Source organism: Enterobacter sp. 18A13, assembly GCF_007035975.1.
GTDB classification, from domain to species: Bacteria; Pseudomonadota; Gammaproteobacteria; order Enterobacterales; family Enterobacteriaceae; genus Enterobacter; species Enterobacter vonholyi.
Genome location: NZ_AP019634.1, coordinates 2,342,991 through 2,399,716, shown reverse-complemented (window position 1 = coordinate 2,399,716; position 56,726 = coordinate 2,342,991). Strand labels below are relative to the sequence as shown.

The 56,726-nt window shown below is 58.5% G+C and carries 52 protein-coding genes (1 of these 52 only partly in view); 26 read left to right on the top strand and 26 right to left on the bottom strand.

Annotation, left to right across the window (positions count from 1 at the left end):
* Positions 1–88 precede the first annotated feature (88 nt).
* Both bdm and FOY93_RS11720 read right to left on the bottom strand, forming a co-directional pair.
* The gene (gene bdm, locus FOY93_RS11725; RefSeq protein ID WP_008501713.1) at positions 89–304 is read right to left on the bottom strand and encodes a biofilm-dependent modulation protein; all 216 of its coding nucleotides are present in this window, start codon (positions 302–304) and stop codon (positions 89–91) included.
* Between the two features lie 232 nt (positions 305–536).
* Positions 537–1,388: a Vmh family MBL fold metallo-hydrolase gene (locus FOY93_RS11720; RefSeq protein ID WP_143345155.1), complete on the bottom strand. Its 852-nt coding sequence runs from the start codon at positions 1,386–1,388 to the stop codon at positions 537–539.
* Between the two features lie 110 nt (positions 1,389–1,498).
* Here FOY93_RS11720 and FOY93_RS11715 point away from each other — a divergent pair, with 110 nt between their 5' ends.
* A complete protein-coding gene (locus tag FOY93_RS11715; protein ID WP_136194911.1) occupies positions 1,499–2,374 on the top strand; it encodes a LysR family transcriptional regulator in 876 nt (291 codons plus the stop codon).
* A 19-nt stretch (positions 2,375–2,393) separates the two neighbouring features.
* On the opposite strand, the gene FOY93_RS11710 is transcribed toward FOY93_RS11715, so the two are convergent.
* Positions 2,394–3,353, bottom strand: a complete 960-nt coding sequence (locus FOY93_RS11710; RefSeq protein WP_143345154.1) for a hypothetical protein — start codon at positions 3,351–3,353, stop codon at positions 2,394–2,396.
* 115 nt (positions 3,354–3,468) lie between these two features.
* On the opposite strand from FOY93_RS11710, the gene FOY93_RS11705 reads away from it, so the two are divergent.
* Positions 3,469–3,897: an OsmC family protein gene (locus tag FOY93_RS11705; RefSeq protein WP_023311893.1), complete on the top strand. Its 429-nt coding sequence runs from the start codon at positions 3,469–3,471 to the stop codon at positions 3,895–3,897.
* A gap of 23 nt (positions 3,898–3,920) precedes the next feature.
* On the opposite strand, the gene FOY93_RS11700 is transcribed toward FOY93_RS11705, so the two are convergent.
* Positions 3,921–4,826, bottom strand: a complete 906-nt coding sequence (locus FOY93_RS11700) for a LysR family transcriptional regulator (protein WP_133294473.1) — start codon at positions 4,824–4,826, stop codon at positions 3,921–3,923.
* Positions 4,827–4,940: 114 nt separating this feature from the next.
* On the opposite strand from FOY93_RS11700, the gene FOY93_RS11695 reads away from it, so the two are divergent.
* Complete coding sequence (locus tag FOY93_RS11695; protein WP_133294472.1) at positions 4,941–5,690, top strand: SDR family NAD(P)-dependent oxidoreductase; 750 nt, start codon at positions 4,941–4,943, stop codon at positions 5,688–5,690.
* On the opposite strand, the gene FOY93_RS11690 is transcribed toward FOY93_RS11695, so the two are convergent.
* The 7 genes from FOY93_RS11690 to FOY93_RS11660 are packed head-to-tail and all read right to left on the bottom strand — an operon-like array spanning position 5,687 to position 12,520.
* Entirely contained in the window at positions 5,687–6,616 is a 930-nt protein-coding gene (locus tag FOY93_RS11690) for an oligopeptide/dipeptide ABC transporter ATP-binding protein (RefSeq protein ID WP_133294471.1), read from the bottom strand. The genes FOY93_RS11695 and FOY93_RS11690 overlap by 4 nt on opposite strands.
* Complete coding sequence (locus FOY93_RS11685; protein ID WP_133294470.1) at positions 6,609–7,595, bottom strand: ABC transporter ATP-binding protein; 987 nt, start codon at positions 7,593–7,595, stop codon at positions 6,609–6,611. Before FOY93_RS11685 ends, FOY93_RS11690 begins: the two co-directional genes overlap by 8 nt.
* Positions 7,595–8,488 (bottom strand): D,D-dipeptide ABC transporter permease, encoded by an 894-nt coding sequence (gene ddpC / locus FOY93_RS11680; protein WP_143345153.1) that lies wholly within the window; start codon positions 8,486–8,488, stop codon positions 7,595–7,597. The genes FOY93_RS11685 and ddpC overlap by 1 nt, the downstream gene beginning before the upstream one ends.
* Entirely contained in the window at positions 8,485–9,507 is a 1,023-nt protein-coding gene (locus FOY93_RS11675; RefSeq protein ID WP_008501701.1) for an ABC transporter permease, read from the bottom strand. The genes ddpC and FOY93_RS11675 overlap by 4 nt, the downstream gene beginning before the upstream one ends.
* Positions 9,508–9,529: 22 nt before the next feature.
* Positions 9,530–11,062 carry an ABC transporter substrate-binding protein gene (locus tag FOY93_RS11670; protein ID WP_143345152.1) on the bottom strand — a complete coding sequence of 511 codons (1,533 nt, stop codon included), beginning with the start codon at positions 11,060–11,062 and terminating at the stop codon, positions 9,530–9,532.
* A 15-nt stretch (positions 11,063–11,077) separates the two neighbouring features.
* Positions 11,078–11,653, bottom strand: coding sequence for a D-alanyl-D-alanine dipeptidase (gene ddpX, locus FOY93_RS11665; RefSeq protein WP_111963605.1), 576 nt, complete (start codon positions 11,651–11,653; stop codon positions 11,078–11,080).
* 12 nt (positions 11,654–11,665) lie between these two features.
* Entirely contained in the window at positions 11,666–12,520 is an 855-nt protein-coding gene (locus FOY93_RS11660) for a MurR/RpiR family transcriptional regulator (protein ID WP_111963604.1), read from the bottom strand.
* Between the two features lie 266 nt (positions 12,521–12,786).
* Between FOY93_RS11660 and FOY93_RS11655 the strand changes: the two genes are divergently transcribed.
* From FOY93_RS11655 to FOY93_RS11620, 8 genes are all read left to right on the top strand, one after another.
* Complete coding sequence (locus FOY93_RS11655) at positions 12,787–14,268, top strand: alpha/beta hydrolase (RefSeq protein ID WP_136194903.1); 1,482 nt, start codon at positions 12,787–12,789, stop codon at positions 14,266–14,268.
* Between the two features lie 95 nt (positions 14,269–14,363).
* On the top strand, positions 14,364–15,575 hold the full coding sequence (locus FOY93_RS11650; protein ID WP_143345151.1) for a diguanylate phosphodiesterase: 1,212 nt from the start codon (positions 14,364–14,366) through the stop codon (positions 15,573–15,575).
* A gap of 88 nt (positions 15,576–15,663) precedes the next feature.
* Positions 15,664–16,554 carry a fructokinase gene (gene cscK, locus FOY93_RS11645; protein WP_133294463.1) on the top strand — a complete coding sequence of 297 codons (891 nt, stop codon included), beginning with the start codon at positions 15,664–15,666 and terminating at the stop codon, positions 16,552–16,554.
* Between the two features lie 173 nt (positions 16,555–16,727).
* Complete coding sequence (locus tag FOY93_RS11640) at positions 16,728–18,245, top strand: carbohydrate porin (protein ID WP_143345150.1); 1,518 nt, start codon at positions 16,728–16,730, stop codon at positions 18,243–18,245.
* Positions 18,246–18,311: 66 nt separating this feature from the next.
* Positions 18,312–19,682: a sucrose-specific PTS transporter subunit IIBC gene (locus FOY93_RS11635; protein ID WP_143345149.1), complete on the top strand. Its 1,371-nt coding sequence runs from the start codon at positions 18,312–18,314 to the stop codon at positions 19,680–19,682.
* The gene (locus tag FOY93_RS11630; RefSeq protein ID WP_143345148.1) at positions 19,682–21,088 is read left to right on the top strand and encodes a sucrose-6-phosphate hydrolase; all 1,407 of its coding nucleotides are present in this window, start codon (positions 19,682–19,684) and stop codon (positions 21,086–21,088) included. The genes FOY93_RS11635 and FOY93_RS11630 overlap by 1 nt, the downstream gene beginning before the upstream one ends.
* Positions 21,089–21,116: 28 nt before the next feature.
* Positions 21,117–22,133, top strand: coding sequence for a LacI family DNA-binding transcriptional regulator (locus FOY93_RS11625; protein WP_136194898.1), 1,017 nt, complete (start codon positions 21,117–21,119; stop codon positions 22,131–22,133).
* An 89-nt stretch (positions 22,134–22,222) separates the two neighbouring features.
* Entirely contained in the window at positions 22,223–23,773 is a 1,551-nt protein-coding gene (locus FOY93_RS11620; protein WP_143345147.1) for a methyl-accepting chemotaxis protein, read from the top strand.
* Positions 23,774–24,050: 277 nt separating this feature from the next.
* Here FOY93_RS11620 and FOY93_RS11615 read toward each other — a convergent pair whose 3' ends face one another.
* Entirely contained in the window at positions 24,051–24,761 is a 711-nt protein-coding gene (locus tag FOY93_RS11615) for a hypothetical protein (protein ID WP_168708004.1), read from the bottom strand.
* A 69-nt stretch (positions 24,762–24,830) separates the two neighbouring features.
* On the opposite strand from FOY93_RS11615, the gene FOY93_RS11610 reads away from it, so the two are divergent.
* From FOY93_RS11610 to dsbG, 7 genes are all read left to right on the top strand, one after another.
* A complete protein-coding gene (locus tag FOY93_RS11610; protein ID WP_133294458.1) occupies positions 24,831–25,070 on the top strand; it encodes a hypothetical protein in 240 nt (79 codons plus the stop codon).
* Positions 25,071–25,228: 158 nt separating this feature from the next.
* The gene (locus FOY93_RS11605) at positions 25,229–25,648 is read left to right on the top strand and encodes a hypothetical protein (protein WP_021240169.1); all 420 of its coding nucleotides are present in this window, start codon (positions 25,229–25,231) and stop codon (positions 25,646–25,648) included.
* 5 nt (positions 25,649–25,653) lie between these two features.
* A complete protein-coding gene (locus FOY93_RS11600; protein ID WP_133295432.1) occupies positions 25,654–26,214 on the top strand; it encodes an RNA polymerase sigma factor in 561 nt (186 codons plus the stop codon).
* A gap of 87 nt (positions 26,215–26,301) precedes the next feature.
* Entirely contained in the window at positions 26,302–26,670 is a 369-nt protein-coding gene (locus FOY93_RS11595; RefSeq protein ID WP_143345146.1) for a hypothetical protein, read from the top strand.
* Positions 26,671–26,718: 48 nt separating this feature from the next.
* Positions 26,719–28,743 carry a protein-disulfide reductase DsbD family protein gene (locus FOY93_RS11590; protein WP_143345145.1) on the top strand — a complete coding sequence of 675 codons (2,025 nt, stop codon included), beginning with the start codon at positions 26,719–26,721 and terminating at the stop codon, positions 28,741–28,743.
* Positions 28,744–28,750: 7 nt separating this feature from the next.
* Positions 28,751–29,362 carry a DsbA family protein gene (locus tag FOY93_RS11585; protein WP_048029937.1) on the top strand — a complete coding sequence of 204 codons (612 nt, stop codon included), beginning with the start codon at positions 28,751–28,753 and terminating at the stop codon, positions 29,360–29,362.
* 41 nt (positions 29,363–29,403) lie between these two features.
* Positions 29,404–30,162 carry a thiol:disulfide interchange protein DsbG gene (gene dsbG, locus FOY93_RS11580; RefSeq protein ID WP_133294455.1) on the top strand — a complete coding sequence of 253 codons (759 nt, stop codon included), beginning with the start codon at positions 29,404–29,406 and terminating at the stop codon, positions 30,160–30,162.
* Positions 30,163–30,202: 40 nt separating this feature from the next.
* Here the strand turns inward: dsbG and FOY93_RS11575 are convergent, their stop codons facing one another.
* The 9 genes from FOY93_RS11575 to FOY93_RS11535 form a co-directional block, all read right to left on the bottom strand.
* Positions 30,203–31,495 carry a glycoside hydrolase family 10-like protein gene (locus tag FOY93_RS11575; protein ID WP_143345144.1) on the bottom strand — a complete coding sequence of 431 codons (1,293 nt, stop codon included), beginning with the start codon at positions 31,493–31,495 and terminating at the stop codon, positions 30,203–30,205.
* A 7-nt stretch (positions 31,496–31,502) separates the two neighbouring features.
* Positions 31,503–31,790, bottom strand: coding sequence for a VF530 family protein (locus FOY93_RS11570; RefSeq protein ID WP_111963589.1), 288 nt, complete (start codon positions 31,788–31,790; stop codon positions 31,503–31,505).
* A 94-nt stretch (positions 31,791–31,884) separates the two neighbouring features.
* The gene (locus FOY93_RS11565; protein WP_143345143.1) at positions 31,885–34,059 is read right to left on the bottom strand and encodes a glycoside hydrolase family 2 protein; all 2,175 of its coding nucleotides are present in this window, start codon (positions 34,057–34,059) and stop codon (positions 31,885–31,887) included.
* Positions 34,056–36,722, bottom strand: a complete 2,667-nt coding sequence (locus tag FOY93_RS11560; protein WP_143345142.1) for a hybrid sensor histidine kinase/response regulator — start codon at positions 36,720–36,722, stop codon at positions 34,056–34,058. The genes FOY93_RS11565 and FOY93_RS11560 overlap by 4 nt, the downstream gene beginning before the upstream one ends.
* Before the next feature lie 10 nt (positions 36,723–36,732).
* The gene (locus tag FOY93_RS11555; protein WP_143345141.1) at positions 36,733–37,158 is read right to left on the bottom strand and encodes a globin family protein; all 426 of its coding nucleotides are present in this window, start codon (positions 37,156–37,158) and stop codon (positions 36,733–36,735) included.
* Entirely contained in the window at positions 37,155–38,549 is a 1,395-nt protein-coding gene (locus tag FOY93_RS11550; protein WP_143345140.1) for a DUF3131 domain-containing protein, read from the bottom strand. The genes FOY93_RS11555 and FOY93_RS11550 overlap by 4 nt, the downstream gene beginning before the upstream one ends.
* Positions 38,534–40,081, bottom strand: a complete 1,548-nt coding sequence (locus FOY93_RS11545; RefSeq protein ID WP_143345139.1) for a DUF3131 domain-containing protein — start codon at positions 40,079–40,081, stop codon at positions 38,534–38,536. The genes FOY93_RS11550 and FOY93_RS11545 overlap by 16 nt, the downstream gene beginning before the upstream one ends.
* Complete coding sequence (locus FOY93_RS11540; protein WP_143345138.1) at positions 40,078–41,397, bottom strand: DUF3131 domain-containing protein; 1,320 nt, start codon at positions 41,395–41,397, stop codon at positions 40,078–40,080. Before FOY93_RS11540 ends, FOY93_RS11545 begins: the two co-directional genes overlap by 4 nt.
* On the bottom strand, positions 41,394–43,211 hold the full coding sequence (locus FOY93_RS11535) for a glycosyltransferase family 2 protein (protein WP_115875102.1): 1,818 nt from the start codon (positions 43,209–43,211) through the stop codon (positions 41,394–41,396). The genes FOY93_RS11540 and FOY93_RS11535 overlap by 4 nt, the downstream gene beginning before the upstream one ends.
* Positions 43,212–43,491: 280 nt before the next feature.
* Here FOY93_RS11535 and opgC point away from each other — a divergent pair, with 280 nt between their 5' ends.
* The 5 genes from opgC to FOY93_RS11510 are packed head-to-tail and all read left to right on the top strand — an operon-like array spanning position 43,492 to position 47,598.
* Positions 43,492–44,709, top strand: a complete 1,218-nt coding sequence (gene opgC, locus FOY93_RS11530) for an OpgC domain-containing protein (RefSeq protein ID WP_143345137.1) — start codon at positions 43,492–43,494, stop codon at positions 44,707–44,709.
* Between the two features lie 11 nt (positions 44,710–44,720).
* Complete coding sequence (locus FOY93_RS11525) at positions 44,721–45,620, top strand: hypothetical protein (RefSeq protein ID WP_143345136.1); 900 nt, start codon at positions 44,721–44,723, stop codon at positions 45,618–45,620.
* 9 nt (positions 45,621–45,629) lie between these two features.
* Entirely contained in the window at positions 45,630–46,844 is a 1,215-nt protein-coding gene (locus FOY93_RS11520) for a PP2C family protein-serine/threonine phosphatase (protein WP_143345135.1), read from the top strand.
* Entirely contained in the window at positions 46,834–47,172 is a 339-nt protein-coding gene (locus tag FOY93_RS11515) for an STAS domain-containing protein (protein ID WP_023292380.1), read from the top strand. The genes FOY93_RS11520 and FOY93_RS11515 overlap by 11 nt, the downstream gene beginning before the upstream one ends.
* The gene (locus tag FOY93_RS11510) at positions 47,173–47,598 is read left to right on the top strand and encodes an ATP-binding protein (RefSeq protein ID WP_111963579.1); all 426 of its coding nucleotides are present in this window, start codon (positions 47,173–47,175) and stop codon (positions 47,596–47,598) included.
* 25 nt (positions 47,599–47,623) lie between these two features.
* Here the strand turns inward: FOY93_RS11510 and FOY93_RS11505 are convergent, their stop codons facing one another.
* On the bottom strand, positions 47,624–49,114 hold the full coding sequence (locus tag FOY93_RS11505) for a UbiD family decarboxylase (RefSeq protein ID WP_143345134.1): 1,491 nt from the start codon (positions 49,112–49,114) through the stop codon (positions 47,624–47,626).
* Positions 49,115–49,227: 113 nt separating this feature from the next.
* On the opposite strand from FOY93_RS11505, the gene FOY93_RS11500 reads away from it, so the two are divergent.
* On the top strand, positions 49,228–50,112 hold the full coding sequence (locus tag FOY93_RS11500; RefSeq protein WP_008501665.1) for a LysR substrate-binding domain-containing protein: 885 nt from the start codon (positions 49,228–49,230) through the stop codon (positions 50,110–50,112).
* Here the strand turns inward: FOY93_RS11500 and FOY93_RS11495 are convergent.
* The 4 genes from FOY93_RS11495 to FOY93_RS11480 all read right to left on the bottom strand — a co-directional run bounded on the left by FOY93_RS11495 (position 50,103) and on the right by FOY93_RS11480 (position 53,507).
* Positions 50,103–51,014: a LysR family transcriptional regulator gene (locus FOY93_RS11495; RefSeq protein ID WP_143345133.1), complete on the bottom strand. Its 912-nt coding sequence runs from the start codon at positions 51,012–51,014 to the stop codon at positions 50,103–50,105. The genes FOY93_RS11500 and FOY93_RS11495 overlap by 10 nt on opposite strands.
* Position 51,015: 1 nt before the next feature.
* On the bottom strand, positions 51,016–52,002 hold the full coding sequence (locus tag FOY93_RS11490; protein ID WP_143345132.1) for an MBL fold metallo-hydrolase: 987 nt from the start codon (positions 52,000–52,002) through the stop codon (positions 51,016–51,018).
* Positions 52,003–52,143: 141 nt separating this feature from the next.
* Positions 52,144–52,902 (bottom strand): 5'-nucleotidase, lipoprotein e(P4) family, encoded by a 759-nt coding sequence (locus FOY93_RS11485; RefSeq protein WP_143345131.1) that lies wholly within the window; start codon positions 52,900–52,902, stop codon positions 52,144–52,146.
* A 77-nt stretch (positions 52,903–52,979) separates the two neighbouring features.
* Positions 52,980–53,507, bottom strand: coding sequence for a GNAT family N-acetyltransferase (locus tag FOY93_RS11480; RefSeq protein WP_143345130.1), 528 nt, complete (start codon positions 53,505–53,507; stop codon positions 52,980–52,982).
* A 132-nt stretch (positions 53,508–53,639) separates the two neighbouring features.
* Between FOY93_RS11480 and treZ the strand changes: the two genes are divergently transcribed.
* Both treZ and treY read left to right on the top strand, forming a co-directional pair.
* Complete coding sequence (gene treZ / locus FOY93_RS11475) at positions 53,640–55,427, top strand: malto-oligosyltrehalose trehalohydrolase (protein ID WP_143345129.1); 1,788 nt, start codon at positions 53,640–53,642, stop codon at positions 55,425–55,427.
* A protein-coding gene (treY, locus tag FOY93_RS11470) for a malto-oligosyltrehalose synthase (protein ID WP_143345128.1) crosses the window boundary here: on the top strand, positions 55,424–56,726 show its 5' portion. The gene runs 1,166 nt beyond the window's last position; 1,303 of the gene's 2,469 nt are visible here — the first part of the coding sequence; the start codon lies at positions 55,424–55,426; its stop codon lies beyond the right edge, outside the window. The genes treZ and treY overlap by 4 nt, the downstream gene beginning before the upstream one ends.

Below are 56,726 nucleotides of genomic sequence, written 5' to 3'. Positions count from 1 at the left end.
CCTCAATCCTGTTGATAGTTTTAAGGACCAGTTTGCTTACGCAAACGAAATGTAACCCCTTAGGTTGCAGATCCAGCTTAGCAGGTTTTTACAAGGGTGCGTTTTGCCCACTGACGACGTAGTTAATGGTCTGCTGGTAGATGTCACTGAGGATGTCATTATCTGTGGATTCCACCCACCTGGTCAGTTCCATCAAAATGTCATCTTCAGTCACAGCACCGTGCTCGGCGTGAAGACCCTGCGCAATCGCGTTAACGAGTTCAGGTTGTGCTGCTGCGGTATTAGCCGGGTAATAAGTAAACATGCTGCCTCCGTGTCGTTTTCTGTTTAATGGTACGGCTCGCAAAAAATTTAATTCATAAACAGAATGGCAAATATTTTCCCGGTTGTGGTTCAGATTCATCTTAGAAATAAAAATGACATAAGTGCATGATTTTATGCGCTTTTGAAATGTGGGGGTTAATCGAAGTGCTGTTGAGAGGATATTATAACGGTGCTCCTGCTATCACGAAAATATAGCAGGAGCAGAATTTAAATTACCACTTCATTTCGCCAGTATTCACCTTAGCGCTTAATTCCAGCGAGCTCTCTTCGACCAGGTTTGGATATTGTTTTTTCAGGGTGCTGATGACGCCCGCAGAATCTTTATGTGCCGATAACGCCTGTTCAAAATGCTGCAGATAGTCGCGGGTAAAATCAATCGCCCCTGTCCCGGCTGGCGGGGTACCCAGATAGTGACCCGGAATCACGCGCTCGGGTTTGTGCGCCGCCATGTTCACCAGCGTTTCCTGCCACTGCTTGCGGCTTTCCGCCGTCTGGGTGTCTGCCGTCCAGACGTGAATACCCCAGGCTACCCCGGTGCCGCCGAGGATCGTTTTCGCTGACGGGATCCACACATAGGCCGCGTAGCTGTCAGGCTGTTCTATGTCGATCTTATCACCGTCAACCATAAACGTGGTGGAGGCGAGCACCTGCGGGACGACCAGCTCGGTCGGTGCGCCGTCTTTCATCTGTGGACCCCAGAAGGCGAGCTTGGCGTCTTTGGTGGCCTTGATGTGGTCAACCACGTGCTGCGTGGCCACCACTTTGGCGTTCGGGAAGGCTTTGACCAGCGGCTGCAGGCCAAAATAGAAGTCCGGATCGCCGGAGGTGATCACAATCTTATTCAGGGTTTTACCGCTGCGGCGAATTTTCTCTACCAGCGCTTCGCCATCCTTCACGCTGAACTGCGCGTCAAACAGTACGGCTTCTTTCGGGCCGGAAACCAGCGTGGAGGAGACAGCGAAAATGCCTTTCTCCTGCGGGTTATAGGTGTCAATGGTCAACGGCGCGGCAAAAACAGCGGGTGTGAAAAGGGTGGAAAGCAGGGCAAGGTGAGTGAATTTCATGCTGTTGTCTCTGTTGTTCAGGAATGTCTTTATTGTACGGATATTTGCATTTGCCAGAATTCCTGAAACAAGACATGCTTAGTTTCATAAATCGAGCAAATGGAGCTTATATGGATCGCGTTATTGCCGCTCAGGTTTACAACCGGATATGCGAGCTGGGGAGTTTGAGCGCTGCAGCCCGCGCGCTGGGTATTTCCCGCCCGATGGTCAGCCGATACCTTGAACAGATGGAGAAATGGGCGGGCACGCGGCTGGTAAACCGCTCCACGCGCAAGCTGACGCTGACCGCGGCTGGCGAAAAGGTGTTGCAAAAAACGCGGACGCTCTCGCAGATCTCACAGGAAATTGAAGGCCAGTCGGAAAAAGATCTGCCGTCCGGCACCCTGCGGGTGGCCTGCGCGCACTTTACCGCAATGCATCTGATTGCGCCGGTGCTGCCCGGTCTGCTCTCGCGCTACCCGCAGCTGCGCATTGAGCTGGACGTGAACAACCACCCGATAAGCCTGGTGGGAGAGCGCATTGATGTCGCCGTACGTATTACCGATAACCCTGAACCCGGCATGATTGCCCGCCGGCTGGGGGAGTGCCGCTCGGTGCTTTGCGCCTCGCCGGCGTATCTGGCACAGCACGGTACCCCCGTCAGCCCTGAAGAATTAGCGCAGCACAACTGTCTGCACTACAGCTTTTTTGCCGGGCAGTCCTGGCACTTCCTGACGCCAGAAGGGGAAAGCCTGAGCGTGGCCGTCAGCGGCAACCTGAGCGCCAGCATCTCTTCACTGTTGATGGACGCGGCGATCAAGCACTGCGGTATTGCCATGCTGCCGGAGCGCGAGGCGCGTGCCGCGCTGGATCAGGGATTGCTGGTACCGATACTGGAGGCGCTGGAGCCGAAACCGCTTGCCATCCATGGCATTTATCAGTCACGGGAATATCAGCCTGCCGCGCTGCGCGTGTTTCTCGACGAACTGGCCCGCTACCTGGCTTAAGAGTAGGGTTTACGGGTGATTATTTTGCCTTTAGCCAGGGAGAGGACGTGCTCCAGAAAATAATATCCGCCCCGAGATAATTTTCCGCGAACCGATCAAATTCTGCTTTGGTGAAGGGCTTGCCGGTCTCAGGATTTTTATAGGTCAGGGTCGGTTCCTGAACCGCCATGGCGATGAGCGGCAGCGTCTGTTTATTTTTATGGAAGAAGGGATAGGCATTCTTCATGTGTGCCTTGCGGTTGGGAACAATGTCCGGCCCACCCAGACCGACATTGTTGGCGCTGGCATACGTAAACAGACGGCCCATGTAGTTGTGGTCATTATCCCACTCGCACGGCCAGAAGTTCACGTATTGCACCACGTGTGATTTCTTAAAAGCCTTTCGCGCAAATGCCAGATTTTCCATTTCTCCAGCGAAATAGCTGTCGCAGGTAAACCCGGCGGGCGGATTTTTTTCGTCGAGATCGATGGCGGTTTCGGGCAGGTTTATGCCATACACCTCGCCATCAAAGCGTTTCGCGATGGCGGCCAGCAAAGCCTGGTAGCGCTGGCGCACGGCGGGATCCCACTGACGCGCCACCCATCCGGAACCGACAGGCTTGCCTTCTCCGGGGTTATCGAACTGCGGCGCAATCCCCCCACCGTATTGCTTATCGTGCATCAGATAGTCCGGCACGTAGCGGGCGTCCGCCTCAAAGAAACGATCCTGGATTTGAATAAAGAGTTTTTTTCCGGCGGCTTTAACGCGTGCCAGATCCTGTTCTATCCGCGAGAAGTCATAGTTGTCTTTGCCGGGCTCCAGCAAGCGCCAGTTGTAAACGATCTGCACCCCGCCGACATCGCTTCGCGCAACGAGCGGAAACACCGCGTCGAGCTCGCCGGAGCTGGTATAGATAAAATTCTCCGGCGTTTTCGCCAGTGAAGACAGCGATACCGCCAGTGTGGTCAGGGCAACGGCCATGCTGATTTTTAGCGCCATATCATTATCCTTTTTGTCGGTTCAGCAGGTGAAAGTCCTGGAATTGTCTGTGTTCCAGAGTGGGTCAGATGCGTAGTCTATACTTAACCCTTTGTAAGCCAAAAGGAGAGCAAGAATGACTATTCATAAGCACGGTTCGGCACACTGGTCTGGCGACATTAAGCGCGGTAAAGGGACGGTTTCCACCGAGAGCGGCGTTCTCAATCAACAGCCTTACGGTTTCAATACCCGCTTTGAGGGCGAAAAGGGGACCAACCCCGAAGAGCTGATTGGCGCGGCACATGCGGCCTGTTTTTCGATGGCGCTGTCGCTGATGCTCGGTGAAGCGGGCTATACCGCTGACTCTATTGATACCACGGCGGACGTCTCTCTGGATAAAACCGACGGCGGCTTTGCCATCACAAAGGTTGCCCTGAAAAGCAAGGTCACCGTTCCAGGCATCGCCCCCCAGCAGTTCGATGGCATTATTCAGAAAGCAAAAGCGGGCTGTCCGGTATCGCAGCTCCTGAAGGCTGAGATTACGCTGGACTATAAGCTTAATTAAACCGCAGCCGGGTTTGCGCCCGGCTATCCCTTCAGCGCGGCGGGAAACACCTCCGCCAGCCACGCAATAAACACCTTAAGACGGTGCGTCAGATGCCGGTTCTGAGGGTAAACCACATGAAACGGATAGGCGGCAGGGCGCCAGTCGCTCAGAATCGCCGTCAGCGTTCCCGCCCGTAAATACGCGTTTGCCGAATACTCAAAGGTCTGAACGATCCCCAGCCCCGCCGCGGCAGCCGCCAGATGGGCATTACTTTCATTTACGCCGAGATAATGCGGAACGTTGATTTCCAGCGTCTCGCCGTTCTCTCTGAAGCGAAACGGAAATGCCCGCCCGGTGACGGGCGAGAGGTAGCTAATGAGCTTGTGGCCGTTGCACAGCTCCTGCGGATAGGCCGGAACGCCATGGTTTTTCAGGTAACCCGGCGTCGCGCAGGTGACCATTTCGGCGTTGCCAATATGGCGGGCGATGAGGGTAGAGTCGTTCAGCGGCCCGCCGCGGATGACGCAGTCTACGTTACCGCTGATGAGATCCACCGGACGATCGGCTACCCCAAGGTCGATGCGGATCTCCGGGTAGCGCCGCATAAAATCCGGCAGCAGGGGGATAAGCACGTCGCGGGCGGTGGATCCGCCTATATCAACCCGCAGATGCCCTTTTGGCGTCGCGCGGGAAATGCGAAACGCGGTGTCGATGTCTTCGATATCTATCAAGACCCTGAGCGCTTTTTCATAGTATTCCATCCCTTCAGGCGTCGCGACCACCCGTCGAGTGGTGCGGTGCAGAAGGCGTATATCCAGGTGCGCCTCAAGCGATTTGACCAGCTTGCTCAGGGTGGCGATCGGCATATTCAGCGAGTCCGCCGCGCGGGTAAAGCTTCCGGATTCCACGACCCGCGTAAAGGCGCGCATCGCCATGAGCTGGTCCATGATGACCTCTTATTATTTCTGTATGTGAATAGTCATTTTCATTTTTGCCGGTTTTTCACTAATCCTGCAAGGGCTAAAGTTTGTCCAACGCAAACCCACCAAAAGGTAAATGACATGAACACGACTCTCTCAGGAAAAATCGCACTGGTCACCGGCGGCAGCACCGGCATTGGTCTTGCCACGGCGCAGGAGCTGGCGGCGCAGGGCGCGAAGGTGTACATCACCGGACGCCGTCAGGCCGAGCTTGACGCGGCGGTCGCAGAAATTGCTTCAACGGCAGTGGGCATTCGCGCGGACGTGTCAAAACTGGCGGATCTGGACGAGGTCTATGCCCGGATAGCCAAAGAAGAAGGCCGCCTCGATATTCTGTTCGCCAATGCGGGTGGCGGGGATATGCTGCCGCTGGGCGCGATCACCGAAGAGCAGTTTGACCGGATTTTCGGCACCAACGTCCGCGGGGTGCTGTTTACGGTGCAGAAGGCGCTGCCTCTGCTCTCCGCCGGATCGTCGATTATTATGACCGGCTCGACGGTCTCCATTAAGGGGACGGCAAACTTTAGCGTCTACAGCGCCAGTAAGGCCGCCGTGCGCAACTTTGCCCGCTCTTGGGCGCTGGATTTGCAGGGCCGTGGGATCCGCGTCAACGTGGTTAGCCCGGGCCCGATCAAAACGCCTGGTCTCGGCGATCTGGTGCCGGAAGAACACCGTCAGGGTCTGTACGACGCGCTGGCCGCTCAGGTGCCGCTCGGCCGTTTAGGCGCGCCGGGCGAGGTGGGGAAAGCGGTGGCGTTTCTGGCCTCCGACGCGGCCAGCTTTATTAACGCCACCGAGCTGTTCGTGGACGGCGGGATGGCGCAAATTTAACCCAGACTGCGCCAGCAGCGGACGTCACGGCCCTCGCGAGAGGGCTGTAACGGCTGAGGACGCTCGCACCCCTGCGCGGCCATCGGGCATCGGTCGCGGAAAAAACAGCCTTCGGGCAGATGACGGTTGCCGGGAAGCTCCGTTTTGCGTAAGGCCAGCGTCTCATCCAGCGGTTCACCGGTGCGGGGAACCGAATCGAGCAGCAGACGGGTGTAAGGATGGCGCGGCTCCCCAAGCACCTGTGCGGCGCTGCCCAGCTCCACAATCTGCCCAAGGTACATCACCGCCACGCGGTCGCTCATGTGCCTGACCACCGAGACGTTATGCGAGATCAACACGTAGGTCAGATTACGCTGCTGTTGTAGGGTCACCAGCAGGTTGAGGATCTGCGCCTGCACGGAAATATCCAGCGCGCTGGTGGGTTCATCAAGCACGATAATATCCGGATCGGACGAGAGCGCCCGGGCGATGGCAATGCGCTGGCGCTGCCCGCCGGAGAAGGCGTGCGGAAGCCGGTCGAGATATTCCGGGCGAATGCCCACCTGCAGCGCCAGGTTTTCAGCCAGCTGACGGCGTTCACGCTCGCTGCTGCGCTTTTGCACCCATACCGGCTCGGTGATAATGCGCCAGACCGGCAGGCGCGGGTCGAGCGAGGAGAGCGGATCCTGAAACACCATCTGCATGCCGCCCGCATGGTGCGCCCGCTGGCAGGCGCCGGTGCTGGGCTTAAGCATGCCCATCAGCAGCTGGGCCAGCGTGCTTTTCCCGCAGCCCGATTCCCCGACGATACCGAGCGTTTCTCCCCGACGGATCTCAAGGTCGAGCCCGTTAAGCGCATGGACCTTTTCCGTCACGCGCCCCAGCCAGTTTTTCCGCGCTGCAAAATTGACGTGCACGCTATCCAGTTCCAGCAGTACATCAGACATGGACTTTCTCCCGTTGTGGATACCAGCAGGCGGCCTGTTGGCCTTCTGCGCCAGTGGACGCTAAGCGCGGCGTTTCGCTGCATTTCGCCCCGGCGGCAAAGCAGCGCTCGCGGAACGCGCATCCCGGCGGAAGCTGGCTGAGGTTGGGGACCGTGCCGGGGATGGCGGGAAGCGGGGCGCGCGGCTGGCCGTGCTCCGGTGCGCACTGCAGCAGGCCGATGGAGTAGGGATGCACAGGCTGGTGGATCAGCGTTTGCGTGGCACCGCTCTCGATCACGCTGCCCGCATACATCACGTACATCCTGTCGCAGAGCTGCGACACCACGGCCATATCGTGGCTGATAAACAGCACCGAGGTGCCGCTGGCCCGCGCCTTGTGCTTCAGCAGGCGCAGCACCTGCAGCTGGACGGTGACGTCCAGCGCGGTGGTCGGTTCGTCGGCAATAATCAGCTCCGGCTCGCAGGAGAAGGCAAGGGCGATCATCACCCGCTGGCGCATCCCGCCGGACAGCTCAAACGGATAGCGCGCCATGACCGCTTTCGCATCCGGGATTTGCATCTCTTCCAGCAGGGTAATCGCCTTCTGCTGCGCCTCATGCCGGGAAAGCGGCTGATGCTGGCGGATCACCTCGACCATCTGTTTGCCAATTCGCCGCGTCGGGTTGAGGGCGGTCATGGGCTCCTGAAAAATCATCGCGACCTTTGCGCCGCGCCACTGGCGAAGCTGTTTCTCGGATGCCGTCAGGACATTTTCGCCGAGTAATTTCACCTGACCATGATGAATGCGGTAGCTGCCTTCCGGCAGCAGACGCATGGCGAGCATGGCGGTCACCGATTTACCCGAACCGGATTCGCCCACCACGCCGACAATTTCACCCCTGCCGATCTCCAGCGAGACGTGGTTCAGCGCGTGAACCTCGCCGCGAAAAATCGGGAAGCTCAGATGCAGGTCTTCAATCTTGAGTACCGGATCGGTCATCACTGTTTACCTCCCGATTTCGGATCCAGCAGATCGCGGATACCGTCGCCAAACAGGTTAAAGCCCACGGCGGTTATCAAAATCGCCGCACCGGGAAACGCGCAGTACCACCACTGGTCCAGAACGTAGTTACGGCCGACGGCCACCATCGCGCCCCATTCGGCGGTCGGCTGCTGCGCCCCCAGGCCAATAAACCCCAGTGTGGCGGCCATGAGGATGGCGCTGCCGATGTCCAGCGACGCCTGCACAATCAGCGGCGGCAGGGCGTTGCGCAGGATGTGCCAGCGGATCAAATGCCAGCGGGAGGCGCCAAAGGTGCGGGCGGCCTGCACGTAGGTAAACTGGCGCACCACCAGGGTTTGCCCGCGTGCCAGACGGACGTAAAACGGAATGCGGACAATCGCAATCGCCAGCATGGCGTTAAACAGGCTCGGCCCGAGCGCGGCGGCCAGCGCCATGGTCAGCACCAGGGAAGGTATCGAGAGCATAATGTCCATCACCCGCATGATGACGGCGTCGCCGCGCCCGCCCAGCACGCCGGACAGACAGCCCAGCAGCGAACCGATGCCGCCCGCAATCACCACCACCGCCAGCCCGGCGGTAATGGACTGCTGGCTGCCCGCCAGCACGCGGCTGAACAGATCGCGGCCCACCTCGTCGGTACCAAACCAGTGCTGCGCAGACGGCGCCTGCAGGCGCGCGGTCAGATCCAGCGCGTTTGGGTCGTGCGGCACGATCCACGGCGCGGCCACCATAATGAAAAGCATCACCAGCATAATGACGCCACCAACGATCGTGAGCGGGCTTTGACGCAGCATCCAGAACAGCTTTGCCCAGCTGATGCGTTGTCTGGTGGTTTTAACCGGGACGGGCGTTTCCTGCGTTAACATCATTCGGCACCTCCGCGCCCGATTCGCGGGTCAATCCACAGGTAAAGCAGATCGACCACCAGATTAACCAGCACGTAGGCCAGCGAAACAACGACGGCAAAGCCCATCACGGCAGGGAAATCGAGCGCCTGAATGGACGTCACCACCCAGGCCCCCATGCCCGGCCAGGCAAAGACGGTTTCGGTCAGCACGGCGCCGTACAGCAGATCCCCCAGCGCCAGCCCGAGCACGGTAATCGACGGGATCATCGCATTCGGCAGGGCGTAGCGCAGGACGATATACCAGCCGGGCAGGCCGCTGGCGCGGGCCGTACGAATGTAGTCCTCGCTAAGCTGCTCCAGCATCGCCGAACGGACCTGGCGTGCGACGATGCCCAGGTGGACAAATGCCAGCGTCAGCGAGGGTAAAATCAGGTGCTGCAGCGCATTGAAAAAGACCTCGCCGTTGCCCTCAAGGAGCGCGTCCAGCAGATAAAAGCCGGTGACGTGCGTCGGCGGGTCGAGCCAGTCGTCCAGCCTCCCGCCGCCCGGCAGGATTTGCAGGTGCCCGTAGAACAGCACGATGACGCCCAGCCCAAGCCAGAAGGCCGGGGTGGAGATGCCAGTCATCGCCATTAAACGCACCAGGTGATCCAGCCAGCGGTTGCGGTAGACCGCCGACAAAATCCCCAGCGGCACGCCGATGACCAGCGCCAGCAGCAGAGAACAAAATGCCAGCTCCAGCGTGGCGGGGAAAAAGGCCTTCAGGTCTTCCGCGACCGGGCGTCCGGTACGGATGGACGTGCCTAAATCGCCGTGGGCCAGGGCGTCCACGTAGCGGCCAAACTGAACGTACAGGGGCTGGTCCAGTCCTAACTGCTGGCGGATGTTCTGCACGATGTCGTCGCTGGCGCGATCGCCGGCCAGCAGACGGGCCGGATCGCCGGGGATCAGGTGCGAAATAATAAAGGTGATAATACAGACACCGGCCACCACCAGGAGTAACCCCCAGCAGCGCTGGCGCACTATGCTCCAGAACGTCATACGCTTTCCCCCGGCGAAACGGTTACTTGCTCATGGTGGCGATGTTGAACACCTGCTCGAGCATCGGATTAAAGGTGAACCCTTTGACCTCTTTGTTCATCGCCAGCTGGTAGTTTTTCTGGAACAGATAAACGTAGGCCGCCTCGTCGATAACCACCTTCTGTGCCTGCTGGTAATCTTTGGTGCGTTCTGCCTGGTCGGTGGTTTTCAGCGCGGCCTGCAGCAGGGAATCGACCTCTTTGTTCTCATAGAACGAGCGGTTGCCCGGCAGCCCTTTTTTGTCCGATTCGAACCAGTAGTTCATGAACATGTACGGGTCGGCAAAGTCCGGGCTCCAGTTGCCGATGGCAATGTCGTAATCGCCTTTTCCGACGCGGTCGCGCATGGTCGCATTGGCCAGTTTTTCCAGCTTGACGTTAATGCCGATCTTGCCGAGGCTGGCCTGAGTGGAGAGGGCGATAGGCTCCCAGTTCGGATCGTTGTCCGAGTAGAGGAAGGTCAGGCTGGCGGGTTTGTCTTTGACCTTCTCCAGCGCCGCTTTGGCTTTGGCCTCGTCAAAGCTGTACTGCATTGCCGTGGCGTCAAAGCCCCACATGCCTTCCGGGATCGGGCCGCGCATCTGCTTGCCGTTGCCGCTCAGAATGCCTTTCACCATCCCCTGGTAATCCGTCGCCCAGGAGATGGCCCGGCGTAAATCCACCTGATTGAGCGGCGCTTTACCGTTGTTGAGATAGAGGTAAGTCACGCGCAGGGACGGGTATTCCGCGACGGCGACTTTACCTTCCTGCTTCAGCGCTGCGAGCTGATCGACCGGCAGGGAGTCGGCAATGTCCAGATCGCCGCGGGAAAGCTGCAGTCGGCGCGAGGCGCTCTCACCGATAATTTTCACCGATACGCGCTTAAAGTGCGGCTTTTCACCCTGCCAGTGGGGGTTAGGGACCAGGATCAGCTGCTGGCCTTTCTGCCAGCTTTTCAGCATAAACGGCCCGGAACCGGCGGTGTTTTGCGCCAGAAAACCGCGCGCATCGTCTGCGGCATTGGCCTTCAGCACCGCCGGGTTAATGATGGACGCCCCGTCGTTTGCCAGGGTGTAGAGGAAAGGCGCGAACGGCTGGCTGAGGGTGAACTTCACCGTATGGTCATCAACGGCATCTATTTTCAGATCTTTCGGGAAGGCCTCAGACGGCCCCTGGCTGAGCTTCAGCAGGCGCTCAAAGGAGAGTTTGACCGCCTCGGCGGTAACCGGCGTGCCGTCGGAGAATTTGGCGTTATCCGCCAGGGTGAAGGTCCACTCTTTCTGGTCGTCGGAAGCTTTCCAGCCCGTCGACAGATCGCCTTCTACCTCGGTAGAGCCTGGCTTGTACTTGACCAGACGCTGGTAGGACGGATAGGTGACGGTCCAGTCGTTGTTATCAATGGTGATGGCCGGATCGAGCGTTTGCGGGTCGGCGGCTTTACCGATGACCAGCATGTCTTTCGGGACGGCAGCCAGCGCCAGCGGTGCGCTCAGGGCCAGCGTGGCGGCAATGATGGTCGTGAGAAGCGATGTTTTCATGGCAGTGCTCCAGGTTCAAAGAGAGGTGTGCGTCAGGGGAAAACAGGCAAAACGGTCGTCAAGCAGCGGGTAGCTGGCGGCGTTCGGCAGTTCGAAGTGCCACCATTCGCTGCTGATACCCACAAAACCGCCGCCAAACATGATGGCGTTCAGCAGCAGACGGTTACGCTGGGCGTGCGGCGGCACGGAGGGGTGATACGGATGCGATCGGTCATGCATTTCGTCAAAACCGGCGCCCATATCCAGCACGGCGTTATGTTCGTCCATCAGGGTGACGTCGATGGCCGTGCCGCGGCTGTGGTTGGAGCCAATCGCCACGTCGACCACGTATTCCGGGTTGGGGCAGGCCTCCCACAGCTGAGCCTGCGCCTGCTGCGGCCGATAGGCGTCGTAGACCACCAGCTTCAGCCCGGCCAGCGTGGCAATGCTGATGGCTTTTGCCAGCGCGGTAGCGGCATCGGTATGCAGCAGGCACAGCGCCTCCTGATAGATCGGACGGCCGGTGATGTTGTCGGCGGTGGCGTATTTCAGATCGATATGCAGCGTGGGGAACGTCTTCGCCACATCAATCAGTTCACTCTCTACGGGCATAGCTCCGCTCCTTTAGCGTTCGAATTGACCAAACTCTTGTTGTAATTGTCGGTTTACCGCCAGACGAGCCGGAAGCGCATCACCCAGCGCTTCCACCACGCCCGACAGCAGCAGGTTGAACAGGCAGCTTACGGGGGCAAGTGAATCCCAGAAATGACCGGTATCGGTTTTCACCTGCAGCAAATCCATCGGGTAATCCCGCGCCCACGGGCACCAGATGTCGGTGATTAAGGCCAGCGGAATGCCTTTCTCGCTCGCGACGCGGCAGTACTGGCGCGCCATTGCGGAGTAGGTACGCGTATCTGTCAGCACGACATAAGGGTGCGAGAACCCCGAGTTCAGGGATTCCACCCAGCTGCCGGATGCCCCTTCGGAGTAGCTCACCCGCGGGCGGAGGTATTCAAGGTGGCTGAAGAAAGCGTTGGCGATCCCGCGCGTGGACTGGATCCCCAGCACAAAGACCGCGTCCGCGTGGGCCAGATGGTGTACCACCTGGCGGAAGGCGTCCGTTTGCGCCAGCTGGTACACCTGCGTGATGGCATCCACTTCCAGCGACAGGGCGTGCTGAAGGCGGCTGGAAAGAGGGCGCTGCTGCTGCCAGGAGTCGAGCCGCTCGTTCATGCCCCAGGGCTGATACGGATCGCGCAGGCTTTTTTTGGCATCTTCCAGGTTGCGGTACCCCAGCTTGCGCAGGAAGCGTCCGACGGTAATTCCGCTGGTCCCGCTCGCCTGACCCACACTTTCCGCCGTTTCAAACGGGATTTGCGCGGCGTGCGCCAGCAGCCAGCTTCCGACCCGCTTTTCGCTGGGCGTGAGCTGGCTGAACGTCGCTTCGATACGGCTCAGCATCTCAGGTTTCGTCGTCATATCGCCTCGCTGTTAACAGGCTGTCAATGGTCGAATTTGTGTTACCCGGTTAACAATGCATGACGCGTGCCATATTCACAGGCGGGCGAAAACCCGCTGCGCAGTAAACTTCATGCAATATTTAGTTAACCAATGATCAACATTTGTGCAGCGTAGTTCACTTTTGGTGCACTGGCTGAGCGGGCAGGTATGAATTTGGTGAATACGTCAGTCCGTTCACATTTTTGATAAGATAGATGTACTGTGAATATAAAAGGGATCCCGGCATGGCAAATCTGCCCTGGCGAGTCAGCGTGCGCCTGATCGCGCTTGCAAAGAAAACAGGAATGATCGTGGGGATCGTACTGGTCGTCCTGCTGGCGGTGCGGGTCTATCTCTCGCAGCAGGGGCCGGAACTGCACCTGTGGCACACCTGGCGGGCCAATGAAATGTCCGCGCGCGAGATGGACAACACCGACTTTGCCGGGTATCAGGCCCGGGAAAGGGCGATTTTCACCGATCTGGATAACGCGGTGACGGCGAAAACAGCGGGCGAGGAACAAACCCCGTTAAACCGCTATTACCGCCAGAGCCTGGTGTGGCCCGGTCAGTTTGACCCCGATGCCAACTGCTCCTTAGTGCTGATGCCGGCCGGAAAGCCACGCGGCGCGGTGGTGCTGCTGCACGGGCTGACGGATTCGCCTTACAGCGTCAGGCGTCTTGCCGTGAACTATCAGCAGCACGGCTTTGTGGCCGTGGTCCCGCGTCTGCCCGGGCACGGCACCGCGCCCGGCGCGCTGACGGACGTTGACTGGGAGATGTGGCTGGCGGCGACGCGTCTTGCGGTGCGGGAAGCCACGCGCCTGGCGGGTGAAGCTGTGCCTTTGCATCTGGTGGGCTACTCCAACGGCGGGGCGCTGGCGATGAAATATACCCTCGATGCGCTTGACACTTCTGCGCTGCGTAAACCCCAGCAGGTGATCCTGCTCTCACCGATGATCGGCGTGACGTCCTTTGCGCGCTTTGCCGGGTTCGCCGGGTTACCGGCGCTGCTGCCGGCGTTTGCTAAAGCAGCCTGGCTGAATATTGCGCCGGAATATAATCCGTATAAATACAATTCTTTCCCGGTTAACGCCGCTCGCCAGTCTTGGCTGCTGACGAAGGCCCTGCAGGAGCAGATTGGCCGTGAGGCGCGGGAAAACAGGCTGGCGAATTTGCCGCCGGTGCTGGCGTTCCAGTCGGTCATGGATTCTACGGTCAGCACCCGCGCGGTGGTGACCGGCCTGTTTGACCAGCTTCCGGCAAACGGCAGCGAACTGGTGGTGTTTGACATCAATCAGGCAGCCAGCTTCCGTCCGCTGTTCAAACCGTCGTCGTGGACGGCAACCTCGGCGCTGCTGCCGGTTGCGCAAAGGCGTTACAGTGTCACTGTTATCACCAATGCCGGCGAGCACAGTTTCTCGACGGTGGCGAAAATCACTCCAGCAGGCAGCACGCAGGAGACGGTCGTGCCGCTTGCGCAGTCCTGGCCGCAGGATGTCTATTCCCTGTCGCACGTTGCGGTGCCGTTCCCGCCGGATGACGATCTTTATGGTCGTGAACCTGCAGTGAAAAACCGCTACGGCATCAGCCTCGGGACGATTGCGCTCTGGGGAGAAACGTCCGTGTTGAGCGTCGGAAAAGAGGCGCTGATGCGGGTCACCTCGAACCCGTTCTACGACTATATGCAGGAGAGGATCGACAGCCGGATTGGCGACGGGGGAAAGTAACGTTCCTTTGTGGTGTGAATAAGTTAGGTCGCATTGATTAAGTATGTTAAATAGTAGCTTCAAGGCACCTCTTTTTCTCATCGGAACCCATTTTTGTGCTGACGACTCTGATTTACCGAAGCCAGTTGAATTTATCCCGCCCGTCCACCGAACTGCGGGAGCTGGTGGAGCGCGCCAGGGGCCGCAACACAAAACTGGATATTACCGGCGTCCTCCTGGCTAAAGGGAACGACGTTCTGCAGATCCTCGAAGGGTCCGAAGATAGTGTGGTCAAACTGTTCCATACCATCCGTGAGGACAAGCGGCACAGCGGGGTGGTAGAACTGCTGCGGGACTATGGTCCGCGCAGACGCTTCGAAAACGTCGGCATGCTGCTATTTGATCTGCAAACGCAGTCGCCGAAAGAGGTGCTGCAGTCGGTGCTGCGCTACAGCAAGCTGGAGAGCTATCTGACCTCCGACGATCGGGTGTTCAAATTTATTCAGACCTTTATAACCGGTAAACGTCCGGCCCCGTCGGGGGCACGCTACACCGCGGACAAATGGACGCTCTCGACCGAAACGCTACCCTTTGGCGAACATCTGGGCCTGATTGCCGGGCAAACCTGCCAGTTTGCGCTGCAGCCTATTGTCGAGCCCTCGGAAGGGAAGATCAGCTCCCTTGAGGCGCTTATCCGTAGCAACGACGGCGGCAGCCCGGAGCATTTCTTCAGCACTGTCGACCCGGACAGAATCTACGAAGTCGATCTCCAGACAAAAGCCTATGCCTTTGCGCTGGCGGAAAAGCTGGGCATTGGCAGCCATAAAATCGCGGTAAACCTGCTGCCCATGTCGCTGGTGAATGTCCCCGGCGCCGTGGAATTTCTGGTCAATCAGATTAAAAAGCATGGCCTTCAGCCGGAGCAGGTGGTCATTGAAGTCACTGAAAACGAGATGATCTCCGGGTTCAACCAGTTTAACAGCGCCATCAAGCAGCTTCGCGGCGAGGGGATTGGCCTGGCGATCGATGATTTTGGTTCGGGCTATGCCGGGCTTTCGCTGCTGACCCGCTTCCAGCCGGACAAGATTAAAATCGACCGCGAAATTGTCAGCAACATCCACCTGAGCGGCCCGAAGCAGGCGATCGTGCGCTCCATCATCAGCTGTTGCTCCGATCTGGAAATCACCCTGGTGGCTGAAGGTATTGAGAAAATAGAAGAGTGGTGCTGGCTTGAATCCGCCGGTATCCGTCGTTTCCAGGGCTTCCTGTTTGCCCGGCCGCAGCTAAATGGCGTTGGTGATATTCACTGGCCTCATCTGGTGCGTTAAGCCAATTTTCCCTCCCGTTGTTTCCCCTTTGCCCGGCCTGTGCTTAAATAGCTAAAACGGTTTAACATAGTTTAGCTAAGAGGATCACATGAAGAAAATCTGGGTACTTGGCGATGCGGTAGTGGATTTACTGCCAGATGGAGAAGGCAGATTGCTGCAGTGTCCCGGCGGCGCACCGGCAAACGTTGCGGTCGGTATTGTCCGGCTCGGCGGCCAGAGCGCCTTTATCGGCAGGGTTGGCGACGATCCTTTCGGGCGCTTTATGGCGAAAACGCTCGCTGACGAGCGGGTTGACGTGACGTGGATGCGCCTTGACCCGGCGCACCGCACCTCAACGGTAGTGGTCGATCTCGACGACCACGGCGAGCGCTCGTTTACGTTCATGGTGCGCCCGAGCGCCGATCTGTTTCTGGAACCCGCCGATCTGCCACCGTTTAGCGCCGGAGAGTGGCTGCACGTCTGCTCCATCGCGCTAAGCGCCGAGCCGAGCCGTACTGCGACATTTGAGGCAATGGCCGCCATCCGTGAAGCGGGCGGTTACGTCAGCTTCGACCCCAATATTCGCCCGGACCTCTGGCCGGATGAGAACGCACTGCATGGCTGCCTGGAGCAGGCCCTGCAAAGCGCCGACGTGGTGAAACTTTCGGTAGAAGAGCTGGCCTTTTTCACCGGCAGCGCGGAGGTCAACGTTGGCCTGGAGGTGCTGATGCAGCGCTGCCCGGCGCGTCTGGTGCTGGTCACTCAGGGTAAAGAGGGCGTCATCGCCTGGCATGACGGCGCCGTGGAGCACTATCCGGCAACGCCCGTTGAGTGTGTCGATACCACCGGCGCGGGCGATGCCTTCGTGGCGGGACTGCTCTACGGGCTGGCTGCCGGGCAGGACCTGACGCCGGTTATCGCGCTCGCCCAGCGCTGCGGCGCGCTGGCCACCACCGCCAAAGGGGCGATGACCGCGTTGCCCTGGCAGCACGAACTGTAATTCCTCCCTTCACTGGCCGCCATCCGGCGGCCTGAATTGTCGCCTCGATCACACTTACTAAAACGGTTTAGCAAAAAAGATTGCCGATTCAAAATTCACAGGTTTAGTATCAGCAACCTAAACCGGTTTAGCAATTTAGCACGTTTAATGACTTCTTTTAGGGATGCGACAAAATGTATAAAAAACGCAGACTTGCCGTGATGATAGGCATGCTGGCCGGAAGTACCTCTGTTTTTGCCCAAACGGATATGACAAGTATCGAAGCGCGTCTTGCCGCGATGGAGCAGCGCCTCCAGGCGGCGGAAACGCGTGCGCAGGTGGCTGAAAAACGCGCCGCCGATGCGGAACAAAAAACGCAGCAGCTGGTTGCCGCTCAGCAGCAGACGCAAACGACAACTCAGGCGGTGGCGCAGCGCACCACCGCGCTGGAGAAGAAGGCGGATCAGACCGGCGGGTTTGAGTTCCACGGCTACGCCCGCTCGGGCCTGCTGATGAATGATGCCGCCTCCAGCAGCAAAAGCGGCCCTTATCTGACCCCGGCCGGAGAAACCGGCGGCGCGGTGGGGCGTCTGGGTAACGAAGCCGACACCTACGTCGAGCTGAACCTGGAGCACAAGCAAACCCTGGATAACGGGGCGACCACGCGCTTCAAGGCGATGCTGGCCGACGGTCAGAGAACCTATAACGACTGGTCAGCCGATACCAGCGATCTCAATATTCGTCAGGCCTTCGCGGAGCTGGGCAACCTGCCTGATTTTACCGGCGCGCTGAAGGGGAGTACCTTCTGGGCGGGTAAACGCTTCGACCGGGACAACTTTGATATTCACTGGCTGGATTCCGACGTGGTGTTCCTGGCCGGTACCGGCGGCGGCGTCTATGACGTGAAATGGAACGATTCGCTGCGCAGTAACTTCTCCATTTACGGCCGCAACTTCGGCAGCGTGGAGCAGACCGACAACAACGTTCAAAACTATATCCTCAGCATGAACCACTTCGCTGGTCCGTTCCAGCTGATGGTGAGCGGCCTGCGGGCGAAAGATAACGACGACCGTAAAGACACTAACGGCGATCTCATCAAAACGGATGCCGCCAATACCGGCGTTCATGCCCTGGTCGGCTTGCATAATGACAGCTTCTACGGCCTGCGCGAAGGGACTGCCAAAACGGCGCTTCTGTACGGTCACGGTCTGGGGGCGGAAGTCAAAAGCATCGGCTCCGACGGCGCGTTGCTGTCTGAGGCGGATACCTGGCGCTTCGCAAGTTACGGTGTCACGCCTGTGGGCGGCGGCTGGAGCGTTGCGCCCGCCGTTCTGGCGCAGAGCAGTAAAGATCGCTACGTCAAGGGCGATAGCTATGAGTGGGTAACGCTCAACACCCGCCTGATTAAAGAGGTCACCCAGAATTTCGCGCTGGCGTTTGAGGGAAGCTATCAGTACATGGATTTAAATCCGGAAGGCTATAAGGACCGCAACGCCGTCAACGGCAGTTTCTACAAGCTGACCTTTGCGCCAACCTTAAAAGCGAGCAAAATCGGCGATTTCTTCAGCCGTCCTGAGCTGCGCCTGTTTGCCACCTGGATGGACTGGAGCAGCAAACTGGATCATTACGCCAGCGATGATGCCTTTGGCAGCAGCGGCTTCAACGCCGGCGGGGAATGGAACTTTGGGGTCCAGATGGAAACCTGGTTTTAACCCATCACGCTCCCGCCTGGCGGGAGCGTTTCGTACATCATAAAAAGAAGTCAGGCAGAGGTATCTATGGATTTTAATCAAATCGCCCGCGAGCTTATCCCGCTGCTCGGTGGCAAGGAAAATATCGCCAGCGCGGCGCACTGCGCTACGCGTCTTCGTCTGGTGCTGGTCGATGACGCGCTGGCGGATCAGCAGGCCATCGGCAAGGTCGACGGCGTAAAAGGCTGCTTCCGTAACGCCGGGCAGATGCAGATGATTTTTGGTACGGGCGTGGTCAACAAGGTTTATGCCGCGTTTATTCAGGCGGCCGGGATAAGTGAGTCCAGCAAGTCGGAAGCCGCAGATCTGGCGGCGCGCAAGCTGAACCCGTTCCAGCGCATTGCCCGTCTGCTCTCCAACATCTTTGTGCCAATCATCCCTGCGATTGTGGCGTCCGGTCTGCTGATGGGCCTGCTCGGCATGGTGAAAACCTACGGCTGGGTCAATGCGGATAACGCCATCTACATCATGCTGGACATGTGCAGCTCGGCGGCGTTTATCATTCTGCCTATTCTGATTGGCTTCACCGCCGCGCGAGAGTTTGGCGGTAACCCGTACCTCGGCGCTACGCTGGGCGGGATTCTGACCCACCCGGCGCTGACCAACGCCTGGGGCGTGGCGTCGGGCTTCCACACCATGAACTTCTTCGGTCTTGAGATTGCGATGATTGGCTATCAGGGCACGGTATTCCCGGTGCTGCTGGCCGTCTGGTTTATGAGCATCGTCGAGAAAAACCTGCGCCGCGCGATCCCGGATGCGTTAGACCTGATCCTGACGCCGTTCCTCACCGTGGTTATCTCCGGCTTTATCGCCTTGCTGATTATCGGCCCGGCGGGGCGCGCGCTGGGCGACGGCATCTCCTTTATCCTGAGCACGTTAATTGAACACGCGGGCTGGCTGGCCGGGCTACTGTTCGGCGGGCTTTACTCGGTAATTGTGATCACCGGTATTCATCACAGCTTCCACGCGATCGAAGCAGGGCTGCTGGGTAACCCGTCGATTGGCGTTAACTTCCTGCTGCCGATCTGGGCCATGGCGAACGTGGCGCAGGGCGGCGCCTGTCTGGCGGTGTGGTTCAAAACCAAAGATGCCAAAATCAAAGCCATTACCTTACCGTCGGCGTTCTCTGCGATGCTGGGCATCACCGAAGCGGCCATTTTTGGTATTAACCTGCGCTTCGTTAAGCCGTTTATCGCCGCGCTGATCGGCGGCGCGGTGGGCGGTGCCTGGGTGGTCTCCGTGCGTGTGTATATGACCGCCGTCGGGCTGACCGCCATCCCGGGCATGGCCATCGTGCAGGCCAGCTCGCTGCTGAACTATATTATCGGCATGGTGATTGCCTTCGGCGTGGCGTTTACCGTCTCGCTGTTGCTGAAATATAAAACGGATTCTGAATAATGACGTTACCTTCCCGCTGGCCTGCGATCCTGCAGGCCGTTATGAAAGGTCAGCCGCGGGCGCTGGCGGATAGCCACTATCCGCAATGGCACGCCGCGCCGGTGACGGGGCTGATGAACGACCCGAACGGGTTTATCTGGTTTGCCGGCCGCTACCACCTGTTCTATCAGTGGAACCCGCTGGACTGCGAGCATCGCTTCAAGTGCTGGGGGCACTGGAGCTCTGCGGACCTCGTGCACTGGCGGCATGAGCCGCTGGCGCTGATGCCCGACGAAGAGTATGACCGCAACGGCTGCTACTCCGGCAGCGCCGTGGACAACCAGGGCGTTTTGACACTGTGCTACACCGGCAACGTCAAGTTCGATGACGGCAGCCGCACCGCCTGGCAGTGCCTGGCCGTGGAGCAGCCGGACGGAACGTTTACGAAGCTGGGGCCGGTGCTGGCGCTGCCGGAAGGCTACACCGGACACGTGCGCGACCCGAAGGTGTGGCAGCACGACGGGGAGTGGTACATGGTGCTCGGCGCGCAGGATGTGCAAAAGCGCGGCAAGGTGTTGCTCTTTAAGTCAGCCGATTTGCACGCCTGGACGTCCTGCGGGGAGATCGCCGGTCACGGGGTTAACGGCCTGACGGACGCGGGTTATATGTGGGAGTGTCCGGACCTGTTTGACCTCGACGGAACGCATGTTCTGATCAGCTGTCCGCAGGGGCTGGCGCGCGAGCAGTATCGCTACCTCAATACCTATCCGGCTACCTGGATGAGCGGGGCGTTTGATTACGCCAGCCCCACATTCGATCACGGCGAGCTGCACGAGCTGGACGCGGGGTTTGAGTTTTACGCACCGCAAACCACGCTGGCGGAAGACGGACGCCGCATTCTGATCGGCTGGATGGGCGTACCGGACGGGGAAGAGATGCTTCAGCCAACCCGGGCGCACGGCTGGATGCACCAGATGACCTGCCCGCGCGAATTACGGTACCGCGACGGCAGGCTCTGGCAGATCCCGGCGCGCGAGCTGGCGGCGCTGCGTGAAGATGAGCAGCGCTGGCAGGGGCGCGCCAGCGACGCGCCCGAACTGGACGCGACGCGTCTGGAGTTTGAGCTTAGCGCCGCGCACGTGAGCGTCGATTTTGCCGGCGCGCTGCGTCTCATGGTTGATGAGCAGGGCATACGTCTTGAACGCGCGAGCCTCAAAACCGGTGAAACGCTGACCCGCTACTGGCAGGGCGACGTCACTCATTTACGCGTTCTCTGCGACCGCTCCAGCGTCGAAATCTTCATTAACCACGGCGAAGGGGTGATGAGCAGCCGCTATTTTCCTGCCCATCCGGCCCGGGTGCGATTCGAAGGTGCGTCCGATATCACATTACGCTACTGGTCGCTGCGCGCCTGCATGATAGAATGAGGGTTTTGGCAGCCGGATCTAAGTCGTTGTGAGAAAAACAAAACGCGTCACCATTAAAGACATCGCGGAGCTGGCGGGCGTGTCAAAAGCCACCGCCAGCCTGGTCCTGAACGGGCGCAGCAAAGAGCTTCGCGTGGCGGAAGAGACGCGCGAGCGCGTGCTGGCGATTGCAAAAGAGCACCACTATCAGCCCAGCATTCACGCCCGGTCACTGCGCGATAACCGCAGCCACACCGTTGGTCTGGTGGTCCCGGAGATCACCAACTACGGTTTTGCCGTGTTTTCTCACGAGCTGGAAACGCTGTGCCGCGAGGCGGGCGTTCAGCTGCTGATCTCCTGCAGCGATGAAAACCCGGGGCAGGAGACGGTAGTGGTGAACAACATGGTGGCGCGTCAGGTGGACGGGCTGATTGTGGCCTCCAGCATGCTCAACGACGCGGACTACCATAAGCTCAGCGAGCAGCTGCCGGTGGTCCTGTTTGACCGCCACATCAACGACAGCGCGCTGCCGCTGGTGATCACCGATTCCATTACCCCGACGACCGAACTGGTGGCCGACATTGCGCGCCAGCATCCTGATGAGTTCTACTTTCTCGGCGGCCAGCCCCGCTTATCCCCGACGCGCGACCGTCTGGAAGGGTTTAAGCAAGGGCTGCGTGAGGCCGGCGTGGAGCTGCGCCCCGAGTGGATCATTCACGGCAACTATCACCCGAGCTCGGGATACGAGATGTTTGCTGAACTCTGCGCCCGCCTGGGGCGTCCGCCAAAAGCGCTCTTCGCCGCCGCCTGCGGGCTGCTGGAAGGGGTGCTGCGCTATATGGGCCAGCATAACCTGCTGCAAAGCGATATCAGGTTAGCCAGTTTTGACGATCACTATCTCTACGATTCGCTGACGATCCCGGTGGATACCATCCGCCAGGATAACCGACAGCTGGCGTGGCACTGCTTTGATTTGATTAGCAAACTGATCGAGGGGGAGACCCCGGAACCGTTGCAACGCAAGCTATCTGCCACCCTGCAGCGGCGCTATAAGTCATCGAAATAGCCCGACTGGATACTTCAATAACTTTAATTAATTTAAGTTTTGGAAGCGCCGATAACCATGAGGAATAATTCTCCTTGAGGTATTGGTTTATGTCGTTGAAAAAGTCGTCCCTGATTGTCCTGTTCTCGCTGCTTTTCTTCTTTGTTGTCAGCACCGTCACCAGCGTTGGCCTCATCATTAAAAGTAATAATTCGCTGGATAACGTCAACAAAGAGATCCAGGTTGTGTTGTCCATTATTGACCCCATCAACCACAGCCGTACGCTACGCGTGAGGGTTATGGAGTATGTGAAGATGGTGGAAGCGGGTAATACTGCCGACGAGGCTGCCAAGCTTACCGCCGTGAAAGAGGCGCTGACCAAAGCGGACCACGCCTTTGCGGCCTTTATGGCGTCGCCGCGTCTGCCGGATGAAGCGCCGCTGGTGACAGCCTATCAGGACGGCTGGCAAAACTACCGCAACCAGGGGCTGGCGCCGCTGATCGACGCCGCCGAGGCGCACGATGTGGCTAAATTCAACGCGCTGATCCCGGAAGTCTCCCGCCTTGACCGCCAGTACGAGATCGTTCTCGACCAGGTGCTTTCCGTCCACCAGAAATACGCCAAAAGCCTGAACGAAGATGCGAGCAGTAACTTCGTCTCTGGCCTGGCGATCGTTGCCGCTATCGCCAGCCTGTTTGTGGTGGTGATTATCGCCGTCAGCCTGCTGATGAAGCGCTTTGTCTTTGCGCCGATCAACCTGGCGCGCGAACACTGCAGCCAGATTGCGGCAGGCAAGCTGGACATTCCGGTGCCGGTGAAGGGGAGCGCACATAACGAAATCGATCATCTTATGAGCTCGATGGAGCAGATGCGTCAGGCGCTGCTGGCGACAATCGCCCAGGTGCGCGATGCGAGCCATACCGTAACGCACGCAGCGCAGGAGATTGCCTCCGGAAATATCGACCTGGCGTCACGCACCGAACAGCAGGCTTCGGCGTTAACCCAGACGGCGGCCAGCATGGAAGAGCTGAGCGCGACGGTGGCGAATAATACCGACAACGTTTATCAGGCCGGTAAACTGGTGCAGGACGCGGTGAAAAATGCCCACACCGGTGAAGCGGTGACCCGTGAAGTCATCGACACGATGAATACCATCGCGGCGAACTCAAAGCGTATCGAAGACATTACCAGCGTGATTAACAGCATCGCCTTCCAGACCAACATCCTGGCGCTGAACGCGGCGGTTGAAGCGGCGCGCGCCGGTACGCAGGGTCGCGGCTTTGCGGTCGTGGCCAGTGAAGTGCGCACTCTGGCGCAGAAAAGCGCGGTGGCGGCGAAAGATATCGAAAGCCTGATCGCGCAGTCGGTATCCAGCGTGAAAAACGGTGCGGAGCTGGTGAGCCGCTCGGGCGAGGTGATTGACTCGATCATTACGTCGGTGAATAAAGTGAATACGCTGATGGAGCAGATCTCCGTCGCCTCCGAAGAGCAGAGCCGCGGGATCGGCCAGGTCGGGCAGGCGGTGACCGAAATGGACGGCGTGACCCAGCAGAACGCCGCGCTGGTGCAGCAGTCCGCCGCCGCAGCAGCCTCGCTGGAAGAGCAGGCGCAGCAGCTTTCACGGAGTATTTCGAGTTTTAGGTTGCCGGTGCAGGCTTGATTGAATGAGGGGAGGCTCCTGAGGGGGCCTTTTATCAACTTAGTGTGTGAAACTTTCTAAGTTGCTTCCCCATGAGGTCAGCTTGTAGACCTAATAGAACTGTTTTAATACCACTTATTGTATTTCACATAAATAAAAGAAATAGCAAGCACCCAAACGAAGCTGAGTAAAGCAGCATGCCCTGGTACAAACCGTACAAATAGATATATCCCAATCACAATAAGCAATGCAGGGACCAGATAAAAAAACGACTTCAAAAGCCATAAGATTGCTTGCTTCATTTCCGGAGTATCTCGTACAAAGCGTCACCAATAACTTGCTCGTTATTATCCCCAGAGTTTACCTGGTAGATAATTTCAGACATTTGCGGTTCGATTAAGAAATATAACATCTCAATATTTTCTTTATAAAGCGCCTGGTAGTACTGAGGATCCTGAAATTTGAGTCGATTAGCTGCAGATGCAGCTACCTGAGCCTTTGAGTAAAGCGTGGCACCATTAACAAACCATGTCGAGAATGAGTTAACAAGCCTGATGTGATTTTGCTTGAAATCCCTGCTGTTGATAATCAGATTCGCAAGTGTAAAGGAGAGGGCTAACTTGCTGGCTTTAGCCGATGCATGTTCGGCGGCTTTTCCCAATAAGTTATGGATATTTGCAATCAGGTCCTTGCTTTTTTGTTCGCCCAGTCTATTGAGAGTTTTCCTAAAATAGATTTCAACCATGTCTAAAGTGACATCTTTTCGGTTGTAAATTTCACCTAAGGCAAGGACCAAGCGTTTGTCTTCACGCCAGGTATCACGGCAAGCGTTACGATAATATTCGTCTGGCATCAGGCATGCACCGTAGCTAACCAGCCGCTGTGTGCCCTGTTTCACCTTTTCCAGGGTTGCCATATGGTCTTCATGCATGTCTCGAAGTGAGTTTGTTAGTGCAATAGCTAACTGTTTATTCGACTGCATTTTCAGTTGCAAATAGTTTTGTGCCATTTTATATAACCTTGCAGTATCATTATCTTATTATCATTGATCATGATTGAGAAAGGAGCAACAACGGAAATGGGAAAGCGCAAGAGTGCTTTGGTTTATGTCCTGACCGTCATTATATTTTTGCTTATTATTCCTGAGATCATTCTGCGTGTATGCACGTCCGAGCAACTTGGTCGTATCAGCGACTTTACCAGTTTAGGTGGCTTGTTAAATCCACTATTGTCCTTGCTCATCTTCCTCGCTCTGGTGTCGATCATACTGGCCGCCATCGCTATCGCATTCGTTAAGCGAATTATTCGCAAAAAATGATGGTCTGAAGGTGACTCATAGCGAGCGCCAGCCCTAACCGCTATGAGTCCAGTTTCCGCAGCACAAAAAATTTTATATTCACCCCAGCAATATTTCTCTTCCTCATCCGTCTACCTCATCACAAGCCATAATCAGTTACTGTAAACGAGGTAAACACCATGAGAGATTTTGAACTGCACGGCAGGGGTCACGGGCGCGGATTCGGTCGCCACCGTATGGGTAAGGGCTTAATCATCGGCGCGGTGATTTTCATCGTGCTCGGCCTGCTGGTGATGTCCCTGTGGAACGCCTTACTCCCGGCCATCCTCGGCGTGAAGGCCATCGGATTCTGGCAGGCGCTGGGCATTCTGGTGCTGAGCCGCATTCTGTTTGGCGGGTTAGGTTTCCGCCCCGGAATGTTTGGCGCGCACCGCCGGATGCACGAGCGCTGGATGAACATGACTCCCGAACAGCGCGAGGCGTTTATTCAGCAGCGTCGTGAAGGGTTTGGTCGTCACGGTCGCGGGCACTGCGGCTGGCACGGCCATCGTGACGATAAGCGCGATGACGCCACGCCGAAAGCGCCGGACGCAGAGTGAGCGAGATGAAAGCCGGGGAGGCGGGCGGATCCATGCTGATGTCGGCGCTCAATGCCTGCCGCGCCCGGCTGACAGCCTTCATTCGCGGACGGACCTCCGTGCGCGATGATGCCGACGACATTTTGCAGGAAGTGACGTATCAGCTGATGAAAGTGGAGCAGCCGGTCGAAAACGTCGCCGCCTGGCTGTTCCGCGCGGCGCGTAACGAGATGACCGACCGGGCGCGTAAAAAGCGTGAGGTATCGCTCTCCGGCTATTTTACGGGCGATGACGACGACGGTTTTCCGGAAGACGAGCTGGCCGAAACCCTGTTCGGCGTACCGCACACGCCGGAAGAGGAGTACCTCAAGACGCTGCTGTGGCAAGAGCTGGGGCAGGCGCTGTCTGAACTTCCTCCGCCGCAGCGCGAGGCGTTTGAAAAGACCGAGCTCCACGGTTACAGCATTAAAATGCTGGCAGAGGAGACCGGCGCCAGCGAACAGGCGCTGTTATCCCGCAAGCACAAGGCGGTGCTGTTTCTGCGCACGCGGCTGCGGGACGTCTATGACGCGCTGACGGGCGAATAGCGGCGACAGACAAAACCTTACACTTCCGGCACTTGTAGATTCATCACTATCGTTTATGATCGGGGCGTCTCGTCACTCTGGAATGTTATGCGCAACCGTCAGCTCCTCGGAAAATGGCTTTTGATTATCACCTGTCTCGCGATGGCGCTTTGCCTCGTGCAGCGCGCGGTGATGCTCAACCATTTTTTACAGGGACTGGATCCGCAGATTTCACTGAGTGCAGATGCCCCAACGCAAACCAGCACCGAGCAGTCCGGGCCATCGCCCTGTCAGCTAGGCGCGCACTCGCTTCTCTGCGCCCAGCCGCTGTTTTTCGACGGCGCGCTGCCGGCCATTATTATCTTCTTCGCGCTGCTGCAGCTGTTTACGCACGGGCGGGCAATGGCTCCTGCGCAACAGCCCGTTCAGGCTCCGCCTCCCCGAATACACCTGAAAAACTGCGTTTTCCGTGAATGAAAAACATCGTCACCACACGATAATTTTTCACTGTTCACGGAGTACAACATGGTTAACCTCTTCAGGGGATTCGTCTTCCTGTGGCTGTCCTGCATCGGCATTGCCCATGCGGCAGACACCGGCTGGCTGGTCTCCCCACAAAACGATCACGCCCGCATCCGCTTTCAGGCGGAGAGGGAACAAACGCATGTTAAAGGCCTGCTCACCGTTGAGCTAAAGCCCGGCTGGAAAACCTACTGGCGATCGCCGGGCGAGGGCGGCGTGGCGCCGAAAATTAGCTGGCCGGAAGGCGTAACGGACAGCTGGTCCTGGCCGGTGCCGTCGCGCTTCGATATCTCCGGCATGACCACGCAGGGCTATCACGATAAGGTGACGATCCCGATTACGCTCGACGGAGCGAAGGGCGACACGCTCGACGGGACGCTAACGCTCTCTACGTGCAGCAACGTCTGCCTGCTGACGGACTACCTGCTGCACCTCGATTTTACCCAGCCGGTGGATGAGGGCTTCCGCAGCGCCTTCGAGCAAGCGATGCGCGCCGTGCCGGGCACGTCTGGCGTATCCACGGATCTCTCCGCCTGGCTCTCTGGCGACAAGCTGGTGATTACCGGCACCACGGACGGGAAGTGGGACAATCCGGGGATCTACTTTGATCCGCTGGAGGGCGATATTCTGCCCGGCGAGCCGGTTATTAAACATGACGGCACTGCGCTTCGGGTGACGGTACCCGTGACCGACGAATGGGGAGACAAACCCGCCTCGCTGGCAGGCAAAAGGCTGTCGTTTGTGCTGACCAACGGCGATCGGGCGCAGCAAACCACCATGACCGTTGGGACAACGCCCGAAGAGACCTCCGCGCCGGGCGGGACGGGAAAAATGGTGCTCTTTGCGCTGCTGGGCGGGCTGATCCTGAACCTGATGCCCTGCGTGCTGCCGGTGATGGGCATGAAGCTTAACAGCATCCTTCAGGCGGGATCGGACAGGCGTACCATCCGGCTACGCTTCTTCGCCACCAGCGCCGGGATCCTCACCTCCTTTATGCTGCTGGCCGGGATGGTCACCGCGCTGAAGCTGGCCGGAGCGTCGCTGGGGTGGGGCATTCAGTTCCAGAACCCGTGGTTTATCGGCCTGATGGTCGCCGTGACCTTCCTGTTTGCGCAGAACCTGTTTGGAGCATTTGAAATGCTGCTGCCTTCTTGTGCCGCAGGACGGCTGGCGACGGCAGGAGGATCGGGGATCGGCGGCAGCTTTTGCGAAGGGATGTTCGCCACTCTGCTGGCGACGCCGTGCTCCGCGCCGTTCCTCGGTACGGCGGTTGCCTTTGCCCTTGGCGCGCCGCTGCACGCCCTGTGGCTGATCTTCCTGATGCTCGGCGTGGGCATGAGCCTGCCGTGGCTGTTCGTTGCCCTGGTGCCGAAAACGGCCATGCTGCTGCCAAAACCCGGCCGCTGGATGAACACGCTCAAAACGATCCTGGGCCTGATGATGCTGGCCTCCAGCCTCTGGCTGGCGACGCTGTTGAGCGTGCATCTGGGCGAGGCGGTCAGCCAGATCGTGATGCTGGGGCTGACTGCCCTCGCGCTGGTGCTGTTTGCGCTAAAGGGGCAAAAATCTTCGCCGCTGTTCTGGCTGGTGGTCATCGCGCTGTCGGCGTTCGGCGGGTATCAGGTGCGCGGTCTGCTTAACGCGGCGCCTGACGCTCCGGCACAAAACGTTGCGCAGACTATCCCGTGGCAGCCGCTCAGTGAAAAGGCTATCGAGAACGCGCTGGCGCAGGGGAAACGGGTGTTTGTGGATATTTCCGCGGACTGGTGCGTGACCTGCAAAGTTAACGAGCATCGGGTGCTCAGCCAGCCGGACGTGATTGCCGCGCTGCGCCAGCCGGACGTGGTGGCCCTGCGCGGAGACTGGAGCCAGCCGTCCGCGTTTATCGCGGATTTTCTGGCGAAGCGAAACCGCTACGCCATTCCGTTTAACGCGGTGTATGGCCCCGGCCAGCCTGATGGCGAGATCCTCTCGCCGCTGCTGGACAAGCGCACCCTGGCCACCACCCTGAACAACGCAAAAGGCTAACTGTGTCATGAAAAAACTCTTTATTACGCTGCTGCTCCTGCTGGCCCCGCTTCAGGTATTCGCCGCGCAGCCGCTGACGCCGGACCAGGAGCAGCGTGCGCAAAAGATGATCGCTGATTTCCTGTTTAACGATCCGAACTCCCCGCGCATCGGTGCGAAAAACCCAAAGCTCACCCTGGTGGTGTTTACCGACTACAACTGCCCGTACTGTAAAAAATTCGATCCGTACCTGGAGAAGATTGTCGAAAAACATCCGGACGTGGCGGTGGTCTTTAAGTTTTTACCTTTCCGCTCGGAAAGTTCGCTGACCGCCGCACGAGACGCGTTAACCGTCTGGCGTGCGCATCCTGAGCAGTTTATGAAGCTGAACCACACCCTGATGGCGAAAAAGGGGTACCACGATGACGCCAGCATTCAGGAGGCGCAAAAGCGGGCGGGCGTGAGCGTGACGACGCCGGATGAGGAGAGTTTTCTGACGATCAGGCGAAGCCTCATTGTGGCGGAAAAAATGGGGATCCAGGGCACGCCCGCCACGCTTATCGGCGAGGGGCTGCTTCCCGGCTGGGTGCCGTTCGAACAGTTCGACGAAATGGTCAGTGAAGCACTGAAAAACCGCTAACCTGAAGGGGGCGAAATGCCCCCGATAAACCGGAGAGGGAAATGAAAAAATTACTGTTACTTTCGGCGCTGGCGACGTCAGGGCTGGTACAGGCGGCTGAAGCCATACCGGACGTGGTGAAGCAGTTCAGCGAGCAGCAGCAGATCAAAATCATCAAGAAGCTGGATGCGCCGGGCGGAGCGCCAGCCTGGCTCGGGCAGTATCAGGATATGGGCGTGACGCTCTTTCTCACGCCGGACGGCAAGCACGTGATCTCAGGCTATCTTTATGATGACAAAGGGAAGAACCTCAGCGAGGGCTACTTCCAGAAAGAGATCTACGCCCCGATGGGACGCGAGATGTGGAAAAACCTCAACGCGGCGCATCCCCTGAAGGAAGGGGCGGATAACGCCCCGCGTAAGGTCTTTGTGTTTGCCGATCCGTTCTGTCCGTACTGCAAGCAGTTCTGGTCCGAGGCGCAGCCGTGGGTGAAGGCCGGTAAGGTGCAGCTCAATACGCTGCTGGTGGCGTTCCTCAACCCCAACAGCGGACGCAACGCCGCCGCCATTCTGAATGCGAAAGATCCGGTTGCGGCCTGGCGCGAATACGAGCTTTCCGGCGGCAAAAAACTGCCCAAGCCTGAAGGGGACGCTTCTCGCGAAACGGTCGAGATCCTGCAGAAGCACCAGGCGCTGATGGACAGCCTGGGCGCTAACGCCACGCCGGCCATTTATTATCTGAATGCGGAAAACGAGCTGCAGCAGGTGGTGGGTATGCCGGATGCGCAGCAGCTTGAGGCGATGTTCGGGCCGAAGCCGTAAAAGACCAGGCAGAAACGGGGCGTTTCTGCCTGGTGGTCACTCAACTACCCCAGCGTCCGCGGAGGTAGTTTACCGCCTGCTGCGTCTGCGGCTGGTTCAGGTAATCTTCCCGGAACAGGATGGTGCCGTTGACGTTGGGCAGCGAATCGTTGAGATCGAGCTGCTTTTTCAGCTCCGGCACGCCGCCCTGAACCGTCCAGTCCGGCTCTTTTCTCGACGGCTCGCCCACCTTGTAGAACGCAATGCCGATATACAGGCGAGTGTGGGTCGGCTTCACCACGTCGGCCCACCATCTGGTCAGCACGTCATAGCGCGCGGCATCACGGGAGAAGGGCCAGTAAATCTGCGGCGCGATGTAGTCCAGCAGGCCCTGCTGCACCCACTGACGCGTATCGGCGTAGGATTCATCATAGGCCGCGGCGCCGCGGGTGTCGGAGCCTGCCGGGTCAAAGGAGCGGTTACGCCACACGCCCGCCGGGCTGACGCCAAACTCCACGTTGGGCTTTGTCTGCTTGATCGCGCGGGAGACCTGGACAATCAGCTGCTGCGTATTGTGTCTACGCCAGTCGGCTTTTGAGGCAAACCCCTGGCCGTACTGCCGCCAGCTCTGCGCGTCATTGAGCGCGGATCCCGGCGATTCGGCATAGAAGTAATCATCAAACTGCACGCCGTCTACCGGGTAGTTCGCCACCACTTCGGTCACCACTTTGGTTATCCAGTCGCGCACCTCCGGAATGCCCGGGTCGAGCACAAAGCGGTCACCCGAGATGCGGACCCATTCCGGGTGCTGGACATAAACGCTGGGCGGCGTCTGGTATGACGTCCGGTTCAGGGCGGCGATGGTGGACGGTTTGGTGTTGGTCGATACGCGATAGGGGTTAAACCAGGCATGGACCTTCATGCCGCGCCTGTGCGCTTCATCAAGCATAAACTGCAGCGGATCGTATCCCGGATACTCACCGATGTTGCCGGTCAGCATATCTGACCACGGTAAAATTTTAGATGACCAGAGCGCCGTGCTGTCCGGTTTCACCTGGAAAAATACCGTGTTGATGCCGAGCTGCTTAAGGTTGTCGAGCTTTGCGATCAGCGCCTGCTTTTGCATCGCGATGCGCTGGTCCGCGCTGCGGCCATTCACCGAGGCCACCGGCGGCCAGTCGAGACGCGAGACGGTCGCCAGCCAGATCCCGCGCATCGGCTCGTTTGCCTGCGGCGTCGGTTTGTTGACGGTGGGAAGAGGGGTAACCAGTGATTTGGGTGGTTTTGAGGAGCAGCTCACAAGTAAAAGCGCGCAGGCAGCCAGCGCACCGATCCGTTTTACGTGTCGCGTCATTTGCGTATTAGCTCTTGATAATCCGACTGTTGGCCCAGGGATTAAAGGCGGGCGCCGCCTGCTCTGTATTTCCCTCATCATCGAGAGAGTCCAGATACAGGGCTTCCACTTCCGCGCGCGCCCATGGGGTACGGCGCAGAAATTTCAGGCTCGATTTAACGCTGGGGTCTTTTCTGAAACAGTTAATTTTGATGCGGTCGCCCAACTCGCTCCAGCCATATTTCGCCACCAGGGCGTTGACCATCATCTCCAGCGTTACGCCATGCAAAGGATCTTTGGAAATATGTGCAGTCATAGGCGTCCGGATGTCTCGATTTTTAGGGGATTGGGGTAAACGCTGAAAGGGTACAAGAAAGCAGGGGAAGCGGCAATTTTCCTTTTCCCCTCGCTCACTTTATGACGGACTCCGTGCGCTGATTTTCACCGATAATTTTTCCCGAGCTGTTTTCAATCGTAAACCGAATCGACACGTCGTCCTGGCCCACGGGCGTGGCCGTAAGCGTTTTAACCATCGTTCCCGAATCTGCTGCGATCGTCATCGCCGTCGTGCCTTTTGCCAGCACCTTGTCGCGCTGGGTGATGCGCCAGGTCAGACGGCATTCGCGGCACGGTTTCCAGGTGTCGTTGATGGCCCACAGACGCAAGGTCGCCGCCGCCCCGGATTGCCACTGCGCCGTGACGGGTTCAATGGACGGCAAAACAGGCTGGTAGGCGCGTTTTAAGGCGTAAAACCCGGCTTTAGGCTTACGCAGGTAGTCCACCACGCCCCAGTTGATGGAGGGCCAGGTTTCTACAAACATGAAGTGGAACAGGGCCGTCACCGGCTGGTAGCGCTGACGACGGTAGCTCTCTGCCGCCGTGGCCACCAGCTGCGACTGGTACGCCTGAGTATTGCGGATCATCGCCTGAATGTTGTCCCCACGCGAAATACCGGCAAACTTAAAGGTCTGGAAGGGCTGAAAATTATGGTATTTCCAGACGGTCCAGCCGGGATCGTCAGCGGCGGTCGTTTTTGGCCAGAGCGACGCCGCCGGGATGATGGTTTTTAGCGTCGATAAGCGGGGAAGCGCCTGCGCGCCGAACTCGGTGATGATCCCCGTTTTGGCCGGAGCAAGCAGGTCGCGTACGGTACCAAAGTACCAGCCCGCCCAGTAATGCTCCTCAACGGCGGAGAAGCGGTGCACGATGCGGGAGGTATCTTCGGCAAGCGTATCCGCTACCTTTTGCGTGAGTTCGCGGTTGAGGTTTTTATTCCAGTCCGGGAAGCGTTTTTCCATCCACGGCGAGTTCCACGGCGGTTCGTTATGCCCACCCCAGACGATAATGGCGGGAGAATTACCGAACTGTTCGATCATCTCCCGCGTCTGTCGAACCGCATTTTCCGTGAAAGCCGCACTGTTGTTGTAGCCCCACTGCAGCGGAACATCCTGCCAGATCATCATGCCCATCTCATCGGCCACGTCATACAGCGCACGTCCGGCAACGTGTCCGTGCACGCGTATGGCGTTGGCGTTCATGGCTTCCACCAGACGAAGATCGCGACGGTATTTTTCTCGCGTCATGGTGCTGAGCCAGGGGGAGCCGATGTAATTGCTGCCCTTAATGAAAAGGCGTTTGTCGTTAATGAGCCAGCCCTTATTGTCGGGCTGCTCGACGATCTTGCGCAGCCCGGTGCGGGTGACCGCCGTATCCATCAGGCCGTTTTCATCCCGCAATGCCACGCGAATGGTATACAGGTGGGGTTTTCCGGTACCGACGGGCCACCACAGTTTTGCCTTCGGCATAGGCAGCGTCACCTGCACGGAATGGGCACCGCTTTCGAGGGTAACCGGAAAGTCAGCCTGGAAGCGCTTGCCGCTGAAATTGGTGGGCGTGGCGGTGAGCCGCACGGTCGCCGGGCCCGATTCGAGCGCGCGATAGCGAATATCTGCTTTCAGCGCGGGGTGCGTCAGCCCCTGTGACCAGTCTGGTCGCAGGATGGTCTCATCCAGGGTAGCGCCCCGGCTAAGATGCAGCCTCACCGGTGCCCAGATGCCGCCCGAGTTGGCGTCCTGTCCTTGCGGCGACCAGGCCCCGCCGGGACGCGTGTCATGCTGGTTAAGGATCCCCTTCATAACCGTTTTATGCAGCGGCCAGACCTTATTGGGATCTTCGTAAGGGCTGTCCACCCTGACCACCAGTCGGTTGTGACGTTGTAACGTCTGGCTGGCATCCAGCGAAAAGCGCTGAAAATAGCCCTCATGCTGGCCGAGCGGCTGGCCGTTCAGGGTGACCTCGGCCAGGTAATCGACGCCGTCAAAAACCAGGGTGCTCATTACGTCGGGCGGCTGCACGGGCAGGGAAAAGGCGTGCTTGTACCACAGCGCGCCCTGATGATCGTACCCGGCGCTGTACCAGTTGGCTGGGACCTGAAGCGGGCGCCAGCCTGATGCGGCAGGATGCGCGCTATTATTGGCGTCCTGAACCTGCCATTCTCCAGCAAGAGACCAGCTGACCGGCGCAGAGTTCGCCACCGTGTGGGTGGTCAACAGGGCAACGAGCAGCGCGCAGTTGCGAGCAATCATGCGTTTACCCCGCGCGCGTTGAGCCACGCCATCAGGCGCAGCGATTCCTTCTGAAGCTGCTGGTTTAGCGTCGTAAGCTGTTGCCCCTCCAGCGTGTGCGCCTCGCTCTCCAGCACCTGTAGCTGCTGTGCGAGCGTGCTGAAGTCCAGGGTGACGGCTTCTCCCCGTAGCTTGTGGGCCGCGCGGCGCAGCGCGTCACGATCGTCGCTGTCGATAGCCAGGGTGATGGTCTTCATGGCCTCCTCCAGCCCTTCGCCAAACAGGGCCAGCAGCTCCTGAACCAGAGCAGGGTCGTCAGCACACTGCTTCAGCAGGCGTGCTTCATCCGGGAAGTCGGAAGGGGCATCGTGGCGCGGGAGCACGCGAGCAATCTCTTCAGCGAGACGCTCCTGGCTGATGGGTTTGGCAATGTAGCCGTCGAAACCCATCTGAAGACAGCGCTCTTTATCCCCCTGCATGGCGTGTGCCGTCATGGCGACGGTGGGCTGAGCCGGTCCGGGCCGGGCGCGTTCTTCTTCACGCAGCAGGCGAATGGCGGTCTCACCGTCCATCTCTGGCATCTGAAGATCGATCAGCAAAACGTCCCACACGCCCGCGCGCCAGCGTTCCAGCAGCGCGACGCCATTATCGACGATCTGACAGATGTGGCCGAGCCGCTCGAGCAGGCGCGCGGCGACCTTCTGGTTGACCAGATTATCTTCCGCAAGCAGGACCCTGAGCCCCGCAGTGTCCGGCGCGACGGTGGGCGCGGGCGCGCTTTCACTCACCGTCTTCGGCGCACGTTCAAACGCCGCGGCAATCGCCTGATGCAATTCATTCTGGGCGATAGGTTTATGCAGGTAGTTCTGGATACCGATCCGCTTCAGCATATTGATATCAAAATGTCGGCTCATGGAGCTCAGCATGATGATGTGGCTCTCAGCAACCTGCGGTAGCACCGAAAGTTCGAGGGCTAGCGACACGCCGTCCATATCCGGCATCTGCGCGTCCAGCAGGATCAGCGGCCATGCCGTTCCCGCTTTAACCCGGTTGATGGCCTCGCTGGCGTTGTTGACGCAGGTGGGTTTCAGCCCCATCTGGCTAAGCATGGCGGCCAATAGCTGCAGGTTGGTCGCGTTATCATCAACCACCAGCACGGGCTCCCCGTTAAAGCTATGGCTATGCCGGCGTTCCTCCGGGCCAGGCGCCTGGGTTGCAAGCGGCAGCGCGAAGGAAAATTCGCTGCCTTTCCCCGGCTCGCTGGACACCGTTAATTCGCCGCCCATCGCCGCGACCAGTCGCGCAGAGATGGTTAGCCCGAGCCCCGTACCGCCATAGCGTCGGGTGGTTGAGTTATCCGCCTGGCTGAAGGCTTCAAAAATGGCTTTCTGCTTATCTGAAGGTATGCCAATGCCGCTGTCGCGCACGCGAAAACGCCAGTGTTCCGCGCTATCGCCGGGTTCAACAATGAGGATCACTTCTCCCTTATGGGTAAATTTCAGCGCGTTGCCCAGCAGATTGGTCAGGACCTGGCGCAGTCGCGCGCCGTCGACCAGCAGCACGTCGGGGACGTCGGGCGCAATATCGACCAGCAGCTCGATGCCTTTTTCGCTGGCCCCCGGCATGTGCGGGCGAATAAGCGACTGAATAAAGGGGCGGACCGGGACGGGCTCCGCCTCCAGCTCCACTTTGCCAGCTTCGATTCGGGAAAAGTCGAGAATATCGTTGATGATGTGCAGCAAAGACTGGGCAGAACTCATCACCAGCGTCAGGTAATCGCGCTGATCGGCGCTGAGCGCCGTATCCAGGCACAGTTGGGTCATGCCAATAATGCCGTTCATTGGCGTGCGAATTTCATGGCTCATATTCGCCAGGAACGCGCTTTTTGCCTCGTTGGCTTTTTGTGCCTCAATGGCCGAGGCGAACGCCTGAATTTCAGCCTCCTTGCGGCGCGTAATATCCTGCAGCGTGCCAATCACGCGCTCGGCGTTTCCCTCAATAGAGAGCGTGACCACCTGGCCGGAGAGCAGCATCCAGCGCAGTCCTTCGGTAGGGTGATGCACGCGAATTTCACATTCAAAGACCGGGCGATGATCCTGCTTCGAAGCCTGTAGAGCCTTGCGCAGCGCTGCGCGATCGTCCTCGTGAACCTGGTTAAGTAAAAAACGCACCGGATATCGCCACTGGGTGCGCGACTGGCCCAGCATGGCAAGCAGGGTATCGTTGACCTGGAGCGTGTCGCCGGAAACCTGCCAGTCCCAGATCCCGATATGGATGGATTCCGCCGTCAGCAGAAAATCGTCATGCAGCTGGTGCCGCGCCCGCTGCGCTTCATCCAGCTCGGTAATATCGCTGTGCAGGCTGACAATGCCGCCGTCCGCAAGCCGCTGATGCTGGACGAAGATGCGCCGCTGGCCCGCCTGCCGCACTTCGCAGTGTTTATCCTGCCGACAGTTGCGCACGATCGACTCGCGCAGCGTCTGGCGCAGGCCAGGGTCGACGTTGTAAACGGCGTCGATAAAGCGTTCCGCCAGCGACTCCAGCGTTGTGCCCGCCTTCAGCCACGGGGTGATGACCGGATAAAACAGGGCCACGTTGTGATTCCAGGCCTGCAGGCGTTCCTCGCGGTCATAAATCATGACGGCCGCCGGCAGAGCGTTAAGATCGTACGTGAATGCGCTCATCGTGATCCTCCTACGCGCGGTAGTGCAGTTCTGCCTGCCGGCGCAGGTATTCCAGCCCGGGCGCGATCGCCATGGCCCAGGCTGTCAGGATCTCATCGTCGCACTGCGGATCGCGCAGGCTCACGGTGTTCAACATCGCTTCGCGCCACAGGGCGAAAAAACGCGGGGGGAGGTGGAGACCGTCGTCGCTTTGCTCCCGCGCCAGGCGCTCGAGAAAATCAGGCACGATTAACGCGCCGTCTACCGCAAGCATGGCGAAGAAACTCTTAAACAGAGTCTGCTGACCCTCGCTATCCGGCAGGCGAGAAAAATGCTGCTCCGTCTCGGGCGACATATGAACGAAGGCGTCATAGAACGTCTGGAAAAACGCCTTTTTATCATTATCCGGAAAGACGCGGTTCAGGCTGGATTCAAACAGATCGCGGTAAAATTTCACGGCGTCCTCCTTACGGCGTTTTCGCTCGGTAGACAGTGCCCGACGGGCGTATATTCATCTGCCACACGGCGCGTAAAGTAGCTCTCTTTTTTAGCCCGGCGGGCGTCAAACAGGGGGCCCGCGTTGTGTTTGAAGAACAGGGCTTCCAGCACCGTGGCATTGGTGGAAAGGGTGAGCGCAGCGTTAGTATCGCCCGTGGCTTCCTGGCGGCCTTCGTACCAGCCTTTTTGCGGATCGTTAAGATGCTTTGTCACCGCCATCAGCACGTCGGTGTACGGGGTGTCCCACAGGGCCCACAGGGCAAAGACCGCTTTGGTCGATACCTGCGCGAAACGGGTGTAGTCCCGACCATCGTCACCGACAGAGTTCCAGGCATAGCCATTTCCCCAGACCGTATCCTGGATATGCCAGGGCGCCTGCGGAAGCGAGAAATCTGCCCTGGCCGTCAGGATCTTATCGGTCTCCCAGCGGCTCTTCTGGCTCAGCCAGACGTTTTCGGCCTGCTTGCGCAGGTGCTTTTGCCGATCGGCCGCAACGCCTTCGGGCTCCCAGCCAAACTCCAGGCCCGGCAGCATATAGGGAAGGGTGGCGATCAGGGAGGGCTGCCACGTTGTGCGCGGATCCCTGGCATCGACGGCCAGACGCCGCTGGGCGATGATGACGTGGTGCGCCGGGGGCGTAAACGCTTTCTCCGGGGAAAACCCCCACAGCTGAAACGCCGTTGCGGCATATTCGCTCTCGCCCAGGCGCAGCTCCTCGCGCACCACCGGCTGGCCGTTTTGCAGGGAAGATGACCATAGTTCGCCTTCACGATCGATGACCGGACAGAAATTCCACCGCAGAATGATTTTATCCAGGTATTCGCTGTACTGCGGTTTCCGCTCTGCGGTGAGGCGCAGGGCGAGCATCAGACGCGCCATATCGCGCGCGGACCAGCCATTTTTAACGGGCTTGCCGCTAAAGTCGATCGGCGTCGCCGTCTGGCTGGAATAGAGTCGACCCGGCGTCCGGGCCTCGGTCAGCATCAGGCGGTTAAGGGTGCCCATCAGCCGCGTCAGGCGAGCGTCATATTCGGCGTCGTCAATCAGCCCCAGCTCTTTGGCCGCCAGCAGGGCGATAAGCGTGTCGCCCATTTGCCAGAGCGTGACGCGGGGCTGTTTGTCGCTGCCGTTGACCAGCCCGGTTTGCGGCTGGGTATTATTGACGAAATAGCGCCAGGCGATCGCCGCCCACGTCCGCTCTTCCGGCGTCAGGGCGGCAATACGCGCGCTCGAGTGCCAGCCGCCACTGATGAGCCAGCGCCAGCCTGCGCCCTGATGGGCAAACAGCGCAAAGACGATCGCGCCTGCAAGGAGTAATCCCGCAAGCCCTCTGGCTAAGGTTTTAAGCATTGCGCAGTCACCGGAGGCAGTTTAACGGGCTCGTCCGCGCTGCATGACGCGCACTGGCAGGCCTGGCAGGCGGGTTTGGTGCGCTGCGTGACGCCGGTCCGGTCGCACCAGCTTTTTACGGCCGGTGTGCTGGTAAGGAACGGGCGGCTGCGCAGCGTGTTGTTCTCTTCAAACTGATCGAGCAGCTTTTGATCCCACAGAGACGGGGCAAAATCCTTGCTCTTCGGATTGTCGGTGTTGAAGGCCAGCAGTTTTCCCTCTTTTTTGAACAACAGGGCCTCCAGCATGATGCCGTTGTTGTTCGCGGTGAACTCTTTGATCGGGCCGTCGCCGTTTTCATACAGCCCTTCGTAGTAGCCTTTTCCCTCTTCGTTGGCATTCTCAATGGTATTCAGCAGGCGGTCGGTATAGGGGGAGTTCCACAGCACCCACATGCCCAGCGCCGCCTTCAGCGAAATCGCGGCAGCGTTAGGGACGAACTGTCCCTTATCGGTAATGGTGTTCCAGTTGTATCCGTCGCTGAAGACGGTGTCATAGACGAAGTAAGGGGCCTTATCGAGCTGGTGCTCGGAGCGCGCGGTGAGGACGCCGGTAATGGTATAGCGGTTTTCCTGAGCCTGATAAACGCGGTCGGCAAAGTTTTTCATCCACGTCAGGGAGTAGTCGCGCGGGGCGTTATCCCGGTCGGTCGGTTTGTCAAAGCCGAACTCCAGCCCGTAAAGCAGGTAAGATTCTGTCACCACGTAGTTATGCTGCGACGTGTTGCGTGGATCGCGCGTATCGTACGGGACCAGCACGCAGTAGATCTCGGCAAGCTCGTAAGGCTGCGGACGGCTGGCTTTACAGGTATTAAACCCCCACAGCTGGAAACCGGCCGCGCCGTACTCTTCATAGCCCAGCCGCCCTTCCTGAACGTACTTCGGCTGGCCGTTCTCCAGATAGGCCCCGTACAGCGTGCCGCAGGGGTCGATCGCGTGGCTAAAATCCCAGCCCAGCACCACGTTATCAATGCTGTTGCCGTATTCCGGATAACGCTCTTTGATGATTTTCAGCCAGACCAGCATTCGCCCGATATCCAGCGCCGAGAAGCCAATTTCGCCGGGCTTGTTGGTGTAGTCCACTTTCTGGCCGCTGATGGTGTTATAGGCCTTGTTGGGGAGCTCGTTGCGGAACAGTACCAGGGTGTTTAACGTGGCGAGGAATTTCAGCATCCGGCGGTCAAATTCCGCTTTATCAACGATCCCGAGCTCGCGCGCCGCCGTCAGGGCGGCCAGATAGGAGGCGCTGTCCCACATGGTGGTGGAGGGATATTTGTTGACCGCATTCACCAGGCCCGTCGTGGGCTGATAGTTGGTGACGAAATACTGCCAGGCGTTTTTCGCGATGGTCATCTCCCGGGCGGTCAGCTCGCCGCTGCGCGGGGAGTAACCTGATGCAGGGAGCTCGGTGTCCGCACGCACGGTCGATAAGGCCAGCCAGCAGATCGTTATTCCCGTGAGCAGGTGGAAAAGGATCGGGGATCGTGGCTTCATGGCGTTGCTCCTGCTGAGGGGGAAGTGTAGAGGCAGGCCAGACAGAGCATCTGGCCATGCGCGATGTAAGACAGACTTTCCAGCACAATGGCATTGGTATCGGCGTCTACGACGGCATTGACGCTGTTGTTGAGATTTAACCCGCGCTGCCAGCCTTTACCCGGCACCTGAAGGGCCAGAACCTGCTGGCGCAGCGCTTCGCTCCAGCTGTTGCGGAAAAGGGCATACCAGGCAAACGCGGTGCGGGTGGAGGTAATCGCCACTTTCTCCGGCACCTCGTCGCGCAGGTTACGCGCCTGTACCGGCTGCCTGTCCGGCAGATCGTTAACGTAATCCGGCGCGGGTTCGGCATAATCCGTGCTGATCGGCGGTTTTGGCGCGCGCAGGCCGTGGCGCCGCTGCTGGATCTGCATAATTCGCCACGCAATTTCAGCGCTCTGCGCATCAAAGCCCAGCTCAAGACCGGTTAACAGGTAGGGGAGACTAATCAGCGAAGTTTGCTTGCCCCAGGGCGTACGTAGCCCTTCATCGGGCACCATTACGCCATCCAGATCGATCATCTTTTGCCCTTCAGGCGGGTTGGTCACCGCGAGTCCTGCCGCGCTGTCAATCAGGCGCAGCGTATGGCTGGCATAGAGACGGTAGCCAAAGCTGTCTCGCTGTTCATCATCGGTCAGCGTCCAGTGATGGAGCGGCACGGCTGCCTGACTTTGAGCGCTATTTTCAATCAGAGCGCCGGTGTTCCAGAGGCTAAACAGATCGTGGATAGCCGCCGCGTGCTGGGGATAGCGCCACAGCAGGGTCTGTAATGCCGTCAGCAGCCGGCTCAGACCGATTGCGGAGGCGTCAGGCTTGCCCAGAATCTTGAGCGTGTCCGCATGGTAATAGGCGGCGGGGAGACCTTTGTCATTGAGCGGCAGTTGCCCCAGCGTGAACACGGCGGTGCTGACTCTCTCGTCAAACTCATCGGCGGAAATAATATTGAGCTGCTCTGCGGCAGCGGTCGCAAACAGGTAGCTTCCCACGCTCCAGAGGCTCAGCCAGGGTTCACCGTCGCTGGCGTTCGCCAGCCCGTTTGGCTGGGTATTATTCACGTAGTATTGCCAGGCGACCCGTGCCCAGATGGCTTCGTCATAGGTCAGCGCCCGTTTTGTGGGCAGCGGCGGAAAGTCTTTACTGAGCGCGATGCCGCCGCTGCTTTCCACGCGCGTGGGCATCTGTTTCTCCACCCAGACCACAATGGCTAAGCCGATCAGGAAGCCGAGCAAAATGGTGAGGTAGCTGCGCGCGGGCAGCAGGGCATCACGTATCCTCATTGGGTGACCTCATCCTCTTCAGCGGGCGTCCACATGGCCGCGAAAATCAGCGGCAGCATGGCGGCGATGTTCACCCCTCCCCAGAAAATATTGATGACATAGCCGGAGGGGTCGTCCACCTGTCCACGCGCCACCTGGATACCGCCCCAGATAAGCCCTGCGAGGGTCAGTACCACGATGGCAATCTGCGGCTTCACCAGGTAGAGAAAACGGCCCGTCTGCCGCTCTTTTGGCGTGACGTGAAATTTGATCTGTTCGCCCCGCAGCACCGTATTGAGCGCGCGCAGGTTCATGGAAAAGAAGGAGAGGTATGAGGCCCTGCCGTCCCAGGCCGAGATCCCCCAGGTGCCGAACATAAAGGCCAGCTCGGAGAAAATAAAAAACGGCAGAAAATGCAGATAGAACGGCGTCGACCAGGCGGACACCGGCGGAATGCCGGTGAACAAATAGATAATGGGTGAAATCAAAAACACCGTGTTCCATACGCAGGCCATGTATGACCAGAAGGTGGTGGCATACATCAGCGTCTGGGGCAGAGAGAGCCTGAAGCGGCGACGGCTGAAGATGTTGTCATGAAACAAAATATCCAGCGAGCCGGCGGCGTACTTAAAGCGCTGGATCATCCAGGTGAGCATATCCTGCGGAGAGAGCATCTTCGATTCAACCCGCGGATGCATAACCGAGCGCCAGCGTCGTGCGGCGTCACCGTGCAGCAGCACCGAGGTGTAAATATCTTCCGAGACGTGGAATTTGTAGGGGGTAAGCTCGGTGTCAAACGCCACGTGCGGACGCATTGCATTCTGCAGCGCGTCCCGGGTCTCCTCATCGCGAATGTCGCGCGTATGACGATGGATCTCCTCTTCGACGGACCAGACGTAGCTTCTCAGCGCGGCCTGCATGACCGCCTCGCGACGGTGAATGGACGCCGCGCCACAGCAAAAAGCCGCGTTCGCCCAGTTGCGCCGCCGCAGGATCACGTCATAGAACATGCGCGGATCGTTAAAAAACGGGTCGCGGCCTATCGTGACCGGGCCAACACACTTTTGAATCAGCCAGCCCAGACCGTAGCCCACTTTTCCGGCTTTTCGCTGGCCCCAGCGCGACAGGTTTTCCCCTTCCGGAAGATCGAAGAACCACTGCGGCGTCTGTACCCAGGCCACGTCCGGATCGCGAAAATAGCCCAGCGTATGGCTGAGCAGGGTGGGAAATACCCGGGTATCGGCGTCGCAGATAACAATGAAATCGCCGTCGGTTTGCTCAAGGCCGTTGCGCAGGTTGCCGGCCTTAAAGCCGATGTTGGTCTGGCGAGTGATATAGTTAACGCCTTCCTCTTCACAGACGGCTTTCATCTCCGGGCGGCGGCCGTCATCAAGCACGTGGATCCGGTAGTCAATCGGGAACGGGTACGTCATCTTCAGGGCGTCGCGAATGGACAGCCTGACCAGCTCGGTGTCTTCCGAGTAGGTGGCAATGAACAAATCCACCTTTACGGGACGGGGCTCAACGGCCTCCTCAGGCGACAGACATTCGTTAATTTCGCCGGGCGGCGGACTTTGAGGAGGATCCTGTTCTTTCCACAAATTGATGGTAAACAGCACGGTGCCAATCCACGCCAGGGTTTCGGCGAGGACCAGCGGAATGGCATACCATAATGCGTCAGTATTCAGGGAGGCGGTCCAGCGCCAGTAAATATAATTGGCACCCAGAATAAGCGCCGCGACCGCCAACACCTGCCAGGTCATCATTACCCAGCGCGGTGTTGTTAACGGTTCCGGAGGACGACGATGTTCAAAACGGGAAAAATAAAAATCCATAGTTCCGGCGTTCCTGATTCCGTGAAAATGCAGACCCATTCTGCTGCGCAGACAGTTACCCAAAAGCGTAAGAAAATAGCGATTAAACAAGATTTAAGATAAGTGTAGAACGCCGAATAAAAGTGTCCAGCCGCGTTTTTATTAATATTTAGCGGTGGTTAATTCAGCTTAAATTCTGCTTAATATCTTTCATCTGCTGACGATAAATTGCGGTTACTATTCCTTTAGGCTATCTACTTTATTTAGACCTTAATTTTCGTTTTCAGGCAAAGGACACCCTATGAGCCATGTTGCGCCGTCGGTAGCGCAAGAAGATGACGCTAAATCAACAACATGGAGGTATGCCGTTGCAGGTGCCAGGGACCTGAGAATCGACTTTATGCGCGGCATTGCCCTCGTCATGATGGTCGTGGCGCATACGGAGGTGATGTCGGTATTTAATATATTCTCCTGGGAGCGTTTTGGGTTAACAACGGGTGCAGAAGGTTTTGTTATTCTCTCGGGGTTTATGCTTGGCATGCTGAACCGCGCGCGTTTGCAAAAAGTGGTTTTGCTCACGGTTTCCTGGGGGCTTTATCTCAGGGCATGGAAAATATATCGTGTAAATATCATTATCATAGTGTCCTTTATTCTCCTGGCCTATATCCCACATATTAATGTTTTCGAGGTCACCCATTTTACCGACCGTTTTTCGGGTGAAAGCTGGTCGCTTTATCCTGTTACGCCGCAAATTAAAGAGACTTGGTTCAACATTATTCTCTATTTGCAGATTGGCCCCCATCAGACGCAAATTCTGGGGCTGTATATCTTTTTGCTGCTACTCAGCCCGCTATTTTTGGGGATGCTGCAGAAAGGAAAAGTCTGGTGGCTGCTGGGGCTGTCGCTGCTGGTGTACGGCCTGTGGCAGCGCTGGCCGCTTCGGCTGACGCCGTCGGAATTCGAATTTGCCTTCCCGCTGCTCGCCTGGCAGTTCATCTTTGTGCTGGGCATGGCCAGCGGTTGGTATAAAGCCGAACTGCTCTCTTTCGCCCGGACGCCGCCGGGGAAAGGGGTGGTAGTGGCGCTGGTTATGGTGTCGCTGGTGCTGGGATTTGTCGCCCAGAACCATACCAACCCGTTTATGCCGCCCGCGCTGCTGATGCACGTCATCCCGCCTGACAGCTTCAATTCGTTTTATCACACCTGGGCGGCGAAGAACGGGCTGGGCCCGGTAAGGGTGTTAAACGATATCGCCCTGATGGTCACCGTCTACCTGGTGCTGACGTATTGCTGGACGCCGCTCAACCGCCTGCTGGGATGGTTCCTGATCCCGCTCGGCCAGCACTCGCTTTATACCTTTATTTTGCATGTGTACGTGGTGCTGCTGGTGAGCCAGTTCATCACCTTCGACTTATGGCGTCACGCCTGGATAGAGAACACGTTAGTGCATGCGGCGGCACTGGGTATTTTGTGGCTGATGGCAAAATACGACGTCGGCGCACGCTGGATACCTAACTAAGGATGGCGGTTATGCGCGAAAAATGGCTTCTGGCGGGCGTGCTGCTCGCCGCGATACCCGCCGCGGAGGCGGCGAAAAGCAGTGAAAATGAATCCCTGCGCGATAAGAACGGTGAACCCGTTCAGGCTGGCGTCTTTACCAGCCGCTGGGGGCGCCTGTTCTCGGGTAACGACAAGAAATTCTCAGGTGCGCTGAGCTTTAGCTCGGGACTGAAAGAGCAGTGGATGAGCATTCCGAACAGTTCAGACACCGCCACGGAAAAGAAAAAGTTTAACCAGACGCTAAATCTCAGCCTTCAGTATTCCCCCTACAGCTTCTGGTTTGCCAACATCACGTCCCGACTGCCGGTCAGAGACACCAGCCGCTACACCGCCGATTTTCGCTACAGCTTCGGCTACGATGACTGGCACGCCAACACGGTGAGCCTGGTTTACAGCAACTACGGCGATAACCACTTCTGGACGTCGGGTAGCCGACGACATACCTATTTCGAACAGGGCGCCTTTACGCTGGCCTACAAGTTTTCGCTACCGAAACCGGTCGAAAACACGCTCCTGATTAATAAAGGGGACTCCATCATTTGCCAGGTCGGGTACAGCTGGGTGCCGCGCTACTACGACCTCAGCAGCGATGACATTCGCAAAAATAAAAACGTTATGCTCGGCGGCTGCGGCTACACCTTCAAACAACATTTCTTCGTTCGCGCGACGGCATTCTGGTTCCCGGACAGCAGCCAGCAGCAGCCCTGGAACGGCGATTACAGCTACAGCTTCGGTTATGCCGGCTATACGCCGGGTTCGTTCTCCATCCAGTACGCGAACTATGCGGGGACGCGCTATCCGGGGCACGGAAACGGGAATGCAAAATTCAGAGAAGGGACCGTGAGCCTCATCTGGTTCTTACCGCTATAGGAGGGATACATGTCGGCGCTGCACGTGTTAATCGTTGAAGATTCGCTGATTTATCGTCGGTTACTCTCCAGAATGCTCACCCTGTGGGGGTATATCGTGAGCGAGGCGGAAAATGGCGTCGCCGCGCTGGAAATACTGTCCAGCCAGCCGATCAGCATGGTGATAAGCGACTGGGACATGCCGGAAATGGACGGTCTCACGCTGTGTCAGACCATCCGCAACCGTCAGTTTGGCCACTATGTGTATATCATTCTTTTGACGGCCCGCGAGAATGCAGGAGATTTAACGCAGGGCTTTGATGCCGGGGCGGACGACTTTTTAAGCAAGCCGGTCGAGCAGGATGAACTGCGGGCGCGGCTCCACGCCGGGGGCCGTATTTTGACCCTGGAGGCGACCCTCGCGGCGCACAACAAGCGCCTGAGTGAAGCGTTGCATCAGATTGAACAGGATCTTGAACTCGCGGCGCGCGTTCAGCACTCGGTGCTGCCTTCGCACCGCTTACGTTTTGGGAACTACTTTTCCGACTGGCTTTTCATGCCGTCTGCGTGGGTCTCAGGCGATGTGTTCAATATTTTTCCACTCGATTCTCACATTGGGTTCTATTGCGTGGATGTGTCCGGTCACGGCGTGGGGGCCGCGATGATGTCCCTCGCGGTGGCGCGCCAGTTCTTACATGGTCGGGTGGTAGACCGTTTTTTGTTTACCGATCGGGGCGGCATTCAGTCGCCTGCGGAGGTGATCAGGATCCTGAACAGCCGCTTTTGCAGTGAAGAGAGCGACATTACCAGCTATTTCACCATTATCTACGGGGTAATCGACCCCGAGAGCGGACGAGGGGTGTTGTGTCAGGCCGGGCATCCTACTCCCGTCATTGTGAACGCAGACAGCGCCGTCACGTCCGTGGGCGATGGCGGCCCGCCGGTGGGTCTGATGCCTGACCTCAGCTGGGAGGACGTCGCGTTTACCCTCAATCCGGGGGATCGCTTATGCTTATTCAGTGACGGTATCACGGAGTGTGAGAACGTCAGCGGCGAGCAGTTTGGCCCGCAGCGTCTCGAACGCTGGCTTCATGACCATGCCCGACTTCCGGTTGACCAGCTCCTGCCGCGGTTCGGTGACCACCTGACCGGCTGGCGCAACGCAAATCGTGATGAACCGACCGCCTTAACCGATGACGTTTCACTGCTCGTGATCGAGCGTCAGGGAGAACAGAATGATTATTAACACCGAACGACTACCGCATGCCAACATTCTCACGCCCGCAGTCCGGCGGCTGGATGCCTCCGTTGCCGCGACGTTTAAAGCGTCCGTGACGGAGGAAATTGGCGACGATCGCAAGGCCTTGATTGTCGACTTCAGCAAAGTGGATTTCATCGACAGCAGCGGGCTGGGAATGCTGGTGTCGTTGTTTAAGCTGATGAACGGGAAAGGCGACATGGCGCTGTGCTCCCTGAACCCCGGGATAATGAATATGTTCACCCTGACCCGCATGGATCGCATATTCCGTATCTATCCGGATAAAAGCAGCGCGCTTGCGCAGCTGGGGCAGTAGATGCAGACGCCGGTGCAGGCAGAATTTCCGGCGGTGCTCGGTTCCCTGACGCCGCTGGCCGGCTGGCTGGAAGAGCGGCTGAGGGCGCTTCCCGTAGATGACGAGTGGCGTTTCGCGCTCGATCTCGCCGTCTGTGAGGTGGCGACGAATATCATCCGCCACGCGCTGCATGAGGATGCCTCGCGCGCATTCAGCGTACGGTTCGACATCCGCGACAGCGATGTCTGCATTGTTTTTACCGACGCGGGTGACGCGTTCCCGCTGGAGCGGCTTGAGGCCGCCAGGCGAGACCGTTTTTGTGAAATCTCGCCGCTGCTGGAGAGCGGCAGGGGGCTGATGCTCATTTTACTGAGCGTCGATCGTTTCACTGTGGAACGCGTGACGGGTGAAAACATCGCCACGCTTGAAAAGAAAATCAGCGTATGACCCGCGGGCCATACGCGCGGTGTTTTTATTTAGCGTTGCCAGCAAACAGCTCCGGCGCCCACGGACGCGGATCCACCTCCATAAACGGCGCACGCTCGAAGCGATCCTTCAGCGCCCACGGCACCGTGCAGTCGAAGATCGTCTTGCAGGAGATGCCGTTTCCGCGAATCGAGGTGCTGTAATCCGGCGACTGGGACGGATCCAGCTGGTGGCCGCGGATCCCCGGTATATTGGTGATGCTGACATCGCCCTGCATGCGCGTCGTCATCGCCCACAGGATGTCGTCACTGTCGAAAATATCCACGTCTTCGTCGACAAGAATAATGTTTTTCAGCTCCGAATAGGTGGCCAGGGCGATAAGCGCCGCCTGGCCCTGACGTCCTTCGTCTGACGGCTGGCGTTTTTTCACCTGCAGTATCCCGAGGAACTTGCCGCCGCCCGCGGTATGGGCATAGACGTTTTGCAGGAAACCCGGAATTGCCTCTTCAACGGCATTGCGGATGCTGGCCTCCGTCGGCAGTCCGGCCAGCGTGGTATGTTCTTCCCCCGGACCCACCAGCGTCTGCAGGATCGCGTGGTTTCGCATGGTCACGGCTTTCACTTTAATCACCGGCAGGGAGGGGTTCGCCTCGCCGCAGTAGCCCGGGAACTCCGGCATCGCGTGGCCGGTGTTGGTGTGCTGATCCTCTCTCACGCGCACGCCCGGCAGCAGTTCACCTTCGATGATGATTTCCGCCCGCGCGATGGCTTTCTCTTTGACCGCCACGCCCTGCACCAGCTCGACCGGCTGCTGGCGCAGCGCCCCGGCGACGCCCAGCTCGTTGTAGCCAAACGGCGTGGTAGGGGCCTCAAAGCACGCGCCGATATAGATGGCGGGGTCGAGACCCATGTTGATCGTCACCGGCAGTGGTTTTCCGGCATCTTCCGCCTTTTTGCGGAACACTTCGATGTGGCGCCCGGCGGCAAGGAACATGGAAAGCTCGTCGCGCTCCTGCACGCAGAGGCGGTGAATGGTGACATCCGTCAGCGAGCTGTCTTCCGGATCGCTTGCCAGCACCAGTCCCAGACAGAAGAACGGACCCGCATCAATCGGCGTGTTGGTCGGGGCCGGAAGCAGCTTGCGCAGATCGAAGTCAGGATCGTCAGCATAGAAGACCTGCTCCTGACAGGGAGCCTGCGCGGCCGGAACGACAACCGGCGCAACCGGCTTTTTCACCGCCTGGCCGACGTGCTTTGCCAGTTCAGAAGGCTCGCAGCCTAACAGCAGCGCCGCGCGCTCGCGGCTGGCATGCATGCCCACCAGGATGCGGGAGTGCGGAAAGCCCTTAATGCTGTTGAACATCATCGCCGGGCCCGTGCGGGTTGGGCGTTTGACCGTGCCGCCTGCGCCGATATGGCGATAGACGCCCGCCAGTTCGGCGTTGGGGTCGACCGGACGATCGGTTTCAATATACTGCCCGTCGTGGCGCTGCAGTAAGGCGATGGCGCTGCGGAGATCGTTAACCTTGTGTTCCATATTTTCCTCCCTCGGTTGAATCCCTCCATTTTTATGGCAATGACCAATAGCATCAATTGCATCATTACTGTTAAATTGATAAGTAAATCTATATCAATACAGGGAGACGTCTCGTGCAGTTTCGTCAGATGCGCCACTTCATCGTCGTGGCCGAAGAGCTCCACATGCACCGGGCCGCCGAGCGTCTGAACATGGCGCAGCCGGCGCTGAGCCAGCAGATAAAGGCGCTGGAAGAACGTTTAGGCGTCACGCTTTTCAGCCGGGCGAACCGCCGCTTAACCCTGACGCCCGCGGGCGAAGCGTTTCTGGTAAAGGCCAGGCTCGCCATCTCGCTGACCGAACAGGCGGTGCTGGACGCCAGACAAACGGCACGGGGCGAGCAGGGTGTGTTAAACCTCGGGTGCGTGTCGAGCGCGATGTTTGACGGCAGGCTGCCCGCCGCGCTTCGCCAGATGCACAGCCGCTGGCCGGCCATTACCATGTCCCTGATGACCGGAAACGTGCAGACGCTCTACGCCGCCGTGCAGAGCAACCAGCTGGATGTGGCCATCATCCGCGCGCCGCTGCCGTCGCTGCCGGACGATCTGCAAAGCCGCCCGTTTGCCTCGGAGAAAACGGTGCTGGCGCTGTATCGTCAGCATCCGCTGGCCGGATCCGCCGCCCTGACGCTTTCGTCGGTGAAAGACGAAAAATGGATCTCCCTGCGCGATCCGGAGGGAATGGGGCTGGAGCAGTACTTCTATGACGCCTGCAGCGGAGCGGGCTTTCAGCCGGACGTCGTGCAGAATGCGACCGACGTGCCCACGGTGATAAGCCTGGTTTCGGCGGGGTTTGGGCTGGCGCTGCTGCCCGCGTCGGCAAAGGCGGTGAGCGTCGAGAATGTCGTCTACGTGGACATACTCGACCGGCTGCGGGAGAGCGAACTCACCCTGGTTTGCCACCGGATTATTCGCTCAGAGGTGCTTAAAAAGTTTCTGGTAACGCTCGATCACACCTGACGTCCGGCGGCCCGCAGCAGCTGTTCGCGCAGCCAGGCATTCGCCGGATCCTGGCTGTTTTTCGGGTGCCAGTACATGTTGATGGTAATCGGCTGGAGCGGCAGCGGTGGTGCAAAGAGATCCAGCGTGCTGGCAAACTGCTTCAGCATCCGTTCCGGCAGGGTGCACACCAGGTCGGTACCGGCAACCAGCGCAGGCGCCACGGCGTAGCTCTGGGTGGACATGGCGACGTGTCGCTGGTAGCCCAGCCCGGCGAGGGTTTGGTCGACATAGCCGGTAAACGGATCTCCCGCCGACGACACCACCAGATGGGAAAGCGCGCAGTAGCTATCCAGATCTAACGGACCCGTTCCGCGCGGATGGCCTTTACGCTGGGCGGTGGCAAACGCGTCGTCAAGGAGTTTGCGCCTCACCCATCCGTCATGGGCTCCTGCGCTCACGCCAATGTAGATATCCACATCGCCGTTTTCCAGCTGCTGCGGCAGGTCAGCTATCTCCGGCAGGGCGAAGCGCAGGCGGATACCGGGGGCATAGGTTCTAATCTGGTTAAGCAGCCCGGTGCCGAGCATCAGCGCCGGATTCTCATGCAGCGCGATTACAAAGGTCCGGCTGCTGGTTTGCGCATCAAACGCGGTGGGCGCAAACATCGCGCTGATGCCGCGCAGCACGCTTGCCACCTGCGGCCTGAGCGCTTCCGCGCGCGGCGTGGGCAATACCCCGCGTCCATGCGGGGAGGGAATAAACAGCGGTTCGCCAAACAGCGTGCGCAGACGCGCCAGACGGGCGGACAGCGCGGGCTGGCTGATGCCCAGCCGCGCGGCCGCATGGGTGATATTCCTGTCCTGAAGCAGGGCGTCCAGCGTCAGGATCAGGTCTATGTCCATATCAGAGATGGGCGTCATCCTATTTCGCGCTGCTGGCGTCACGGTTGGTATAGGTCACAGGGACCCAGGCATAGCCGCCTTTCTCGCCTTTCGTCACATAGCCGATGCCCGGGAAAGGCAGGTGCGGGGCGGCAACCAGGTCCTTGTTTTTCACAAAGTCAGCGAACGCATGCTCGCGAACGCTTGCCGCTTTGTTCTCATCTTCATCGTAGGTGATGGTCACCGCAGGCTGCGGAAACTGAACCGCCGCGGCATGAATGATGTCGCCGACAAAGGTGATCTTCTCGCCTTTGCTCGTCAGCGTGTAGAAGGCTGAGCCCGGCGTGTGGCCGGGATGAACCGTGCCGGTCAGCCCCGGTAGAATCTCCGATGTGCCGCTAAACGGCACCACTTTTCCCGCATCCAGATAGGGTTTTAAGGTCTTCTGCGCGACGTCAAAGTAGTTCTTGCCGTAGCCGGTTTTCTTCTGATTGTCGTCGTTAAAGAAAAAGTCGATATCCGGTTTGCCAACGAAAACGCGCGAGTTGTTGAACACCACCTTGCCATCCTTCACCAGACCACCGGCATGATCGGAGTGGGCGTGGGTCAGCAGGACTTCAGTGATGTCCTCGGGTTTTATCCCCTGCGTGGCGAGGCTTTCAACCAGACGTCCGCCGGTATCAGGGCCAAAGAGCTGGCCCGAGCCTGTATCCACCAGAATTTTATGTCCGGGTATCGCAATCAGAAAAGCGTTGATGGAGACCTCAGCCGGGTTGGTCTGAAAGTTTTTCGCGAGCAGCGCATCAATGTTTTGCGGCGTTGTCCGGCGCAGCAGCTTGTGCAGATCCTGCGCGACGGTCCCGTCGGTAAACGAGGTGACCAGAACGTCGCCGACCTGCACGCTGTAACCGCCCGCCGGTTGTTTAACGACGTGCTGGGGCGTCTCCGCCGCGGCCTGGAGCGCAGGGTAAAAAAGCAGTGAACTGGAAATCAGCGTGGAAAGAGCAAGTTTTTTCACGGTAAGCATACGAGTCTCCTTTGAAAGTGCTCATCTTACTGCTCCGTAAAATTATAAGAACCTGCCCAGAAATGATAGGACCTATAAACGGGATGGATAGGAAACCGAAGGGCCGGGAAGGCGCGCGATAGCTTTCCCGGCCCGTAGACATTATTTTTTCAGCGGTACGTTCCAGCTGTCCGGCGTGGCTTTGGACCATGAGCCATAAGCGGCATTAGGCAGCACAATCCAGTCGTTGCCGAAGCGTTCGGCGCTGGCTTCAACCAGCTCACGCTGCTGCTCGCTCGGCTTTTTGTTTTTAAACTGCACGGCGAAGTCCGGCAGGCTGTCGCCGAACAGCATCACGATCTGCTGCTTTTTGAGGATGCTCTGGCGGCGCTCTTCCTTGCTGACCGTGTCCAGAAGCACGCTTTCATCGGACACCTGCGGAAGTCCCAGGGCTTTTAACGTCCTGAGCGTATCGGCTTTATTTTCCTGCATACGGTCCGAGACGTAATAGATACGGACGTTGCTCTGATTCACATGGTCAAGAAACGCCTTCGCGCCCGGAATTAAGCCGGGTTTTCCCTGTTTTTCCCAGTCGCTCCAGGTGTCCCATTTTGTATAGTCGTGACACTGCTCGGTGTCGCGCACCAGCAGAGGGGTGTTATCCAGCACCGTTTCATCCAGATCCATTACCACGGCGTAGTTTTCGGGCGTTTTCAGATCCTTTAACTTTTCGTTGAAACGCTCGGTGGCAAACCGATAGGTTTGCAGCTGAAGGGCCATAATCTCTGCCGATTTCTGCTGATAGCGCAGCGCCATTTCGTACGCTTTCGGTTCGCACAGGTCGCGCCCGGCAGCCGTCGCGGTTGCCGCTGCACTCAAAACCGGTAATGCCAGCAGTAATGCCTTAGCCATTGAATTCACGCTTTTTTCCTCAACACCGTGGTTAAAATCCCGAAAGCGTAATGAAATTCAATGACAGAAATATGAAGGCCGCGCCGCTAGACCAGCATGTAATACCAGAACAGGGCGACCTCGTCTTTTTCCGGTAAGGCGTTGTAGAGATAACGATCGTATCCGCCCAGGGTAAAGCCGTAGTTGCGGTAAAACAGACAGGCTGAGACGTTCACATTTTGTGTTTCAAGCCGTAATCCCGGCGCGTTTACGCTGCGGGCCCACACGTGCGCGGCGGCCATTAATTTTTGCGCGGCGCCGGTTCTGCGTCTGGTGCGATCGACGGCAATATAATCCACTGAAATAAACTTATTCCAGCCGACTGACGCGGTAATAAATCCGGCTAATTCACCGTCATCCGTTTCCGCCACAAGAAATATGGCGTCCGGATTAACGCAGTGGTTTTCAAGGGTTTGAATGTCGAGTTCGTAGGTTTTTATCCACGGTTCTGCGACGGCTTCAATATGCAAATCACAGTGGATAAACGGCTCCCGGGCAATGTGGCTAATGGTGAAAGAAAAGTCACAGCATTCAAGGCGCGCGAAGTCGGTATTGAGTCCTTTTCGAATCTGCATAGTATTCCCGTTAGTGAGTTATTTCATAAAGAATAGACGAAGCGGTTAAATCCGCTGAGCTCACGCACTTTTAATCCTGAACTAAGCTTGTACTTCGTTCCGCGTAAAATGTGGGTCATTCGAGGACAATGAATGGAATTCAGGACATTTCAAAAGCAGTGGGGTGCTGAGTTTATTTCCGATGACGTTGTACGTTTTCGCGTCTGGGCAGAAGGACAGAAAGAACTTACGCTACGTCTTGCCGCCACCGACGTGCCGATGACGGCAACCGGCGGCGGCTGGTTTCAGGCTGACGTACCCGGCGTCAGGCACGGTGCAGAATATCAGTTTGTTCTTCAGGACGGCATGGCGGTGCCCGATCCCGCCTCGCGGGCGCAAAAGGGCGACGTTAACGGCCCCTCGGTGGTGATCGATCCCCGACGTTACCAGCCGGTCAACCGCGACTGGGCAGGGCGGCCGTGGGAAGAGACGATCATTTACGAACTGCACATCGGCACGTTTACCCCGGAGGGCACCTTCCGGGCGGCGATCGACAAGCTGCCGTATCTGGCAGAGCTCGGGATTACCCAGCTTGAAGTGATGCCCGTCTCCCAGTTTGGCGGTTCCCGCGGCTGGGGATATGACGGCGTGCTGCTGTATGCCCCGCACTCAGCGTACGGCACGCCGGAGGATTTCCACGCGTTTATCGACGCCGCGCACGGGCTGGGGCTTTCCGTGGTGCTGGATATCGTGCTCAACCACTTTGGGCCCGAAGGAAACTATCTGCCTCTGCTGTCGCCCGCGTTTTTTGATGCACAGCGGATGACGCCGTGGGGTAACGGCATCGCCTACGAGCGCGAGCCGGTGAGGCAGTACATCACCGATGCGCCGCTCTACTGGCTGACGGAGTACCGTCTGGACGGCCTGCGCTTTGACGCCATCGACCAGATTAAAGACAGCGCTGAGACGCACATTCTGGAGGAGATTGCCGCTAAAATCCGCGAGGCGATCCCGCACCGCCACGTTCACCTGACCACGGAAGACAGCCGCAACGTGATTTTCCTGCATCCGCGCGATGAACAGGGCAACACGCCGCTGTTTACCGCCGAGTGGAATGATGACTTCCACAACGCTGCCCACGTGTTTGCCACCGGCGAGACCCACGCGTATTACCAGGATTTTGCCTTTGAGCCGGAGAAAAAGTTCGCCCGGGCGCTGGCGGAAGGCTTTGTCTACCAGGGCGAAGTGTCTCTGCAAACCGGAGAATCTCGCGGGGTGGAGTGCCGCACGCAGCCGCCGCAGTTCTTCGTCGATTTTATTCAAAACCACGATCAGACAGGCAATCGCGCCCAGGGCGAGCGGCTTATCTCCCTCGCGGGTGCCGACAAGACGCGGGTGCTGCTTGCCGCGCTGCTGCTTTCCCCGCATATCCCGCTGCTGTTTATGGGCGAGGAGTTTGGTGAAACGCATCCGTTCCTGTTCTTCACCGATTTTCACGGCGATCTGGCAAAAGCTGTGCGGGAAGGGCGTGCGAAAGAGTTTACGGGACATGCCGGGCACGATGAAACCGTTCCGGATCCGAACGATGTGAACACCTTTGTTCGCTCAAAGCTCGACTGGCATAAGATTGCCACCGACGAGGGCAAAACGTGGCTACGCTACACGCGCAATCTGTTGACGCTGCGCCATCGCCATATCGTTCCGCTTCTGCATCCGCTCGGTGCCGTTGAGGGCCATGTGCTCAAGACCGCGCCCGGCATGGTTGCGGTGTGCTGGCGCTTCCCGTCGGGGACGCTCTCACTGGCTCTTAATATCGGCATTAAGCCCGTCGCGCTGCCCGCTATGGCGGGGGAGACGCGCTTTGCCTGGCCGGAAGTCACTGACGTTTTACCGCCGAACGGTATTGTCGTTCGCTTTGCTGATGGAGAAGCACCGTTATGATCCCTTCCGCCACGTACCGAATTCAGTTCCGTAACGGCATGACCTTCGACCGCGTTGTGGCGCTGGTGCCGTATATGAAGGACCTCGGCATCAGCCACCTTTACGCGTCGCCCGTATTCACTGCCACGACGGGGTCTACCCACGGCTATGACGTGACCAACCCGAATGAAATCGACCCCGCGATTGGCGGACGAGAAGGCTTTGACCGCATGGCCGCGGCGCTTAAGCAGGCCGGCATGGGGCTGATTCTGGACATTGTCCCGAACCATATGTCCACCTCGCTGGAAAACCTCTGGTGGCGGGACGTGATTGAATACGGCCAGCAGAGCCGCTATTTCCGCTATTTTGATATCGACGGGTCACGACCGCTTACGCTGCCGTTTCTTGGCGACACCTTTGAGGCGGAGCTGGAGAAGGGAGCTATCACCCTAAAACGTGACCCTGTCACGAAAAAGGCCGCGCTGGTGTACTACGACGCCGAGTATCCGCTCAACCCGGGTACGTACAGCGAAGAGAAGAGCATTGCCGAACTGCACAACGCGCAAAGCTGGCGGCTTATGTCCTGGCGGGAGGCGCCGAAGCAGCTCTCATGGCGGCGCTTCTTTGAGATAACCGGGCTGGTCGGCGTTCGGGTTGAGGATGATGCGGTCTTCGACGACACGCACCGGCTGATCCTTGAGCTGGTCCACGAGGGCGTGGTGGACGGCCTGCGCATTGACCATGTCGACGGTCTGGCGGATCCGCTGGGCTATCTGCAGCGCCTGCGTCAGGCCGCCGGGCCCGACTGTTACATCACGGTCGAAAAAATTCTCGCAAAAGGTGAGCAGCTCCCCGCAGACTGGCCGGTATCCGGCACCACCGGCTACGAGTTTATTGCCTCGCTGGCGGAAGTGCTGGTCGACGACGATAACCTCTCGCGCCTGGAGACAATCCACGACGAGACGCTGGGCGTGACGGTCGATCGCCACGCGGAGCTGCGCGATGCCAAAGGCCTGATGACCGATCGCAATTTCGAGGGTGAATTCACCACGCTGCTAAACCTTGCTGAGGATCTGGCCCGCCGCAATGAGGTTGCGCTGCCGCGCGAGGATATCCGCCACGCGCTGCGCGAGTTGCTTATTGCGTTTCCGGTCTACCGCACCTACGGCACTCGCGAGGGGTTAACCCCGCCGGACGTGGCGCTGCTTAATCGCGTGGTCGCCAGCGTGGAGACGTCTGAAGCCGCGCTCAGCCTGATCGTGCGCATTCTTACCGGCGATCTGCCGGAAGATTGCCGCGAGAGCGCCGCGCTGTTCAGGA

What these genes read in the sequence shown, in the direction of transcription:
- bdm (WP_008501713.1), bottom strand. Translation starts at nt 304, where the DNA reads ATGTTTACTTATTACCCGGCTAATACCGCAGCAGCACAACCTGAACTC.
- FOY93_RS11720 (WP_143345155.1), bottom strand. Translation starts at nt 1,388, where the DNA reads ATGAAATTCACTCACCTTGCCCTGCTTTCCACCCTTTTCACACCCGCT.
- FOY93_RS11715 (WP_136194911.1), top strand. Translation starts at nt 1,499, where the DNA reads ATGGATCGCGTTATTGCCGCTCAGGTTTACAACCGGATATGCGAGCTG.
- FOY93_RS11710 (WP_143345154.1), bottom strand. Translation starts at nt 3,353, where the DNA reads ATGGCGCTAAAAATCAGCATGGCCGTTGCCCTGACCACACTGGCGGTA.
- FOY93_RS11705 (WP_023311893.1), top strand. Translation starts at nt 3,469, where the DNA reads ATGACTATTCATAAGCACGGTTCGGCACACTGGTCTGGCGACATTAAG.
- FOY93_RS11700 (WP_133294473.1), bottom strand. Translation starts at nt 4,826, where the DNA reads ATGGACCAGCTCATGGCGATGCGCGCCTTTACGCGGGTCGTGGAATCC.
- FOY93_RS11695 (WP_133294472.1), top strand. Translation starts at nt 4,941, where the DNA reads ATGAACACGACTCTCTCAGGAAAAATCGCACTGGTCACCGGCGGCAGC.
- FOY93_RS11690 (WP_133294471.1), bottom strand. Translation starts at nt 6,616, where the DNA reads ATGTCTGATGTACTGCTGGAACTGGATAGCGTGCACGTCAATTTTGCA.
- FOY93_RS11685 (WP_133294470.1), bottom strand. Translation starts at nt 7,595, where the DNA reads ATGACCGATCCGGTACTCAAGATTGAAGACCTGCATCTGAGCTTCCCG.
- ddpC (WP_143345153.1), bottom strand. Translation starts at nt 8,488, where the DNA reads ATGATGTTAACGCAGGAAACGCCCGTCCCGGTTAAAACCACCAGACAA.
- FOY93_RS11675 (WP_008501701.1), bottom strand. Translation starts at nt 9,507, where the DNA reads ATGACGTTCTGGAGCATAGTGCGCCAGCGCTGCTGGGGGTTACTCCTG.
- FOY93_RS11670 (WP_143345152.1), bottom strand. Translation starts at nt 11,062, where the DNA reads ATGAAAACATCGCTTCTCACGACCATCATTGCCGCCACGCTGGCCCTG.
- ddpX (WP_111963605.1), bottom strand. Translation starts at nt 11,653, where the DNA reads ATGCCCGTAGAGAGTGAACTGATTGATGTGGCGAAGACGTTCCCCACG.
- FOY93_RS11660 (WP_111963604.1), bottom strand. Translation starts at nt 12,520, where the DNA reads ATGACGACGAAACCTGAGATGCTGAGCCGTATCGAAGCGACGTTCAGC.
- FOY93_RS11655 (WP_136194903.1), top strand. Translation starts at nt 12,787, where the DNA reads ATGGCAAATCTGCCCTGGCGAGTCAGCGTGCGCCTGATCGCGCTTGCA.
- cscK (WP_133294463.1), top strand. Translation starts at nt 15,664, where the DNA reads ATGAAGAAAATCTGGGTACTTGGCGATGCGGTAGTGGATTTACTGCCA.
- FOY93_RS11640 (WP_143345150.1), top strand. Translation starts at nt 16,728, where the DNA reads ATGTATAAAAAACGCAGACTTGCCGTGATGATAGGCATGCTGGCCGGA.
- FOY93_RS11635 (WP_143345149.1), top strand. Translation starts at nt 18,312, where the DNA reads ATGGATTTTAATCAAATCGCCCGCGAGCTTATCCCGCTGCTCGGTGGC.
- FOY93_RS11630 (WP_143345148.1), top strand. Translation starts at nt 19,682, where the DNA reads ATGACGTTACCTTCCCGCTGGCCTGCGATCCTGCAGGCCGTTATGAAA.
- FOY93_RS11620 (WP_143345147.1), top strand. Translation starts at nt 22,223, where the DNA reads ATGTCGTTGAAAAAGTCGTCCCTGATTGTCCTGTTCTCGCTGCTTTTC.
- FOY93_RS11615 (WP_168708004.1), bottom strand. Translation starts at nt 24,761, where the DNA reads ATGGCACAAAACTATTTGCAACTGAAAATGCAGTCGAATAAACAGTTA.
- FOY93_RS11610 (WP_133294458.1), top strand. Translation starts at nt 24,831, where the DNA reads ATGGGAAAGCGCAAGAGTGCTTTGGTTTATGTCCTGACCGTCATTATA.
- FOY93_RS11605 (WP_021240169.1), top strand. Translation starts at nt 25,229, where the DNA reads ATGAGAGATTTTGAACTGCACGGCAGGGGTCACGGGCGCGGATTCGGT.
- FOY93_RS11600 (WP_133295432.1), top strand. Translation starts at nt 25,654, where the DNA reads ATGAAAGCCGGGGAGGCGGGCGGATCCATGCTGATGTCGGCGCTCAAT.
- FOY93_RS11595 (WP_143345146.1), top strand. Translation starts at nt 26,302, where the DNA reads ATGCGCAACCGTCAGCTCCTCGGAAAATGGCTTTTGATTATCACCTGT.
- FOY93_RS11590 (WP_143345145.1), top strand. Translation starts at nt 26,719, where the DNA reads ATGGTTAACCTCTTCAGGGGATTCGTCTTCCTGTGGCTGTCCTGCATC.
- FOY93_RS11585 (WP_048029937.1), top strand. Translation starts at nt 28,751, where the DNA reads ATGAAAAAACTCTTTATTACGCTGCTGCTCCTGCTGGCCCCGCTTCAG.
- dsbG (WP_133294455.1), top strand. Translation starts at nt 29,404, where the DNA reads ATGAAAAAATTACTGTTACTTTCGGCGCTGGCGACGTCAGGGCTGGTA.
- FOY93_RS11575 (WP_143345144.1), bottom strand. Translation starts at nt 31,495, where the DNA reads ATGACGCGACACGTAAAACGGATCGGTGCGCTGGCTGCCTGCGCGCTT.
- FOY93_RS11570 (WP_111963589.1), bottom strand. Translation starts at nt 31,790, where the DNA reads ATGACTGCACATATTTCCAAAGATCCTTTGCATGGCGTAACGCTGGAG.
- FOY93_RS11565 (WP_143345143.1), bottom strand. Translation starts at nt 34,059, where the DNA reads ATGATTGCTCGCAACTGCGCGCTGCTCGTTGCCCTGTTGACCACCCAC.
- FOY93_RS11560 (WP_143345142.1), bottom strand. Translation starts at nt 36,722, where the DNA reads ATGAGCGCATTCACGTACGATCTTAACGCTCTGCCGGCGGCCGTCATG.
- FOY93_RS11550 (WP_143345140.1), bottom strand. Translation starts at nt 38,549, where the DNA reads ATGCTTAAAACCTTAGCCAGAGGGCTTGCGGGATTACTCCTTGCAGGC.
- FOY93_RS11545 (WP_143345139.1), bottom strand. Translation starts at nt 40,081, where the DNA reads ATGAAGCCACGATCCCCGATCCTTTTCCACCTGCTCACGGGAATAACG.
- FOY93_RS11540 (WP_143345138.1), bottom strand. Translation starts at nt 41,397, where the DNA reads ATGAGGATACGTGATGCCCTGCTGCCCGCGCGCAGCTACCTCACCATT.
- FOY93_RS11535 (WP_115875102.1), bottom strand. Translation starts at nt 43,211, where the DNA reads ATGGATTTTTATTTTTCCCGTTTTGAACATCGTCGTCCTCCGGAACCG.
- opgC (WP_143345137.1), top strand. Translation starts at nt 43,492, where the DNA reads ATGAGCCATGTTGCGCCGTCGGTAGCGCAAGAAGATGACGCTAAATCA.
- FOY93_RS11525 (WP_143345136.1), top strand. Translation starts at nt 44,721, where the DNA reads ATGCGCGAAAAATGGCTTCTGGCGGGCGTGCTGCTCGCCGCGATACCC.
- FOY93_RS11520 (WP_143345135.1), top strand. Translation starts at nt 45,630, where the DNA reads ATGTCGGCGCTGCACGTGTTAATCGTTGAAGATTCGCTGATTTATCGT.
- FOY93_RS11515 (WP_023292380.1), top strand. Translation starts at nt 46,834, where the DNA reads ATGATTATTAACACCGAACGACTACCGCATGCCAACATTCTCACGCCC.
- FOY93_RS11510 (WP_111963579.1), top strand. Translation starts at nt 47,173, where the DNA reads ATGCAGACGCCGGTGCAGGCAGAATTTCCGGCGGTGCTCGGTTCCCTG.
- FOY93_RS11505 (WP_143345134.1), bottom strand. Translation starts at nt 49,114, where the DNA reads ATGGAACACAAGGTTAACGATCTCCGCAGCGCCATCGCCTTACTGCAG.
- FOY93_RS11495 (WP_143345133.1), bottom strand. Translation starts at nt 51,014, where the DNA reads ATGACGCCCATCTCTGATATGGACATAGACCTGATCCTGACGCTGGAC.
- FOY93_RS11490 (WP_143345132.1), bottom strand. Translation starts at nt 52,002, where the DNA reads ATGCTTACCGTGAAAAAACTTGCTCTTTCCACGCTGATTTCCAGTTCA.
- FOY93_RS11480 (WP_143345130.1), bottom strand. Translation starts at nt 53,507, where the DNA reads ATGCAGATTCGAAAAGGACTCAATACCGACTTCGCGCGCCTTGAATGC.
- treZ (WP_143345129.1), top strand. Translation starts at nt 53,640, where the DNA reads ATGGAATTCAGGACATTTCAAAAGCAGTGGGGTGCTGAGTTTATTTCC.